This is a genomic window from Youngiibacter multivorans, from assembly GCF_017873395.1.
Taxonomy (GTDB): Bacteria; Bacillota; Clostridia; order Clostridiales; family Clostridiaceae; genus Youngiibacter; species Youngiibacter multivorans.
This window is the reverse complement of the sequence record NZ_JAGGKC010000020.1, coordinates 1-56740: the sequence shown is the minus strand read 5'-3', so window position 1 is coordinate 56740 and position 56740 is coordinate 1. Positions and strand designations below refer to the sequence as shown.

Annotated in this window: 60 protein-coding genes and 1 pseudogene (1 of these 61 cut by a window edge); 41 read left to right on the top strand and 20 right to left on the bottom strand. The window is 45.4% G+C overall.

Annotated elements, in window-relative coordinates; all coding sequences use genetic code 11:
* The 7 genes from J2Z34_RS11735 to J2Z34_RS11705 form a co-directional block, all read left to right on the top strand.
* A protein-coding gene (locus tag J2Z34_RS11735) for an N-acetylmannosamine-6-phosphate 2-epimerase (protein ID WP_209460055.1) crosses the window boundary here: on the top strand, positions 1-242 show its final stretch. Its footprint begins 451 nt before the window's first position; the window shows 242 of its 693 coding nt (coding positions 452-693); the start codon falls outside the window, past its left edge; its stop codon occupies positions 240-242.
* Positions 243-253: 11 nt separating this feature from the next.
* Positions 254-1132 (top strand): ROK family protein, encoded by an 879-nt coding sequence (locus J2Z34_RS11730; RefSeq protein ID WP_209460054.1) that lies wholly within the window; start codon positions 254-256, stop codon positions 1130-1132.
* A gap of 12 nt (positions 1133-1144) precedes the next feature.
* Positions 1145-1999: a MurR/RpiR family transcriptional regulator gene (locus tag J2Z34_RS11725; RefSeq protein WP_209460053.1), complete on the top strand. Its 855-nt coding sequence runs from the start codon at positions 1145-1147 to the stop codon at positions 1997-1999.
* Positions 2000-2008: 9 nt separating this feature from the next.
* On the top strand, positions 2009-2719 hold the full coding sequence (gene nagB, locus J2Z34_RS11720) for a glucosamine-6-phosphate deaminase (protein ID WP_209460052.1): 711 nt from the start codon (positions 2009-2011) through the stop codon (positions 2717-2719).
* Positions 2720-2914: 195 nt separating this feature from the next.
* Complete coding sequence (locus tag J2Z34_RS11715) at positions 2915-4144, top strand: alkyl/aryl-sulfatase (protein ID WP_209460051.1); 1230 nt, start codon at positions 2915-2917, stop codon at positions 4142-4144.
* A gap of 245 nt (positions 4145-4389) precedes the next feature.
* Entirely contained in the window at positions 4390-4725 is a 336-nt protein-coding gene (locus J2Z34_RS11710; RefSeq protein WP_209460050.1) for a winged helix-turn-helix transcriptional regulator, read from the top strand.
* Between the two features lie 102 nt (positions 4726-4827).
* Positions 4828-5316 (top strand): Csac_0668 family 2Fe-2S cluster-binding (seleno)protein, encoded by a 489-nt coding sequence (locus tag J2Z34_RS11705; RefSeq protein ID WP_209460049.1) that lies wholly within the window; start codon positions 4828-4830, stop codon positions 5314-5316.
* A 262-nt stretch (positions 5317-5578) separates the two neighbouring features.
* On the opposite strand, the gene J2Z34_RS11700 is transcribed toward J2Z34_RS11705, so the two are convergent.
* Genes J2Z34_RS11700 through J2Z34_RS17620 form a run of 3 tightly spaced genes read right to left on the bottom strand, consistent with a single transcriptional unit; the run spans position 5579 to position 6809 of the window.
* On the bottom strand, positions 5579-6253 hold the full coding sequence (locus J2Z34_RS11700) for an NAD(P)H-dependent oxidoreductase (protein WP_209460048.1): 675 nt from the start codon (positions 6251-6253) through the stop codon (positions 5579-5581).
* A complete protein-coding gene (locus tag J2Z34_RS17625) occupies positions 6250-6612 on the bottom strand; it encodes an NAD(P)H-dependent oxidoreductase (RefSeq protein ID WP_245250694.1) in 363 nt (120 codons plus the stop codon). The genes J2Z34_RS11700 and J2Z34_RS17625 overlap by 4 nt, the downstream gene beginning before the upstream one ends.
* Positions 6612-6809: a hypothetical protein gene (locus tag J2Z34_RS17620; RefSeq protein WP_245250686.1), complete on the bottom strand. Its 198-nt coding sequence runs from the start codon at positions 6807-6809 to the stop codon at positions 6612-6614. The genes J2Z34_RS17625 and J2Z34_RS17620 overlap by 1 nt, the downstream gene beginning before the upstream one ends.
* A 582-nt stretch (positions 6810-7391) precedes the next feature.
* Between J2Z34_RS17620 and J2Z34_RS11690 the strand changes: the two genes are divergently transcribed.
* From J2Z34_RS11690 to J2Z34_RS11650, 9 genes are all read left to right on the top strand, one after another.
* Positions 7392-7667 carry a DsrE family protein gene (locus tag J2Z34_RS11690; protein ID WP_209460047.1) on the top strand — a complete coding sequence of 92 codons (276 nt, stop codon included), beginning with the start codon at positions 7392-7394 and terminating at the stop codon, positions 7665-7667.
* Between the two features lie 350 nt (positions 7668-8017).
* Positions 8018-9478: an anthranilate synthase component I gene (gene trpE / locus J2Z34_RS11685; protein WP_209460046.1), complete on the top strand. Its 1461-nt coding sequence runs from the start codon at positions 8018-8020 to the stop codon at positions 9476-9478.
* 1 nt (position 9479) lies between these two features.
* Positions 9480-10055: an anthranilate synthase component II gene (locus J2Z34_RS11680; RefSeq protein ID WP_209460045.1), complete on the top strand. Its 576-nt coding sequence runs from the start codon at positions 9480-9482 to the stop codon at positions 10053-10055.
* Positions 10052-11071 (top strand): anthranilate phosphoribosyltransferase, encoded by a 1020-nt coding sequence (trpD, locus tag J2Z34_RS11675; protein ID WP_209460044.1) that lies wholly within the window; start codon positions 10052-10054, stop codon positions 11069-11071. The genes J2Z34_RS11680 and trpD overlap by 4 nt, the downstream gene beginning before the upstream one ends.
* Entirely contained in the window at positions 11068-11853 is a 786-nt protein-coding gene (gene trpC / locus J2Z34_RS11670) for an indole-3-glycerol phosphate synthase TrpC (protein ID WP_209460043.1), read from the top strand. Before trpD ends, trpC begins: the two co-directional genes overlap by 4 nt.
* The gene (locus tag J2Z34_RS11665; protein ID WP_209460042.1) at positions 11850-12446 is read left to right on the top strand and encodes a phosphoribosylanthranilate isomerase; all 597 of its coding nucleotides are present in this window, start codon (positions 11850-11852) and stop codon (positions 12444-12446) included. Before trpC ends, J2Z34_RS11665 begins: the two co-directional genes overlap by 4 nt.
* Complete coding sequence (gene trpB / locus J2Z34_RS11660) at positions 12439-13629, top strand: tryptophan synthase subunit beta (protein WP_209460041.1); 1191 nt, start codon at positions 12439-12441, stop codon at positions 13627-13629. Before J2Z34_RS11665 ends, trpB begins: the two co-directional genes overlap by 8 nt.
* The gene (gene trpA, locus J2Z34_RS11655) at positions 13616-14386 is read left to right on the top strand and encodes a tryptophan synthase subunit alpha (protein WP_209460040.1); all 771 of its coding nucleotides are present in this window, start codon (positions 13616-13618) and stop codon (positions 14384-14386) included. Before trpB ends, trpA begins: the two co-directional genes overlap by 14 nt.
* A 4-nt stretch (positions 14387-14390) precedes the next feature.
* Positions 14391-15059: an alpha/beta fold hydrolase gene (locus J2Z34_RS11650; RefSeq protein ID WP_209460039.1), complete on the top strand. Its 669-nt coding sequence runs from the start codon at positions 14391-14393 to the stop codon at positions 15057-15059.
* A gap of 82 nt (positions 15060-15141) precedes the next feature.
* Here J2Z34_RS11650 and J2Z34_RS11645 read toward each other — a convergent pair whose 3' ends face one another.
* The 4 genes from J2Z34_RS11645 to murQ are packed head-to-tail and all read right to left on the bottom strand — an operon-like array spanning position 15142 to position 19361.
* The gene (locus J2Z34_RS11645) at positions 15142-15996 is read right to left on the bottom strand and encodes a MurR/RpiR family transcriptional regulator (RefSeq protein WP_209460038.1); all 855 of its coding nucleotides are present in this window, start codon (positions 15994-15996) and stop codon (positions 15142-15144) included.
* A gap of 4 nt (positions 15997-16000) precedes the next feature.
* Complete coding sequence (locus tag J2Z34_RS11640; protein ID WP_209460037.1) at positions 16001-17047, bottom strand: MupG family TIM beta-alpha barrel fold protein; 1047 nt, start codon at positions 17045-17047, stop codon at positions 16001-16003.
* A 20-nt stretch (positions 17048-17067) separates the two neighbouring features.
* A complete protein-coding gene (locus J2Z34_RS11635; RefSeq protein WP_209460036.1) occupies positions 17068-18441 on the bottom strand; it encodes a PTS transporter subunit EIIC in 1374 nt (457 codons plus the stop codon).
* Between the two features lie 2 nt (positions 18442-18443).
* Positions 18444-19361 (bottom strand): N-acetylmuramic acid 6-phosphate etherase, encoded by a 918-nt coding sequence (gene murQ / locus J2Z34_RS11630; protein WP_209460035.1) that lies wholly within the window; start codon positions 19359-19361, stop codon positions 18444-18446.
* A gap of 190 nt (positions 19362-19551) precedes the next feature.
* Here murQ and J2Z34_RS11625 point away from each other — a divergent pair, with 190 nt between their 5' ends.
* Positions 19552-20118 (top strand): hypothetical protein, encoded by a 567-nt coding sequence (locus tag J2Z34_RS11625; protein WP_209460034.1) that lies wholly within the window; start codon positions 19552-19554, stop codon positions 20116-20118.
* A 51-nt stretch (positions 20119-20169) separates the two neighbouring features.
* Here the strand turns inward: J2Z34_RS11625 and J2Z34_RS11620 are convergent, their stop codons facing one another.
* Positions 20170-20508, bottom strand: a complete 339-nt coding sequence (locus J2Z34_RS11620) for a cytoplasmic protein (protein WP_209460033.1) — start codon at positions 20506-20508, stop codon at positions 20170-20172.
* 153 nt (positions 20509-20661) lie between these two features.
* Between J2Z34_RS11620 and J2Z34_RS11615 the strand changes: the two genes are divergently transcribed.
* Positions 20662-21576 (top strand): ketopantoate reductase family protein, encoded by a 915-nt coding sequence (locus J2Z34_RS11615; protein WP_209460032.1) that lies wholly within the window; start codon positions 20662-20664, stop codon positions 21574-21576.
* Positions 21577-21613: 37 nt separating this feature from the next.
* Here the strand turns inward: J2Z34_RS11615 and J2Z34_RS11610 are convergent, their stop codons facing one another.
* The 4 genes from J2Z34_RS11610 to J2Z34_RS11595 all read right to left on the bottom strand — a co-directional run bounded on the left by J2Z34_RS11610 (position 21614) and on the right by J2Z34_RS11595 (position 26229).
* Complete coding sequence (locus tag J2Z34_RS11610; protein WP_245250684.1) at positions 21614-22828, bottom strand: MFS transporter; 1215 nt, start codon at positions 22826-22828, stop codon at positions 21614-21616.
* Between the two features lie 164 nt (positions 22829-22992).
* Positions 22993-24162 carry an ABC transporter permease gene (locus J2Z34_RS11605; protein ID WP_209460031.1) on the bottom strand — a complete coding sequence of 390 codons (1170 nt, stop codon included), beginning with the start codon at positions 24160-24162 and terminating at the stop codon, positions 22993-22995.
* Positions 24149-25285, bottom strand: coding sequence for an ABC transporter permease (locus tag J2Z34_RS11600; protein WP_209460030.1), 1137 nt, complete (start codon positions 25283-25285; stop codon positions 24149-24151). Before J2Z34_RS11600 ends, J2Z34_RS11605 begins: the two co-directional genes overlap by 14 nt.
* A gap of 11 nt (positions 25286-25296) precedes the next feature.
* Positions 25297-26229: an ABC transporter ATP-binding protein gene (locus J2Z34_RS11595; RefSeq protein WP_209460029.1), complete on the bottom strand. Its 933-nt coding sequence runs from the start codon at positions 26227-26229 to the stop codon at positions 25297-25299.
* 217 nt (positions 26230-26446) lie between these two features.
* Here J2Z34_RS11595 and J2Z34_RS17885 point away from each other — a divergent pair, with 217 nt between their 5' ends.
* A complete protein-coding gene (locus J2Z34_RS17885) occupies positions 26447-27295 on the top strand; it encodes a DMT family transporter (RefSeq protein ID WP_209460028.1) in 849 nt (282 codons plus the stop codon).
* A gap of 50 nt (positions 27296-27345) precedes the next feature.
* Here J2Z34_RS17885 and J2Z34_RS11585 read toward each other — a convergent pair whose 3' ends face one another.
* The 5 genes from J2Z34_RS11585 to J2Z34_RS11565 form a co-directional block, all read right to left on the bottom strand.
* Positions 27346-28728 (bottom strand): ATP-binding protein, encoded by a 1383-nt coding sequence (locus J2Z34_RS11585; protein WP_245250681.1) that lies wholly within the window; start codon positions 28726-28728, stop codon positions 27346-27348.
* 223 nt (positions 28729-28951) lie between these two features.
* A complete protein-coding gene (locus tag J2Z34_RS11580) occupies positions 28952-29917 on the bottom strand; it encodes an ABC transporter permease (protein ID WP_209460027.1) in 966 nt (321 codons plus the stop codon).
* Positions 29918-31033 carry an ABC transporter permease gene (locus tag J2Z34_RS11575; protein WP_209460026.1) on the bottom strand — a complete coding sequence of 372 codons (1116 nt, stop codon included), beginning with the start codon at positions 31031-31033 and terminating at the stop codon, positions 29918-29920. It abuts the gene before it with no gap.
* Entirely contained in the window at positions 31023-32549 is a 1527-nt protein-coding gene (locus tag J2Z34_RS11570) for an ABC transporter ATP-binding protein (RefSeq protein ID WP_209460074.1), read from the bottom strand. Before J2Z34_RS11570 ends, J2Z34_RS11575 begins: the two co-directional genes overlap by 11 nt.
* A gap of 143 nt (positions 32550-32692) precedes the next feature.
* Positions 32693-33850 carry a BMP family lipoprotein gene (locus tag J2Z34_RS11565; RefSeq protein WP_209460025.1) on the bottom strand — a complete coding sequence of 386 codons (1158 nt, stop codon included), beginning with the start codon at positions 33848-33850 and terminating at the stop codon, positions 32693-32695.
* Positions 33851-34414: 564 nt separating this feature from the next.
* Between J2Z34_RS11565 and J2Z34_RS11560 the strand changes: the two are divergent.
* The 3 genes and pseudogenes from J2Z34_RS11560 (at position 34415) to J2Z34_RS11550 (ending at position 36355) form a co-directional block, all read left to right on the top strand.
* Positions 34415-34746 (top strand): annotated as a pseudogene (locus J2Z34_RS11560) (transposase).
* Between the two features lie 37 nt (positions 34747-34783).
* A complete protein-coding gene (tnpB, locus tag J2Z34_RS11555; protein ID WP_209460024.1) occupies positions 34784-35932 on the top strand; it encodes an IS200/IS605 family element RNA-guided endonuclease TnpB in 1149 nt (382 codons plus the stop codon).
* Between the two features lie 213 nt (positions 35933-36145).
* Entirely contained in the window at positions 36146-36355 is a 210-nt protein-coding gene (locus J2Z34_RS11550) for a family 1 glycosylhydrolase (protein ID WP_342453168.1), read from the top strand.
* Between the two features lie 167 nt (positions 36356-36522).
* Here J2Z34_RS11550 and J2Z34_RS11545 read toward each other — a convergent pair whose 3' ends face one another.
* Complete coding sequence (locus J2Z34_RS11545) at positions 36523-36831, bottom strand: SWIM zinc finger family protein (protein ID WP_209460023.1); 309 nt, start codon at positions 36829-36831, stop codon at positions 36523-36525.
* A 378-nt stretch (positions 36832-37209) separates the two neighbouring features.
* Between J2Z34_RS11545 and J2Z34_RS11540 the strand changes: the two genes are divergently transcribed.
* The 8 genes from J2Z34_RS11540 to J2Z34_RS11510 all read left to right on the top strand — a co-directional run bounded on the left by J2Z34_RS11540 (position 37210) and on the right by J2Z34_RS11510 (position 43435).
* Complete coding sequence (locus tag J2Z34_RS11540; RefSeq protein WP_209460022.1) at positions 37210-38115, top strand: pilus assembly protein TadG-related protein; 906 nt, start codon at positions 37210-37212, stop codon at positions 38113-38115.
* A gap of 79 nt (positions 38116-38194) precedes the next feature.
* The gene (locus J2Z34_RS11535; protein ID WP_209460021.1) at positions 38195-38692 is read left to right on the top strand and encodes a GNAT family N-acetyltransferase; all 498 of its coding nucleotides are present in this window, start codon (positions 38195-38197) and stop codon (positions 38690-38692) included.
* A 265-nt stretch (positions 38693-38957) separates the two neighbouring features.
* On the top strand, positions 38958-39716 hold the full coding sequence (locus J2Z34_RS11530) for a DeoR/GlpR family DNA-binding transcription regulator (protein ID WP_209460020.1): 759 nt from the start codon (positions 38958-38960) through the stop codon (positions 39714-39716).
* A gap of 15 nt (positions 39717-39731) precedes the next feature.
* Complete coding sequence (gene pfkB / locus J2Z34_RS11525) at positions 39732-40667, top strand: 1-phosphofructokinase (RefSeq protein WP_209460019.1); 936 nt, start codon at positions 39732-39734, stop codon at positions 40665-40667.
* A 2-nt stretch (positions 40668-40669) separates the two neighbouring features.
* Positions 40670-41113 (top strand): PTS sugar transporter subunit IIA, encoded by a 444-nt coding sequence (locus J2Z34_RS17615; RefSeq protein ID WP_245250679.1) that lies wholly within the window; start codon positions 40670-40672, stop codon positions 41111-41113.
* 33 nt (positions 41114-41146) lie between these two features.
* Positions 41147-42523, top strand: a complete 1377-nt coding sequence (locus tag J2Z34_RS11520) for a PTS fructose transporter subunit IIC (RefSeq protein ID WP_245250669.1) — start codon at positions 41147-41149, stop codon at positions 42521-42523.
* 192 nt (positions 42524-42715) lie between these two features.
* Entirely contained in the window at positions 42716-43027 is a 312-nt protein-coding gene (locus J2Z34_RS11515; RefSeq protein ID WP_209460018.1) for a hypothetical protein, read from the top strand.
* Positions 43028-43039: 12 nt separating this feature from the next.
* On the top strand, positions 43040-43435 hold the full coding sequence (locus J2Z34_RS11510; protein WP_209460017.1) for a hypothetical protein: 396 nt from the start codon (positions 43040-43042) through the stop codon (positions 43433-43435).
* Between the two features lie 100 nt (positions 43436-43535).
* On the opposite strand, the gene J2Z34_RS11505 is transcribed toward J2Z34_RS11510, so the two are convergent.
* Complete coding sequence (locus J2Z34_RS11505; RefSeq protein ID WP_209460016.1) at positions 43536-44681, bottom strand: DUF5780 domain-containing protein; 1146 nt, start codon at positions 44679-44681, stop codon at positions 43536-43538.
* 929 nt (positions 44682-45610) lie between these two features.
* Here J2Z34_RS11505 and J2Z34_RS11500 point away from each other — a divergent pair.
* From J2Z34_RS11500 to J2Z34_RS11450, 11 genes are all read left to right on the top strand, one after another.
* Entirely contained in the window at positions 45611-46372 is a 762-nt protein-coding gene (locus J2Z34_RS11500; protein WP_209460015.1) for a 3-hydroxybutyrate dehydrogenase, read from the top strand.
* A 67-nt stretch (positions 46373-46439) separates the two neighbouring features.
* Positions 46440-46949, top strand: a complete 510-nt coding sequence (locus J2Z34_RS11495) for a prolyl-tRNA synthetase associated domain-containing protein (RefSeq protein ID WP_245250667.1) — start codon at positions 46440-46442, stop codon at positions 46947-46949.
* Positions 46942-47193, top strand: a complete 252-nt coding sequence (locus tag J2Z34_RS11490) for a YdeI/OmpD-associated family protein (RefSeq protein ID WP_209460014.1) — start codon at positions 46942-46944, stop codon at positions 47191-47193. The genes J2Z34_RS11495 and J2Z34_RS11490 overlap by 8 nt, the downstream gene beginning before the upstream one ends.
* 315 nt (positions 47194-47508) lie before the next feature.
* Positions 47509-50310 (top strand): glycine betaine ABC transporter substrate-binding protein, encoded by a 2802-nt coding sequence (locus J2Z34_RS11485; protein WP_245250657.1) that lies wholly within the window; start codon positions 47509-47511, stop codon positions 50308-50310.
* Positions 50303-51478, top strand: coding sequence for a quaternary amine ABC transporter ATP-binding protein (locus J2Z34_RS11480; RefSeq protein WP_209460013.1), 1176 nt, complete (start codon positions 50303-50305; stop codon positions 51476-51478). Before J2Z34_RS11485 ends, J2Z34_RS11480 begins: the two co-directional genes overlap by 8 nt.
* 116 nt (positions 51479-51594) lie before the next feature.
* Positions 51595-52458 carry a DegV family protein gene (locus J2Z34_RS11475; RefSeq protein ID WP_209460012.1) on the top strand — a complete coding sequence of 288 codons (864 nt, stop codon included), beginning with the start codon at positions 51595-51597 and terminating at the stop codon, positions 52456-52458.
* Positions 52445-53158, top strand: a complete 714-nt coding sequence (locus J2Z34_RS11470) for a lysoplasmalogenase family protein (RefSeq protein WP_209460011.1) — start codon at positions 52445-52447, stop codon at positions 53156-53158. The genes J2Z34_RS11475 and J2Z34_RS11470 overlap by 14 nt, the downstream gene beginning before the upstream one ends.
* A gap of 65 nt (positions 53159-53223) precedes the next feature.
* Positions 53224-53772 carry a GNAT family N-acetyltransferase gene (locus J2Z34_RS11465; protein ID WP_209460010.1) on the top strand — a complete coding sequence of 183 codons (549 nt, stop codon included), beginning with the start codon at positions 53224-53226 and terminating at the stop codon, positions 53770-53772.
* Between the two features lie 310 nt (positions 53773-54082).
* A complete protein-coding gene (locus tag J2Z34_RS11460) occupies positions 54083-54403 on the top strand; it encodes an ArsR/SmtB family transcription factor (RefSeq protein WP_209460009.1) in 321 nt (106 codons plus the stop codon).
* On the top strand, positions 54403-55404 hold the full coding sequence (locus tag J2Z34_RS11455; RefSeq protein WP_209460008.1) for a permease: 1002 nt from the start codon (positions 54403-54405) through the stop codon (positions 55402-55404). Before J2Z34_RS11460 ends, J2Z34_RS11455 begins: the two co-directional genes overlap by 1 nt.
* A gap of 25 nt (positions 55405-55429) precedes the next feature.
* Positions 55430-55663 (top strand): thioredoxin family protein, encoded by a 234-nt coding sequence (locus J2Z34_RS11450; RefSeq protein WP_209460007.1) that lies wholly within the window; start codon positions 55430-55432, stop codon positions 55661-55663.
* 45 nt (positions 55664-55708) lie between these two features.
* On the opposite strand, the gene J2Z34_RS11445 is transcribed toward J2Z34_RS11450, so the two are convergent.
* Complete coding sequence (locus tag J2Z34_RS11445; RefSeq protein ID WP_209460006.1) at positions 55709-56599, bottom strand: LysR family transcriptional regulator; 891 nt, start codon at positions 56597-56599, stop codon at positions 55709-55711.
* Positions 56600-56740 lie beyond the last annotated feature (141 nt).

The following is a 56740-nucleotide window of genomic DNA, read 5'->3' as shown; positions in this document are numbered from 1 at the left end:
ATATCGGAAGCACAATGGCTGGATATACCCCATACACGGAAGGAAGGGTTCTTCCTGCACTGGACCTTATCGAAAGGATGGTCAAGGAGCTGGATGCACCGGTAATAGCTGAGGGAGGGATATCAACTCCAGAAGAGCTCAGGGCTGTGCTTGATCTGGGGGTCCATGCTGCAGTGGTCGGTTCTGCAATAACAAGACCCATGGAAATAACCAAGAGGTTCATTGCGGCGGCTTACAAATAGGAGGCAGTGTCATGAGGATACTTTGCGCAGATATCGGAGGGACATCAATAAAGCTTGGGATAGTGACAGATGAGGGTGAAATCTTCGATTTCACTGAGGTGCCTACCGAGGGGAAAAAGGGCGGAGCAAGAGTCATTGAGAATCTGATTTCAGGCCTCCAGGCCTTCGAAGGCTACGATGCCATAGGCATTAGCACTGCAGGACAGGTAGACAGGAAAAAAGGAAGCATAATTTATGCCAATGACAACATTCCAGGCTATACCGGTACCCAAGTAAAGGATATACTTGAGAAGAGATTTAAGAAACCTGTTGAAGTCGAGAACGACGTAAACTGCGCAGCCCTTGGAGAAGGATGGCTGGGTGCCGGCAAAGGACTGTCTGACTACCTGTGCCTGACATATGGAACGGGTATAGGAGGAGCGATAATTCTCGGAGGAAAGCTATATAGAGGAATCGGGGGATCTGCCGGAGAATTCGGGCACATGATCCTGCATCCGGGTGGAAGAGATTGCAGCTGCGGTATGAAGGGATGCTATGAGGCATATGCTTCGGCAAGGCTTCTGGTGGAGATGGCTGCTAAAGCAGATCCAACTGTCACAAACGGAAGGGAGCTCTTCTCAAGGATATCAGAAGGCGATGGATTGATGAAAGGTGTCCTTGATGAGTGGTCGAGTGAGGCGGCGACGGGGCTTGCCAGCCTTGTGCACATCTTCAATCCACAGGCACTGATACTTGGCGGTGGAATCCTTGAACAGGATACAGCAGCGGAATCAATAGAGAAAAAGTCAAGGGAGCTCATCATGGAAAGCTTCCAGGGTGTGGCCTTCTTGAAGGCTATGCTCGGAAACAAGGCAGGTCTTTTCGGGGCAGCAACGCTACACATCAAATAGGGAGGACAGAAAATGCAGAACACCGATATTTTCTCCACTATCCACACCACTTACAATTCCTTCACTAACACGGAGAAGAAGGTTGCCGATCAGGTGATAAAGAACAGGACACAGGTCATATACATGTCCATAACCGACCTGGCGGACAGGTGCGGAGTAGGTGAATCAAGCATATTCAGGTTCTGCAAGACTCTGGGCTTCAAAGGCTACCAGGAATTCAAGATAGCCATGGCCCACAGCCTGAACTCAGAGGAAGAGACTCCCCAGATTGACAAGGAGATACTCAGGAACGACAGTCTCGAGGAGCTTTCAGCAAAGGTCAAGAACACCAACATCAGCGCTCTGGACGAGACACACAGCCTGATAGACTACTCGAATCTTGACAAGGCCGTGAGCCTGCTTGTAGCTGCTGACAGGATCAGGTTCTTCGGGGTAGGTGCATCACTTATCACCGCCATGGAGGGCTACAACAAGTTCCTGAGGATAACCAACAAATCAGAATTTACAGTTGACCAGCATCTGCAGGCCATGACCGCATCGCTCATGACTGATAGGGATGTAGCAGTCATAATATCATATTCCGGATCAACCAAGGATACCATCGAGGTAGCCCGTGCCGTAAAAGAGGCAGGAGCCAAGACAATCTGCATAACCAGGTTCGTGAAATCCCCGCTCACTGCATATTCGGATATCACGCTCCTTTGCGGAGCGAATGAAGGTCCTCTGCAGGGAGGTTCACTGTCGGCTAAGATTGCCCAGCTGTACCTTCTTGATGTGCTGTATTTCGAGTATTTCAAGCGAACCTTCGATATATCCGTGGCAAACAAGGAGAAGACAGCAAAGGCTGTCGTCGAGAAACTGCTTTAGGAGGAAAATATGAAGATAATAAAGGCAAAAGACTATAAGGACATGAGCAGGAAAGCTGCTAACATAATTTCGGCGCAGGTGATCCTGTATCCGAACAGCGTGCTTGGACTTGCTACTGGTTCATCTCCAATTGGAACATACGAGCAGCTGGTAGAATGGTTCAATAAAGGTGATGTTGACTTCTCATGTGTAAGGACAGTGAACCTGGACGAGTACAGGGGACTTGACGGATCCAATGAACAGAGCTACAGGCATTTCATGAATGAGCATCTCTTTGACCTTGTCAACATAGAAAAGTCTAAGACCTTCGTTCCAGATGGACTTGCTGAAAACCCTGTTGAAGAGTGTAAAAGATACGATGCACTCATCGAATCGCTTGGAGGAATTGACCTTCAGCTACTTGGAATAGGTCACAACGGACACATCGGCTTCAACGAGCCAAGCGAAGCCTTTGAAAAGACCACCCATCTGGTGGACCTGAAGCCTGAGACAATAGTAGCTAACACAAGGTTCTTTGAAAGTGCGGATGCTGTTCCAAAGCAGGCATATACCATGGGTATAAAGAGCATAATGCAGGCAAAGAAAATTGTGCTTATCGTAAGCAGTGAAGATAAGGCTGACATCCTTAAGAAGGCTCTGTACGGACCGGTTACCCCTGAGGTGCCGGGATCAATACTTCAGCTTCACCCTGACCTTACAGTCGTTACTTGCGGAATCTAAAAAATTACGAGTAAAGTGGAATAACAGGTACCATATGAGAATTTGAGGCAGCAGGCCCCGGACAGGGTCTGCCGCCTCAAATTTTTTTATATCCAGTGCGATAACCCAGCCATTTCCATGCTTACATAAAGGTAACTACTTTTAACTTCAATTTGGAGGATATATAATCAGGGAAAGGATTTTGGAGGTAGAGAAATGCTTGGAGAACAAAGACTAATAAGCTTCACTGAAGAGAATTATAGAAAAACGATAACTAAGGTAAATGACAGGATTTATCATTTCCTTGGCTTCAGTCATAGCAATGCTGTTGCAATCTTTGGGGATACTTCTGTAATTCTTGTGGATACTCTTGACAGTGATGAGTGTGCAGAGGACTTGAAGGCGGAGCTTCTTAAGATTACGGACAAGCCTGTTAAAACAATAATATATACCCATGGCCATCCGGACCACAGAGGAGGAGCTGGTGCTTTCCGTGATACTGCAGAAGAAATCATCGCATTCCTCCCACAAAAGCCTATCCTGAAATATTATGAAAGGCTGAATGACGTCCTGGCAAAAAGGGGAACCTATCAGCATGGATATGGATTGACCGATGAAGAGGCAATATGCCAGGGAATCGGCATACGTGAAGGCAAGGAAATCGGGAAGGGCAAGTATGACTTCATAAATCCTACAACAACATACAACGAGAAGACGATTGAAAGGGTAATCGATGGCGTGAAGATCAGGCTGGTCAGCGCTGTGGGTGAATCTGATGACCAAGTTTATATCTGGCTTGAGGACGACAGGGTCATTTGTACCGGCGACAATTACTACGGCTGCTGGCCGAACCTTTATGCCATAAGGGGAACTCAATACAGGGACATTGCAGCATGGATTGATTCCCTGAATGAAATTCTTTCCTATGAAGCGAGTGCGCTATTGCCTGGCCATACGAAACCTCTTATCGGTTATGACCAGATCCAGAATCATGTGGGGACTTTCAGGGATGCAATTGAATATGTCCTGTTTCAGACACTGGATTGCATGAACAGAGGCATGACGATGAGCGAGGCTGTAGAAAATGTAAAGTTGCCATCCACATACACTGAAAAGGACTATCTCGGTGAATATTATGGAACTGTAGAATGGGCGGTCAAAAGCGTATATACAGGCTACCTCGGGTGGTTTGATGGAAATCCTGTGAAGCTTATGCCTGTAAGTGACAGGGAATTCAACAAGGCTTTGCTTGATCTGATAGGCGTGGAAAAGCTGCTGGAAAAAATAAAAGGCTGCATGGAAAAGGAAGAGTATCAGCTGGCGCTGCAGCTGCTGGAGCTAACGGAAAATAATGACCTGAAAAAGGAAGCCCTGCTCATGCGTGCTAAGCAGATGACCTCAGCAAATGCCAGGCATTATCTGATTGCAAGCGCTAAAGAGTTTTAGGCTGAAGCTAATCTGAATTAGAATATACTATGTGAAGAAAGTCATGAAAGTGTTGTCATGACTTTCTTTATTTTTATCGTTTGTATTTCGCGAATATTTAGGACTGAAAGCATATAAGTTAGACATCATAGGTAACAGCAGAAATCCAAAATCTGCGAATACATTGATTTAAATGTTTTTAAGCCATACAATTTGAATGTAACAGTAAAAATGAATGTAACATTCAAATAATGGGGGTTATAGAAATGATAAAGAAAGAAGAGCTTCCGGTATGCCCGGTAGCTGCTACTGTAAATCTGATAGGCAGCAAGTGGAAACTCCTGATAATGAGAAACCTTCTTGGAAGGCCATGGCGCTTCAATGAATTGCACAAATCACTTGAGGGTATCAGCCAGAAGGTACTTACTGACAGCCTTCGCTCCATGGAGGCAGATGGTATCATTACACGGACTGTCTATCCTGAGGTGCCTCCGAGGGTGGAGTACTCACTGTCTGAGCTTGGAGAAACCATGCGTCCGATAATTAGTTCTTTGGAAGTTTGGGGAAAGGGATACCAGGACCTTGTTAACAAGCAGGCATGATTTGTAATTGGAGTAAGCTGATCTGACTGTAGAATGATAGATGATTTTTGCAGAATTCATAAGAGGTTTCCCGTGAATCATCTAAGTCATGGAGGAATGGAAATGAATTTTTCAATTGGCAACACGCGTGGGAGCGGAGTACTGGTTTCAAATCCTGTAAGAAGCTCTTGCCCGGTCTGTGGCAATGAAGGTGTTTCTGTCAGTGCAATGACTGTAGGACATCTGGTAACAGATGAGTTTAGAAATTTGGTTCTGGGTGATAAGTACAGGGTCTGCATGGCTAAGGATTGTGATGTTGTATATTTCGATAATGATAGTGAGGGTACATTTGTAAAGAACCAGGTAAGGGTACCAGTATGGTTCAAAAGAGATGCGAATCCGAAGTTTGCCTGCTACTGCAGCAAGGTTACTGAGGCTCAGGTAATCGAAGCTGTTGAACATGGTGCGAGAACTGTGTCTGAGGTGAATGCTGCAACAGGAACGATGAAAAATTCGAATTGCAGAGAAAATAATCCGCTTGGGGTATGCTGCCATAAAATAATCCAGGAAGCTATAGATAAGGCTAAGCTTGGAATAGTTAAAACTGACTAATCTGAAAAAATAAATCAGTAACCACCAGAAATAACTAATATGAAATACCAGAAAAACCTTTGATTGTAGCTGATGAGCTATAAATGATAGATCGCTTCCCAGAAACACAAAGGGCATTAAGTTATTTGACAACATAAATTAAAGGACTTTTTGTATTTACAACTGCATTTTACAAACTACTTTTGTTGATTGAGCAAGGAATAATAGTAATAGAGAAAGGATTTGAAAAAACTCAAATCCTTTCTCTTTATTATTTTTTGCTTTACGCCTGGTAAGGCCTTCTGTATAGGTCTGCTTTCTTCAATCCATTTTTTTTGGCCATAGGCAACCATGCTCTGCCACCCATGAAAAGATACAGACGTCTTGGGAAACTAATTGGGATGATGAAGTTGTCAATATTCTGAAAATCGCTTCTTCCAATATCTTCTGATATTGCTGTAAATGCATCGTTCAAGCTGTTCAGGGGCTTTTTAGTAGCAGATGAATTTCCCTGGCTTAGCAGAAGAGGTCCACCACCAACTAGAACTCCGAAGCGGAAATGCGCATTTATGTGCTGACAGAAGCTCCGAATCACTCTGACAGCTTCAAGGTTAACTTCAGGCTCAGGATATCCGCTGTTGACGATAGCATATACTTTAGTACCCTTTTCCGGCATGCCCTTCTGGATGTAGAACGTTTGTAAATCCTCAAGGTATTTGATCAGCATGCCGGGTAGACCGAACATGTAGAGGGGGAAAGCGATTATGACTGCGTCAGCATTCAGGATAGCTTCAAAGTCTGACTGAGTAGTATGGTTCTCCATGCTTTTCTGAACATCAATGATTATCCTGTTAGTCTGTACACCATTAAAGTGTGGTGAAGCTATGTCTATCAGGTGTCTTGACGTGGATGGTTCACCTACCTTTGGACTGCCATTGATGAGAACAATGTTTTTCATAACTCTCCACCAACCTTCCCAAGCTTTACCCTGCCCAAAGCTTCGGTAATGTCCCCGTCGGTTCCCTGATAAACCATGACATCAAAGCTTTTTCGATGTTTCATAGTGATGTCCTTGAATAGCTGTACATCCTCTGCAGAGAGCTGGTTTCCATAACCTAATACGATCTGCTTCGGATGTTCCTCATATCTCACTGCATTACCGGTTGATCCATCAGATCTCGTTAACATAAACGGGAGTTCGTTCTGGAGCAACCTGTCGATGATGTTCTTTATGTTTGAACTGTAGTGCCCGAAAATAACGGGACTCATATATACTACAACATCACTGTCCATAAAGCTTTGGCTGATTTTTCTCATCAAGTCGCTTTTACGCACTCACCAGGTGTTTTTGTCCAACATTCGAAACATCCGCTGCAATATGCAAGGTCATCGCTTCCTACATCGATCATATTCGCATCAAGCCCTTTGCCATTAAGAAACGTAGCCGTAAGCTCACTAAGTTTCTGGTATAGTTCTGTCTTGTGCTCATTATCGGAAATAACAGTAGCCTTCATGAATCTCCTTTCTTAACGCCGTGCGTTAAAAAACTTTGGCACGAATGACAATTTTTCGTTGCAACCATAAAACAATGACAGCTAAATCGGGTATTTGAGCGGTGATTTCCGCTTTTAATTGTGCCTGTACCACCTGTTAAAGACTGAATCATACATGAAAACATCAATCGGCAGCTTTGTGCATGTCAGTATATGCCTTATGCTACAGTGCGCAAATCCAGAAATCAGTAACCAGATGTAAGAACATTAGAGTAAGAACAGGTGCATGCGTAAGGATAATGCTATTACAGTGTATAGGCTCCAACAATAGTATAGCACTATGATTTTTTTGAGTATGAAAATTTTGGGAATTTTCTGACAAACAATTATTACATTGTTAAACTTATTACTACTGAATTAAATTGTAGATTGATAGATTTTGACTGGCGGGGAATATGCTTATGAGCGAAAGGCTGGGATTTTTGTTGTTCCGATAGGTTGCATCAGGGATTAGTGGCAAACGGAAAACAAATCATGGATACAGACAGTGAGAATTGGTAAAATCATTGTATAAGAATAAGATAATTAATTTGGAGGTATAAAATGAAGCTTGGAGTAATCATTGAAACGAAGGAATTTGAGAAATCATGGAATGCAATGAGGTTTGCTGTTACTGCAAAGAAGAAGGGGCATGAGGTCAAGGTATTCCTTATGGGTGAAGGAGTAGAGATAGAATATCTTACCCATGAGAAGTATGATGTAGCTGCGCAGGTGAAGGCATTTGATGAGCTTGAAGGGGAGATACTGGCATGCGGGACCTGCCTGAAGTCAAGGGGGATGAATGGAACTGATGTATGCCCGATCAACACCATAATCTGAAAATTATGTTGACAATATGGGAACATCCTGCAATAATATGTGTTAATTCAATATCAAATAAACCTAAGACGTGGGGATAAAAACAGACCGTGCACTTACAGAGAACCGGGTAAGCTGAGATTCCGGCAGAACGCAGACTGTTAAATGGGCCACCGAGGGCGCAGCGAAAAGAGAAATCTTAGTATCCTGTGACGTAGGGCATACGTAAGTTGCCGGGGATATGTCAGTATCCCGCAAAAGATTGCACAGGCTTATTTCTCATACCTGTGTGAAGCAAGGTGGCACCGTGGGTTACGCCCGCCCTTGACAGTGATTGTCAAGGGCGGGCTTTTTTATTTGGAGGTGTAAAGATGTACAGACCAGGAATTGAAGAAGCAAGGAAACTAGCTGAAGAATACAGGAGAATCCCAGTGAGTCGTGAGATACTTTCGGATATCAGGACTCCAATGGAGGTCCTGTCAGCGCTGATGGCTAAAAGCAGGCACTGCTTCATACTCGAAAGCATGGAGAATCCGGAGAACTGGGGTCGGTACACTTTCCTGGGCTTCGATCCGAAGCTTGAGATATCCTGTATGGATGGGAACCTCAAGGTCACAGGCGAAGATGGATATGAGAAATTTACTATGGAGCCGGGCAAGCACATCAGGAGAATCCTTATGGAGAATGAAAGCCCAAGGCTTCAATACCTGCCGCCTTTTTCAGGAGGTCTGGTTGGATATTTCTCCTACGATTACCTTAAGTACCAGGAAAGAAGCCTTAGCTTGGATGCAAGGGATGAGGAGGGGCTGAAGGATGTGGACCTTATGCTCTTTGACAAGGTCATAGCATTTGACAACCTGAGGCAGAAGATTTCTGTGATAGTCAGCTTCGACTCAAAGGATAAGGAGGAGGGCTATGCAAATGCCTGCAGGGAGATTGAAGATATCATCGAAATCGTAAAAAACGGTGAGAAGGCAGTGGGGCCAAAACTAAGGCTTAAGTCAGGATTTAGCCAGATGCATGATGAGACTGAGTTCTGCAGCATGGTCGAGAAGGCAAAGGAGCATATCAGGGAAGGGGACATTTTCCAGGTAGTACTGTCTAACAGGATGCATGCAGAGGCTGAGGGAAGTCTCCTTGACACATACAGGATGCTTCGCACCACCAACCCGTCACCATACATGTTCTATCTTGGAAGCGATGATATGGAAATAGCCGGAGCTTCTCCGGAGACTCTCGTAACATTGAGGGATGGGGTGCTTAAGACATTCCCACTGGCAGGCACAAGGCCGAGGGGTAAGGATTCAGCTGAGGATGAACGGCTGACTGAGGAGCTCTTATCTGACAAAAAGGAACTTTCGGAGCACAACATGCTTGTGGACCTTGGAAGAAATGACCTTGGGAGGATAAGTGAGTTCGGGACAGTGGAGGTCCTGGATTATCTGGAGGTTCTTAAGTTCTCGCATGTCATGCATATTGGGTCAACGGTAAAAGGAAAGATAAGGAAAGAACTTGGCGCAATGGATGCCATCGAGGCTGTGCTCCCGGCAGGTACGCTGTCAGGTGCACCGAAGATCAGGGCATGCGAGATAATAAACGAGCTTGAGGACTGCAAGAGGGGACTGTACGGAGGAGCCATAGGCTATCTGGACTTTTCAGGGAACATGGATACCTGCATAGCCATAAGGACAGCCTTCAAGAAGAACGGGAAGGTCTTTGTAAGGTCTGGCGCAGGAATTGTAGCGGACAGTGTCCCGGAATCAGAATACATGGAATGCGCGAACAAGGCGAGGGCAGTGATCGAAGCCATAAAAGGCTCACAGGAGGTTTGAGATGATACTTCTTATTGACAACTATGACAGCTTTTCTTACAACCTGTTCCAGCTGATAGGCTCAATAGATCCGGATGTTCAGGTAGTGCGGAATGATGCCGTGACCGTATTGGATATAGAAAGGATGAACCCAAGGTCTATCATAATATCGCCGGGCCCGGGAAAGCCGTCTGATGCAGGAATATGCATCGAAGTGGTAAGGCATTTTGCAGGCAGGGTACCTATACTGGGAGTATGCCTCGGACATCAGGCAATATGCGAGGCATTCGGGGCCACCGTATCCTATGCAAAAGAGCTCATGCATGGAAAGCAGTCGGAAATCACAGTTGATAACAGCTGCATTCTTTTCAGGGATCTGCCTGGAAAGATTGAGGCAGCAAGGTATCATTCACTGGCAGCGCTTGGAGACACGATTCCGGATGAGCTGGTAGTGACGGCAAGGACAGAGGATGGAGAAATCATGGCAGTTAGACACAAGAGCTTCAGCGTATATGGAGTCCAGTTCCATCCCGAATCAATACTTACTCCCATGGGAAGGACGATACTCCTGAATTTTCTTGGAGGGACAAACAAATGATAAAAGAAGCAATAGGAATGCTAATGGACGGGAAGGACCTGGATGACGAAATGGCAAGGTCCGCCATGGAAGAGATCATGGACGGAGTTGCCACTCCGTCGCAGATCGGAAGCTTCCTCACTGCCATAAGGCTTAAAGGGGAAAGTGTAGAGGAGATTACTTCGTTTGCCGAGGTCATGAGGGAAAAGGCACTTAAGGTCAGGTCTGAACTTGCTGCCATGGATATTGTGGGAACAGGAGGAGACCTTGCAGGTACGTTCAACATATCAACCACTACTGCATTTGTAGTGGCAGCTGCCGGTGTAAGGGTTGCAAAGCACGGCAACAGGGGTGTTTCAAGCAAGAGTGGTGCAGCAGACGTACTTGAGTGCCTTGGTGTCAACATTGCAACAAGCTGCGAAAGGGCTGCAGAAATACTCGACGAGCACGGAATATGCTTCATGTTCGCGCCCAGCTACCATTCATCGATGAAGCATGCGGCTCCTGTTCGAAGGGAGCTTGGAATCAGGACGGTTTTCAATATTCTCGGGCCTCTTGCCAACCCTGCAGGAGCAAAGCTCCAGCTTATGGGCGTTTATCATGAGGACCTGGTGGAGCCTCTGGCAAGGGTTCTTTCAAACCTTGGAGTGGAGAGAGGGATGGTGATCTGCGGAGGAGACGGATTGGATGAGGCTACACTTACTACAACCACAAAGTTCTGTGAGATCAGGGATGGAGTTCTGACCACCGGAACAATCGACCCACGTGAGCTTGGCTTTAAGCTTTGCATGCCTGAGGACCTTGTCGGAGGACATCCTGAAGAGAATGCTGTGATAACCGAACGGATCCTTTCAGGACTGGAGAGAGGCCCCAAAAGAGATGTGGTGCTCTTAAACGCAGCGCTTTGCCTGTACATTGCAGGAACAGCGGACACTGTCAGGGAAGGCATCCTCATGGCTGCAGAAACAATAGACAGTGGAGCTGCGATTGAAAAGTTGAAGTCCCTCATTGCAGCATCTCAGGTGACTTCAGCATGATACTCCAGAAGATAGCTGACAGGACAAGGGAAAGGGTTAGAGAGCTTATGTTGGTGAAACCTCTTGAAAAAGTCATGGCTGAGGCAACTGCCATGGATCCGGATACGGGGTATCCTTTTGAAGAGGTTCTCAAGGCCCCAGGTATATCGTTCATCTGTGAAGTAAAGAAGGCGTCACCGTCAAAAGGGGTAATCGCTCACGATTTCGACCATCTGGCAATAGCGATTGAATACGAGAAGGCTGGGGCCACCGCCATTTCAGTGCTGACTGAGCCCTTCTGGTTCATGGGAAGTGACGAGTATCTGAGAGATATAGCAAAGAAAGTCGGGATCCCTGTCCTCAGGAAGGACTTCACTGTCAGCAGCTACCAGATTTATGAGGCAAAGGTTTTGGGTGCATCTGCAGTCCTACTTATCTGTTCTCTCCTGGACGAGAAGACGCTTTCAGAATACATAGGTATTGCTCACTCTTTAGGGCTATCAGCACTTGTAGAGGTCCATGACGAGAAGGAAGTAAGGTCTGCAGTAAATGCCGGCGCAAGGGTTATAGGGGTAAACAACAGGGACCTCAAGACCTTCGAGGTTGACATCGACACAAGCGTAAGGCTTAGGAAGCTTGTGCCGCCTGGAATAGTATTTGTGTCTGAAAGTGGTATAAGGACAAGGGAGGACATTGAGATGCTCGAAAATATCGGGACTGACGCAGTCCTGATTGGAGAGACTCTCATGAGGAGTCCTGACAAGAAGACAGAACTTCAGAAGCTTAAGGGGATGAAGATATGACAAGGCTAAAGATATGCGGCCTTTTCAGGGAAGAGGATATTGGTTATGCAAATGAAGTGCATCCGGAATATGCAGGCTTTGTGTTTGCAAGGAGCAAAAGGCAGGTTAGCCGGGAAAATGCAAAGGAGCTAAGGAAGCTGCTCGATCCTTCGATAGCCACAGTTGGAGTCTTCGTGGATGAAGAAATCGAAAGGATTCTTGAGATTCTGTCAGATGAGACGATATCAATGGTGCAGCTCCATGGACATGAGGATGAGGAATATATCTCAAGGCTCAGGGAAAAGACAGATGCTGTCATCATAAAGGCGGTAAGACCTGTGAGCAGGGAAGATGTTCGGAATGCTGAATCAAGCACCGCTGACTATATCCTTTTCGACAGCGGAGCCGGAACCGGGAAGACATTTGACTGGAGCATTCTTGAGGGCTTCAGCAGGGAGTATTTCCTTGCAGGAGGACTCAATTCAGGAAACATAAGGGATGCAATGGAAGCAATCAATCCATTTGCGGTTGACCTTTCAAGCGGAGTCGAGACAGACGGGCTTAAGGATTTGGAAAAGATGAAGAAGATAAGGAGGATGGTAAGTAATGGGTGACGGAAGATTCGGAATACACGGCGGTCAATATGTCCCTGAAACTCTGATGAATGAGATAATAAATCTGGAGAAGGCATATAGGGAAGCAATGGCGGACCCGAATTTCGTAAGCGAGCTTGAAGCGCTCCTGAAGGATTATGCAGGACGTCCATCCCTTCTTTATTTCGCGAAAAAGATGACAGAGGACCTGGGAGGGGCGAAGATCTATCTCAAGAGGGAGGATTTGAACCATACTGGTTCCCACAAGATAAACAATGTGCTGGGTCAGGTGCTTCTTGCCAAACGGATGGGAAAGACAAGGGTAATAGCCGAGACTGGTGCAGGACAGCATGGAGTTGCCACGGCTACTGCAGCGGCGCTTCTTGGGCTTGAGTGCGAGATATTCATGGGCAGGGAGGATACGGTAAGGCAGGCCCTCAATGTATACAGGATGAAGCTACTGGGAGCAACTGTCCATGAGGTCACAAGCGGTACCATGACCTTGAAGGATGCTGTCAACGAGACAATGAGGGAGTGGACGAGAAGGGTCCACGACACTCATTATGTCATAGGCTCTGTAATGGGACCTCATCCGTTTCCTGAGATGGTGGGGGATTTCCAGAGCATTATCAGCAGGGAGGCAAGGGAGCAGATACTCAAATCTGAAGGAAAGCTTCCTGATATGGTAGTCGCATGCGTTGGCGGCGGCAGCAATGCCATGGGTATGTTCCGGAATTTCATATCTGATGAAGGTGTAGAGCTTGTGGGCTGTGAGGCAGCCGGAAGAGGCATTTCCAGCGACATGCATGCTGCAACCCTTTCAACCGGGACAGTCGGCGTATTCCATGGGATGAAGTCCTATTTCTGCCAGGATGACGAAGGTCAGATAGCACCTGTATATTCTATTTCGGCAGGCCTTGATTATCCCGGGATAGGACCCGAGCATGCCGACCTGTTCGACAGGGGACGTGCAAAATATGTTCCAGTAACTGACGACGAGGCAGTTGCTGCTTTCGAATATCTCGCAAAAACAGAGGGTATAATCTGCGCCATAGAGAGCGCACATGCGGTGGCTTATGCAATGAAGGCAGCACCAGGTATGCCGAAGGATTCGATAATGATCATATGCCTTTCAGGAAGAGGAGACAAGGATGTGGCTGCTATAGCAAGGTACAAGGGGGTGGACCTTCATGACGAGGATTGATAAGGCATTTGAAAACAAGAAGGCATTCATAGGCTTCCTTACAGCAGGCGACCCCGGTATTGATAAGAGCCTGGAGTTCATACTTGAAATGGAGAAGGCAGGAGCTGACCTTGTTGAGATAGGCATACCATTTTCAGATCCCATGGCTGAGGGACCGGTCATCCAGGAAGCGAACATCAGAGCGCTGAAGGCAGGAACTGACCTTACAAAGGTATTCCAGCTGGTTGAGAAAGTAAGGAAGGTATCAGAGATACCTCTGGTATTCCTGACTTATCTTAATCCTGTTTTCAAGACTGGCTATCAGGAGTTTTTTGGAAGATGCAGAAAGTCAGGAGTTGACGGGATCATAATACCCGACCTGCCATTCGAGGAAAAGGGCGAGGTAGCTGGAATAGCTAAAGAAAATGGCATAGACATCATTTCCCTGATAGCCCCTACCTCAGAGAAGAGGATAAGGATGATTGCAGAGAAGTCATCAGGGTTCCTGTACATAGTCTCATCAATGGGAGTAACCGGTGTAAGGAGCGAGATAAGGACTGACCTGAAATCCATAGTTGAAGCGGCACGGGATGCAACGGAGACTAAGATCGCAGTTGGATTCGGGATAAGCAGTCCGGATCAGGCAAAAGAGATATCATCATACGCCGATGGCGTTATCGTCGGCAGCGCCATTGTGAAGCTGATAGCTGAACATGGTGAGGATGCCGGAAAATACATTTATGACTACGTCAGGTCTATGAAGGAAGCCTTAAGGTGATGAAATGATTATGAATGTGAATGGAATAGACATATTCTATGAGAAAACAGGTGAAGGCAGGCCAGTTGTCCTTCTTCACGGAAATGGCGAGGACCATGGCATTTTCGATGTTCTTTCCGAAGAGCTGTCAATTGACCATGGTGTGTATGCCATGGACAGCAGGGGACATGGAAAAAGCAGCAAGGTAAGCGAACTGTCATACGATAGCATGGCAGAGGACACTGCAGGCCTCATAAGGAAGCTTGGATTAGACAGACCCTTCGTGTACGGCTTCAGTGATGGTGGAATAGTAGCTCTGCTGCTTGCTTTGAGGCATCCGGAGCTAACCTCAGGAATTGCCGTCAGCGGAGCGAATCTTAATCCTGATGGAGTCAAAGGGAAATACATCAGAATGTTCAGGATCATCCATTTTTTTACAAGAAGCAGAAAGGTAAAGATGATGCTCACACAGCCTGACATTAAAGACGAGGAGCTGGAGAAGATCGAAGTGCCAACACTAGTCATCGCTGGAAAAAGCGATATCATAAAGGAAGAGCACACTCGGCATATAGCGGGGTGCATCAGGAATTCAAGGCTCGTGATCCTGGAGGGTGAAGGCCATGCCAGCTACGTGGTGCACAGCAGGAAGCTATACGGGATACTGAAGCCCTTTCTCGATAGAGTTGAGGAGTGAAGAATGTGGATGAAGGAAGAAAGTAAGTCTAAAATGAGAGAACCGGGAATGTGCATGGCGCATTTTCCGGTTCTCTATATTTTCATGTAATCCTGAGCTTCAGGTCTTCAACCATGCTTCTTGTTTCCTTGATATCATCTCTCACTTCATCAAAGCTCATCCTTGCCACTCCGATGAAGAGAATGTCAACTATTGTAAGCTGGGCCATCCTTGAGACTATGGCTCCGGTCCTGTAGTTCTTTTCTTCAGCTATGGTATGGAAATCCATATCTGCAAGCTGAGATATCGGATTCCTGCCAAGCTTCGTTATGCTAATTATGGTTGCTCCCTTGCTCTTAGCCTTCTCCAGGGCCTTGAAGACCTCCATGGAGCTGCCGCTGTTGGAGATTCCTATGGCAAGGTCTCCCTTCTTCAGGTGCACAGAAGAAGCAAGCTGGCTGTGGGTATCCTTGTAGAATATGGAGTCCTTTCCTATCCTCATGAGCTTCAGCTGGAAGTCCTCTGCAACAAGTGCCGACTGTCCTACTCCGAAGAAATAGACCCTTTCTGACTTTATTATGGCATCAACTGCTCTGGCTACCATTTCTGCATTGAGGCTTCCGGCAGTATCGAGAATTGCCTTGGAGTTTCCTGAGCTGATCTTATCGATGATCTCATCCATGGAGTCACTCTTTTCTACTGCCTCATATACTGTTGTTCCGCTTTCCGACTCCTTGAGATACTCAAGGAAGCCGAGTCTGAACTCCACAAAGCTCTGGTATCCCAGCTTCTTTGCGAACCTGACTATGCTGGCCGTACTTGTGCCAACGCTGTCAGCAAACTCCTTTACGTTGAATTTTGGTATCTTCGATTCGTTTTCCAGTATGTAGTCTGCAATCTTTTCCTCCGATTTGGAGAAGCCGGCTCGCATCTGCTCGATTCTCAGGAATCCAGCCATCAAATCACATCCTATCCTTTAGTATGTGGAACTCGAAGGCGTCTCCGGGACCGAGCATGTCTATGAGCAGCTTGCCGTCACGGGAGCTTCCCAAAACATTTACCCTGGGGTCAGCAGGCAGGTCCTTCTTTACGATCTGCAGCTCTCCCTCATACCTTCCATAACCATTATTATCAATTGTAACAGAATAGACATCTCTGTTAATACAATTTATAGGAAATACCTTACTTTTTTTAATAGTTCTTGATTCTTCAGACCTTATGACATACTCGGCAGGGTCAAGCCTGTTGTGGTGGATACCTGACAGGAAGGCGGAAGCTTCTGCTTCATCAGCCAGAAGGCGTATTGGAAGTCTGACAACATCCTGCCTTATGCCTGAAAGTGAGTCCAATTCCAGAAGGGAAGCGATTGCATCTCCGAATAGGACAAGGTCAGTTCCACCTTTCATCAGGTGCTGAGCTGAGACCATAGGCATGATATCCCTGTGAGCTTCAACTGTCGGAAGACCCTCGAAGAGGGGACCTCTTTTACCTGACCTGGAGGGAATGAAGGCCATGGTCTTCATCCCGAGTGAATGGAAAAAGTCGTTTCTCTTCTTTAGAAAATCCCATGATATTCCCGTATCGCGCCTTGGATAATAGTTGTGGCAGACTTCAACATTCAGTGGGTCAAGCCCAAGAGAAAGAAGAATGTCCAGGCTTCCCTCATCAAGGACTGATGCGTTCAGCTGAATTTTGAACCTGTCTGAATTTGAAAGCTCCGCTATCTCCTCCGGGGAGAAACCGAAATCAAGTCTCAGAGCATGTATTTTAAGCCCCATGCTCTCCATCTTCTTCATATAGCCCTTAGACACATCAGCTGTCAGCTCCATGCCCAGTGAGGCTGCCTTCTGGGCAATTGCTTCGGCCTCATATTCGAGGGTGCTGCCGGCCTCAGGTATATGCAGGGAGGTGAAGACCCTGGTGAAGCCTCTCTTTGAGGCTTCCTCCAGGTATTTCAAGCTGTCTTCAAGTGGATATCCCATTCCGGGAAATATTGAAATTCCATGCATGTCTTCATCCTCCCATTATCTTATTCTTCTACAGGATCATTGAAGCCTATAAGGCTGGTTGCGATGAATCCAACCACGTATGCCGATAAGACTCCGATAAGGTACTTCATTGCACCGCCAGGCACTATCGCTGCTGCCAGAGGCAGACCTGAAAGACCCATTGCTACAGCTCCGATGTTGCCGAATGCAGCTACTACAGCTCCTCCTGCCGCTCCTCCGATGCATGCACCGAGGAATGGCTTTCCAAGAGGAAGTGTTACGCCATATATGAGGGGTTCGCCAACACCAAGGATTCCGACGGGAAGTGCTGAGGCTATTGTTCTTTTAAGCCTCTTGTTCTTGGTCTTGAAATACACCGCAACTGATGCTCCAACCTGACCCGCACCGGCCATTGCAAGAATCGGAAGGAGTATTGTGAAGCCCTTTGATGCTATAAGGTCGGCATGGATCGGTGTAAGCCCCTGATGGATTCCTGTCATTACAAGCGGAAGGAATGTGCCCGCAAGCGCTGCTCCGATGAAGGCTCCGCCACCTGAAATGGCACCGGTTACTGCCCTACCTATGGATTCTGATATCCAGCCTCCAAGTGGCTGAAGTACGAGAACCGCAGCTGCACCTGCTACAAGGACTGTTATAAGTGGAGTCAGTATGAGGTCAAGTGACTCAGGCATCAGCTTTCTTACAGACTTCTCAACCTTAGAGGCGAAGAAAACTACAAGAAGGACTGCTATGATTCCTCCTCTGCCTGGAACCAGCTTGGTTCCGAACAGAACTATGTCACCAAGTGACGGATGCATCAGGATTCCGGCCATTACTGCTCCCAGAGCGGCAGAGCCTCCGAATTCCCTGGCTGCATTATAGCCTACCAGTATGTTCATATACGTGAATATTGCGGCTCCGAAGATTCCGAGAAGTCCTACGAGAGCTGGGTTTGCAGCAGCGAAGCCCGGAAGGACCAGAGGATTCTTCAATAGATTGTTTATACCCATTATTAGTCCTGATGCAATGAATGCAGGTATGAGCGGTATGAATATGTTTGAAATGGACTTGAGTACCCTTGAGAATGGCTTCTCATACCTTGCCTTCATATCCTTCTTTACCGCATCGGCATTTCCGAACTCTGCATCAACCTGTCCCTTTATTCCAGTAACCTTCTCGAGCTCCTGGGCAATCTTGGTTGAGGTTCCGGGTCCGACTACTATCTGGTACTGTCCGCTGCTTTCAACGACTCCCATGACACCTTCAATCTTTTTCAGCTTGTCTGTGTTCACCTTGGAGTTATCCTTGAATGTCATCCTTACACGTGTCATGCAGTTTGTTATTGAAGCGACATTATCACTGCCGCCTGAGTTTTCAAGTATTTCGGATGTCAGTCTGTCATTTTTTACAGCCATGTCTATTCCTCCCTTAATTTGTTTTCTGCAGCATCGAGCGCTCTTAATATGTATCCGCTGTTCTTGTCAAGAAGCCTTGAAGCCTCATCCTTGCCCAGTCCTGTAAGTTTAATGAGTATTGCGAGTTTAGGATTGCCAAGAGACAGCTCGATTAGCTTTGAAGCTTCATCGGCATCAGCACCTGTAGCCTGCATTACTATGTTCTTTCTTCTTTCGACAAGCTTTTCGTTTGTAGCCGAAACATCTACCATGAGATTTGAGTATACCTTTCCGAGCTTAACCATTGTTCCTGTGGTTATCATGTTAAGAATGAGCTTTTGTGCTGTACCGGCCTTGAGCCTGGTGGAACCGGTTATGGCTTCTGGCCCTACTTCTGCAACAATTGGTATGTCAGCAGCCTGAGCCATTGCTGATCCGGGATTGCAGGATATTGATACAGTAACCGCACCTGTCTTTTTTGCATGGTCGATTGCTCCCAGGACATATGGAGTTCTTCCGCTTGCTGCGATTCCCACAAGTACATCGCTCTTTGTGAATCCTGCCGAGACAAGGTCACTGGCTCCTCCTGCGAAATCGTCCTCTGCGCCTTCAACAGCGGCGAGAATTGCTTCCTTGCCGCCTGCGATGATTCCTACAACCATTCCAGGATCCGTACCAAAGGTTGGCGGGCATTCCGAAGCATCAAGTATGCCCAGTCTTCCGCTCGTACCGGCACCGATGTAGATCAGTCTGCCGCCGGACGCAATTGCAGCAGCAGCTGCATCCACCGCTTCAGCGATCCTGTCAAGGGACTTTGCAACAGCTAAAGGAACCTTCATGTCCTCTCTGTTTAGCATCCTCATCATCTCAAGGGTGGATACCCTGTCAATGTCCAAAGTGTCAAGGTTTCTCGATTCAGTAGTAAGTTTTGTCAAATCCATTAGAATCCTCCTTGTTCTGCCTTTGACACCATTATACGGCTATGAAATAAAATTTCAATATATAAAATGAAAAAATGAAACAAAAATACAAACCTTTACAGAAACTTCTTATTTGAGTATACTCTTTGCTTATAAATGATATACTGGAATAGGGAATTATGCCATAATCCAAGCATCAGGAGTTGAAGAAATGCTAAAGAAACTTTATGAGAAGAAGCCTATGGAAAGGGTTATCCCGCTTTTCGCCTGGTTCATTGCCATATACGCAGTCATGTTCCTTATCTCTTATCTGACACACGGGGATTCATGGCCGGGTGTTCCTGCTGCTGATGCAGTTGAAGCTGCAAAGGATCCTATAAGGATCATCGCAGACAGCGGCACGGTTGTGCTGTTCATAGTCGGTGGAAACATAATAATGAGGGCAGGGGGATTTACACCAGGACTTGCCATATTTCTGCTTCAGGCAGCAACAGGCGGATGGTTCGGAGGAATGAACGGAGGTCCTGAATTCTTCCAGGGGATTGGCAGCTATGCAGCCGGATTCCTTAAGACAGGATTTCTTGAATATTTGTCCTATGCAATGTTCTGCGCCGGGTCCATTGGACTTAGCATAAAGGTCTCTGAGAAGTTCCCGCCAAAGGACTGGATAGTGGAGAAGAAGCTCATTGACCTCACATTCACAAAGGACGAGACAAATACGCTGATTGCAGCTCTCATTGTCCTTGCAGCCTCGGGATTTGTTGAGGCTTTTCTCTGATCTTATTTAAGGCTTTGAAAACCCGGAATCACTCTGATTCCGGGTTTTAGCTTAAAGAGTTATTATGCTGTAGCCCTGCCTGATATAGGGCTCCATTGGCGGATGTCCTGTCATATCTCCATTTACAGGTATTCCGGAACCAAGGTTGTACTCTAGTACTCCGAATTTAGCGGAGCATCCCTTGCATACGCTGTCGAAAAGTCCCATCTCGAATGCCTTACTGAAAAGCCTGTTGTCAGTCTCCTGCATTTCTTTAATAAGCTTTACCGCCTCTCCTTCAAGGATAACCTTCACATCTATCCCTTTTTCCTTCATGTCGATAGAATTCAGCAGAACATGCACGAAACATGTTGGATCTCCCCTGAATGCGAATATTGCAACCTTCTCCACTTTTGTTACCTCCATTTTGTATTTTTTCGCTTATATATTCAGAGTATCATCGTGAACTTAAGCTGTAAACGTTTGAAGGATATATTGCCATGAGCTAACCGTGCGTGGTAGAATATTTCTAATATTCTCTTAGATATATACAGGAGGGCTGACATGGAAATAAAAAAGGTGTCGCTTGTCGGGCTTGGAGCGCTTGGCGTAATGTTCGGGAACCAGCTCCAGAAGACCATGGAGAAAGGAAGCTTCAAGGTAGTTGCAGACAGGGACAGGATAAAAAAGTATGAAGAACAGGGCATCTACAGCAATGGGGAGAAGTGCAGCTTCGAATTCCAGGCTGAAGACGAAGGCAGCCCTGCAGACCTTGTGATATTTGCGGTCAAGTACAACGGACTTGCAGATGCGATAAAGTCAATGAGGCATCAGATAGGCGAAAATACAATAATAATCTCAACGCTCAATGGAATAAAGAGCGAGGAGGTACTCGGAGAGGCCTTCGGGCATGATAAGGTAGTATATTGCGTAGCCCAGGGTATGGATGCGGTAAAGGAAGGCAACGCTCTTATCTACAAGAACATGGGGATGCTGGTAATTGGCGAGAAGAAGATGGATGAGCCAACTGAGAGGGTTCTGTCGCTTCAGAAGTTCCTGAACAGCCATGGGGTAAAGTGCGAGATTGAAAATGACATGTACAGGAAGATGTGGAGCAAATTCATGCTGAATGTCGGTGTCAACCAGGTGGTATCCCTTTATGGCGGAACCTATGGAGAGATACATAAGGAGGGACCTTCCAGAGAGATGATGAAGTCTGCCATGAGAGAGGTCATTGCTCTTTCTGAAAAGGAAGGAGTTAACCTGACTGAGGCGGACCTTGAATACTGGATGGGCATTCTGAAGACTCTCAGTCCTGATGGAAAGCCATCCATGAGACAGGATGTTGAGGCAAGAAGGATGAGTGAGCTTGAGCTCTTTGCAGGTACTGTACTTGAGCTCGGAAGAAAGCATGGAATAGACACTCCGGTAAACCAGGAGATATTCGACAGGATAACTGAAATGGAAAAGGATTATTGATGCAAATGGACTGCGGCAAAAAGCTGCAGTCCATTTTTCAGGCTAAGGATTCGACTTCATTGTATTTAGTCGTGAGAACAATAAGAAATACAAGCGAGAGGAGGACAAATGAGGAAACGGCAATTACTATGCCGGTCCATCCGAAGCTCTGGTAGAAGATGCCTGATACGGTTCCACCAACACTTGCTCCTGCGTAGTAGAAGAACAGGTACAAAGAGCTTGCCTGGGCTTTGCTTGATTTTGCTATGCCTGCGACCCATGCGCTGTTTATTGGATGGCACCCGAAGTAGCCGAAGGTAAAGAGTGCAACGCCCAGAATCGTAGCGAAGAGGATTCCGAATAGCGTCATTGCAATACCGGCTATCATGATGAGCATGGACGGTATTATGATGTGCGACCTTCTGTGTCTTGCCGAAAGGCTGCTGAGGAAGGTTGAGCTGAAGGTGCCTGTAAGGTAAATAAGGAATACAAAGCTCACAAGCCTTCTGTCCAGAAGGTATGGAGGAGCGATAAGCTCGAAGCCTATGTAGTTGTATATTGAGACGAAGCTTCCCATCATGAGGAAGGACATTCCATAGATGAGAAGAAGCCTTGGATTTGAGATATGGTCAATAAGTGATCCCGCGAGGCTCCTGACATCCATCTTCTTGGCAATAAAATGCCGTGATTCAGGGAGGAGAAGAACGAATCCGATGCTGTTAATAAGACCTATGACTCCGATGAATATGAGAGCCGACCTCCAGGTGAATATGTTGGCAATGAGACCGATGATGAGTCTTCCCGACATTCCGCCTATTGTGTTTCCGCTGATGTACAGTCCCATGGCGAAGGGGATGTCCTTTCTGTCAAATTCCTCGCTTATGTAGGCCATGGCAATTGCAGGAAGTCCCGCCAGTGCGATGCCCTGAAGAACTCTGATAATGAGAAGCAATTCGAAGGTAGAGGAAAAGCCTGAGAGAATTGCCAGTATCGATGATGTCACCGCTGAAATTGACATGATCACCTTTCTGCCATAGACCTCCGATATGGACCCTGCAATTAGAAGACAGAAGGCAAGGGTCAGAGTGGTAACCGACTGTGACAAACTGGCTGAAGCCGGCAGCAGGCTGAATTCCGATGCAAGGTTCGGAAGTATGGGCTGAGTGCTGTTCATAATGGCGAATGTATTGAATGCGCCAAGAAAAAGCGCAATATTTGCGTTTCGAAATCTCTTTCTGTAATTTCTATCATGTTCTGTTTGCATCATATTCATAATTTGAATCTCCAATCCCAGAAGTGAAACCAATACGTCAATTATACGACACATTCCGCATTATCTTAAGAATTGTTATTGTTTTGACATAATTTGTTGACTGATGTAATTGAAAAAGACCATACCATAGCTTTGATGCTATTGTATGGTCGTACTGAATATGTCTATGCTGCAAGGCCCTTTCTTCTTCCAAGAAGTATCGAAGCTACAAACGCTGCTATGCCGAATGCAGCAACGACAGCCATGGAGATATAGATCTCACTGGTGTACCTCAGTTCAAATTTCGATAATGTGCCAATGATAGTATTAGCCCTGACGTACCAGTAGGTGGGTAGAAGCCTCGCAAACTGGAGTACTGTGGGACCAAGGAAGGCCTGCGGTACGAAAACTCCGCCTAGGAAGCAGGATCCCATGGTTACAATGTTGTTTACTGCAGATATCGCATTCCTTCCGGATATCAGGTTTGCTATGAGGAAGCTTACTCCTGTGCTTGTCAGTGCGAATACGAACGAATTCAGCATAAAGAGCAGGAAATTGATGTTCAGGTTATTCTTCAAATTCATCAGGAAGCATGCAGCTACCATTATTATCCATGTAGCAACTGTAAAGATGGCCATAGCGGCGAACATCTGTGCTGTCATTGAATCCCTGCGTAGTGGTGATGAAAGGTTGCGCTTCTGAATGTCCTTATCCTTGAGTACAATCATTACTGAGCTGATCCCAAGTATCAGCACAGAGAGAAGTGAGTATGCAAGATAGTTGAAGAAGAAGACTGAAAAGTTACCTTCAGTTGCCGATCCTTCCGGTATTGATATTGAAGCCTCAGCTGTTACGGAAAGGTCCCTGGCCACATCAGCTGCCATATCCTCAACATCAGCATCCTGAAGAGAAGCTACATAGAGTCTAGATGTATTAAGATAATTGTTAACAGCCATGTCAAGGTAAACTGCCGGTATCGTACCTGGTACCACAGTAGTTTGAAGCTTCGGATCCATTCCAGACATGAAATCAGCGGTAAAGCCCTCTGGAATACGCAGCACATAGTAGATCTTCCTGAAGAACAGGGCGTCCTTGACGGAATCCTCGGAGCCTTCAAGCTCAACGAAGGTTGCGACCTTTGATAGCTCTTCCTTCAAGCCTCTTGTAAGTGGAGTATCCTCTTCGGAAATCAATGCCATGTTAGTTTTCGTTTTGGTGAAAACTGAAATTTTATCATCCCTCTGGGTGTTTGCCGATGCAATCATCATTGAAACTGCAAGGAAGATGACAACATACATGATCATCAGGGGAAGGTTTTTCTTTATGATCTTGAGGCAGAGCTTAAATACTTGCATACTTACGCCTCCTCACCACTAAATATGTTCCGATGCAGAATACTGCCGCAAATATGGCGAGTATTCCCATGTTCAGTGCGTATCTTGAGTATGTGCTGTAGTAGTAAAGGCTGTAGAATGCATCTGTAAGAAGGCTTACCGGGTTAAGGTACGAAAGTATGGGGACATTTTGCTGCACAATATATTTCATATCCTCATACATCATTCCTGCCAGGAATGAGCCGACCATGGACACAGTTATTATGACTCCTATTTTTACCCCCTCATCCTTCTTGACCAGGGAGCTTATGAATGCACCAAAAGTAACTCCTGTGAATGAACCGGCGAGTGCTGTCAGTATGACCAGAGCAGTATCGTCACCGAATTCAACTCCTATGACCTTTGAAAGGAAAAGCAGGAGCAGCAGTATTTCTATGCTGCTGAGAGTTATGGATGCAAGGATGCTCGATATGAACGATTTAAGCTTATGTACTGGAGATACAGATACCCTTGCAGCTAGTGGTGAAAGGTTGGCCTGGATATCCATAATTTCCCGGTTGCCGAAGAAAGCTCCATACATGCATGCCATTGCTATGAGTGAATAGAAGTAATTAAGGATATTGTCAGGCTTTCCGCCTTCAGGAGATACCTCCTCGGTATACTCAGCCCTCTTTTCAAGGCTTGCCATAAGCCTTGACAGCGAAGATGGATCCTTGGCGAGAATTGTTGTAACCGATGATGCAGTTTGTCCGTAGCTGTCCAGGAATATCTTAGCCATGGAAGCCCCAAGACCAGTATCTGATGCGACCAGCTTCGGTATTTCACCTGCGAGTATGTAGCCGCTGATACCATTTGACAGAAGCAGCGCTTCAGCTTCAGGGAGAGTCACTTCCTTAAGCTCGAACAGCCTTTCATCACCTGTGGAGACACTTCGCAGAGCATCCCTAAAGGCCATATCGGCCTCATAGGCAGAATCCTTTACCACAGCAATCTTGACTGGCTCAAAGGTCTCATGCTCATTCAGGTTTGAAAATGCAATGTTGAATAAAAGTGCGAGAACCATGGGAAACAAGAGGGACCAGAATATCATCTCCTTATCCCTCAGGAGGCATTTCAGTCTGGTTGTGTAAATATGGATAAACATCAGAACCCTCCTTAGTCTCTAAGCTCCTTGCCGGTGATTTCGAGGAATACGTCGTTTAGAGTTGGCAGCTCTGTTCTTATCCTCGAATACGGGGCGCCTGTCCTCTTAAGGATTTCCAGGACTTCCTCGATACTGCTCATGCCCTTTTCAGAGATTACTGTAAGTGCGCCGTCTGAGTAAGAGACAGAGGATGCTCCATCAATGCTTCTGAATTCATTCATGACACGCTCACCAGGTTCAGCTGTATCAACAATAACCTTTTCACCTATGGAGACCATTTCCTTAAGCTCATCCTTGGTTCCTGTGGCTATTGCCTTTCCCTTGTCTATTATCATTATCCTTGTGCAAATCTGCTCAACTTCCTCCATATAGTGGGAGGTATATACTACAGTTGCTCCGTTCCTGTTGAGCTCGGTTATTCCTTCAAGGATTTTGTTCCTGCTCTGCGGATCAACCGCCACAGTAGGCTCATCGAGGATGATGAGCTTTGGCTTGTGGGCTATACCGCAGGCGATGTTAAGTCTCCTCAGAAGTCCGCCCGACAGCTTCTTTGGACGGAACTTGCGAAAATCCTCCAGCCCTGTGAAGGCGATGGCCTCATCCACCAGCTTTTTCCTGAGTGCCTTATCGGTCACATAAAGTCCGCAGAAATAGTCAATGTTCTCATATACTGTAAGTTCCTGGAATACGGCGACGTTCTGCATTACAATGCCGATATCCCTCTTTGCCGCGTAGTTCTCGGGTGTCATGGGCATTCCGAACACTTCGATCGTTCCTTCATCATACTCGAGAAGGGACAGGATACAGTTTATCGCAGTTGTCTTTCCTGACCCATTCGGGCCAAGGAGTCCGAATACCTCTCCTTCATGCACCCCAATGTCCAGATGGTCCAGTGCAGTAAGTGTCCCATAACGTTTTACAAGATTTTTAGCGTCAATTACCATAAAAAATCCCCCTCTGATGATTCAGGTCTAAGGTCAATTATATTGTAATACATACATATGGAAATCATAGTGTCAGAGACGTTTTAAAGTCACTTACGATGTTAAATATTCGTTAACAAGTTAACTATGATTATCCGTAGATACTGATATTATCTGCTTTCACTGTACTGACAATAAAAGACGATGGTTGTATAATAATCAAGTATCCTAAAAAGGGGTGATTCAAATTAACGAAAGAAAGAAAGCGATTCTTCAGCTACTGGCAGCAGCAGTGCTGTGGAGTACCGGAGGAATACTTATAAAGCTTGTGGATTGGAATCCTGTTGCAATAGCCGGCTCAAGAAGCCTGATTGCAGGCTTTCTCATACTCTTCTATCTGAAGAAACCGAAGATAACTTTGTCAAAGCCACAGCTGGCTGGAGCTGCTGCATATGCCTGCACAGTCATCATGTTTGTCATAGCCAATAAAATGACCACATCAGCCAATGCCATCCTTCTGCAGTACACTGCACCTGCATTCGTAGCAGGGCTGTCAGTATGGCTTCTGAAGGAGAAGGTAAGATGGTTCGATATAGTATCCATAATAATCGTGCTTGGTGGAATGGTCCTGTTCTTTACTGATTCAGCCGGGAAGGGTAATACAGCAGGAAACATAGTGGCGATACTATCCGGCTTCTTCCTTGCATGCGTTACCATAGCCCTCAGGTTCCAGAAGGACGGGTCACCTGTCGAGACGATGCTTCTGGGGAACTTTGCAACATTCCTTATATCGATACCTTTCATATTGGGAGGACTGCCGGACCTTAAGAGCCTTATCGGGATAGTTCTTCTGGGAACCATCCAGCTCGGCGTATCATACATACTTTACGCCCTGGCAATAAGGCACCTCAAGGCGCTTGAAGCCATTCTTATCACTGTAATTGAACCTCTTCTCAATCCCTTCTGGGTATTCATATTCGATGGTGAAGTGCCGACACTGTTTTCTCTTGCTGGAGGGCTAGTGGTTCTATCAGCTGTGGTATGGAGAAACATTATATCAGTCAGGTCAGCGAACGCTGTGAGCTAAGTAATAATTGAGCGTTTTTAAGTCCGCAGGGGTTATCCTGCGGACTTAATTTAGTCAAGGAATGTAAAAAGAAGGATGTCGTCCCTGTCTTTCGAAAAATCAACAATGGATTCGGTAAATCCTGACTTGCTGAATATAATATAGTACCTTTTTGCAGATTCGATTAGGCGGCTCTTTTTCTCCAGTGACTGGAAGACTTCGATGCCAGCTTTTTCATTTCTCCATTTCGCTTCGCCAAAGAATTTCATTTGAATTCCTACTCCTACCAGATCAATTTCCTCTTCCCGGTGTTCGAGTAGATTGTTTCCCCACCATCTTCCTCGTTTTGTCACAAGATCCGGAAACAGACCATCATGGTTCCATTTGTCGAAGTGGTCGAAGAATATGTCTTCAAAGCCCTGACCCATAAATTCTGGTATGACTGGCTTTACTACTTTCTCAAAAACTTGAACTCCAAGTCCTGACATTATGGCGCTTTGGTTCGGCATCACAAAGCGGTACCAGAATCTGAAGCATCCATCCTGAATCCTGTATATCGTCTTTCTGCCTGATTCATTGCCAATTGGCTTTTCTTTTCTGATTATACCAAGGTCTGCAAGAGATTCGAAGTAACGGTTTATTGCACCTGACTGCATATTGACCTTTGTGGCTATTTCATTGCTTTTGCTAGAACCTTTTGCCATGGCATCCAATATGTCATTGTAAACTCGGGGCTCTCTAAGTTCCTGCTTCAGAATATTTGAAGGTTCCTCATAAAGTCTTCCGCTGCTTTCGAAGAACAATGAAATCAAGTTGGCCTCAAGCGATTTTGATTTATCCACATGACTTAGGTACTCTGCAATTCCACCTGTTGCGCAGTGAATTATTGCTGAATCTTCCTTACTCATCGGAGCAAGATAATCTAAGGTCTCAAAGAATGTGAATGGCATAAGGCGGTACTGAGCAGTACTTCTGCCGTACAGCGGGCTCTTGGCTCCAAGCACCTGATGCTCCATGAAACTCATCGACGAGCCGCATAATATTAGATGCAATCTTGAATCTCGCCATTCATGGTCGCAGAATTTCTGTATCAGCGAGGAAATTTCTGGTGCTGAAGCTGCAAGGTATGGATACTCGTCAATTACAAAGACGATTCTCCGATCTTTTGATATCATTGCAAGATAGTGGAACAAATCTTCATAAGTCTGCCAAGGAGCCATTCCTTCGCTGCCAGTGAATCTGTGGATTTCTCGTGACAAAGACTGTAGGTTGCTTGATGCACCAGCTTCAATTCCCATATAGTAAATAGCTGATCTATCTTGAATGAATTTCTGTATCAGCCATGTTTTGCCGACTCTTCGCCTTCCATAAATTACGCTGAACTCAAATTTTGCGCTTTCATACTGTTTTTCAAGACCAGCAAGTTCTTTAACTCTTCCCACAAAGTCCATCATAGTCGCCTCCAATCTGTTCATTATCTACGTTATACCATACAAGAACATGATTTACAAGAATACGATCTTGTAAATCATGTTCTTGCTATTTCGGGAGTATAATTTCGTGAATATCTGAATATGACCTGGGTAATGACCTGATCAATGACATACTGATATGGAAGAAGAACAGCCAATCTTTTTTGGATTGGCTGCTCTTCTTCCATTGTTATTATTCAGTTTATTATCTAAGCGATTTGTCGTATGGTATTCCTTCAGCCTTCGGAGCCCTTGATTTCTTTGAGGTGAAGGCGAGGACAACCATAGTGGCTACGTATGGAAGCATCTTGTAGTAGGTCTGGTTGATACCCAGGTTGTTAAGGAACGGTATCAGGGCTACTGAGTATGCAAGGGTCCTCAGGAATGCGAAGAACATCGCTGCAAAGAGTATCCTTCCAGGTCTCCACTGCCCGAATATCATTACCGCCAGAGCTAGGAATCCGAATCCGGCGACTCCGGTATGTCCGTTGACATTGCCGTCCATTACCCCGACCGAGTAGAAGAAGCCACCTATTCCTGCAAGGATTCCCGATATGCTGACTCCAGCATATCTCATGAAGTATACGTTTATTCCTACAGAGTCAGCAGCCTGGGGATGTTCCCCGCAGGCCCTGAGCCTCAGGCCGAACCTTGTCTTGTAGAAGATCACCGTTACAATGGCCATGAGTACGAATCCTATATATATTGTCATGTAGGTCTTCTGGAAGAAAAGCTGTCCTATTACAGGAATATCACCTAGGACAGGGACCTTCTGTATATAGAAGTTCATGTCTGTTGTGATTCCGTCGCTGTTGAAGAACATCTTGGCAAACAGAAGTATTGCTGCAGGTATGAGCATGTTGAGTGATGTTCCTGTGATTGTCTGGTTAGCCTTCATGCTTACTGCCGCGAACGAGAGCAGCAGGGAATATATCAACCCTGAGATCGCAGCTACTACCATGCCAAGCAGGAGTATGGTCTGCGGACTCATTCCGCTCTTCTGAACTGAGAATACGAACAGGGCACCGAAGAAGGCTCCGAACAGCATTATTCCTTCGAGGGCTATGTTGATTACGCCGCTTCTTTCACTGTACATTCCTCCAAGCGCTACAAGAAGCAGTGGAATTCCTACAGGAAGCATATTTTGTATAAGATAGTATAGAGTATCCACTTACTTCGCCTCCTTTGCTTCATTCCTGTGCATCCGCTTCTTAAAGAACCTGCCGACTGCTGCGTTCATTACCATCGCAAAAGCTGAGAAGTATATTATTACGGCGATAACTACGTCAATGATCTCCGGCTTGTAGCCCTGGAGGCTTGCAAGCGTTCCGCCTCTCTGGATATGCGATATGAAGAGGGCGGAGAAGATTATACCGAGCGGGTGTGAGTTTCCGAGGAGCGCTACAGCGATTCCGTTGAAGCCTGCAGAAGCGATTATATTGATAGGCTCATAGGTCATGCTGCTGCCTGTGATACCTGATGGCGCAAGTATTGCAAAGGCACCGCCCAGTCCTGCAAGGGCTCCTGCTATTGCCATGGTGAGGATTATATTCTTCTTACCGTTCATTCCGGCATAGTCTGCCGCGAACTTGTTGAATCCTGTAGCCTTAAGCTCATATCCGAAGGTGGTCTTCTGAAGCAGGATATATAGCAGTACACCGATTATTATGGCAATGATAATCGAAATGTTGACATTTGAACCGCTTATCCCAAGTGAGGGAAGCTGAACTGTTGACGGCAGATAGTTTGTCCTTGTCTTAGCAGATACATACATTGTGCCGTTGCTCTGTATGAGCATGTCAATTAGGTACATTCCGATGTAGTTGAACATGATCGAAGTTATTACCTCGTTGACATTAAGTATCGCTTTGAATACTCCGGGGATTATACCCCAAAGCATGCCGCCTATCATTCCTGCAAGGATAGCTGCTATCCAGTGAAGGCTGCCAGGAAGCTTTACCATGAATCCCACATAGAGAGCGAAGAACATACCCATGGTGTACTGTCCTGAAGCTCCGATGTTGAAGAGTCCCATCTTGAAGGCGAAGCCCACAGCAAGACCGGTCATCATTATAGGGGTCGCGAAGTAGAAGACGTCGCCCAGACGCTTGAAGCCTCCGGCCATTACGTTTGTGAATCCAGCTATTGCATTTCCTGCATCAGCAGCCAGCATTACTATGAATCCAAATACAAGTCCCAGGAATATAGCAAGCAGTGCGGAGGTGAAGGATGAGAATCCCTTGCTCTTGGTTATTTTCATGATGTCAAAAGTCTTCTTATTCTCCATGGCTGTTCTCCTTTGCCGTATTCCTCTTTGCTCCAGACATGTACAGTCCGAGTTCTTCGACAGTTGTATTCTTCGGATCGAGTTCTCCCACGATTTCGCCCTCGTACATGACAAGGATCCTGTCGCTTACATTCATTACCTCATCAAGCTCAAGAGATATCAGCAGTACACCCTTTCCAGCGTCCCTTGTTGAAACCAGCTGCTTATGAATGTATTCTATAGCTCCTACATCAAGGCCTCTTGTCGGCTGGACTGCAACAAGCAGCTCATGCTTCTTGTCTATTTCCCTGGCGATGATGGCTTTCTGCTGATTTCCGCCTGACATGCTCCTGGCAGGTGTAACTGGTCCCTGGCCGCTTCTCACGTCATACTGGCTGATCAGCTTTTCAGCATACTTTCTCATGGCATCAAATCGCAGGAATCCACTCTTCTGGAACTCAGGCTGCCAGTACCTCTGGAGTATCAGGTTCTCCTCGAGGCTGTAGTCGAGTACAAGTCCGTGTTTGTGCCTGTCTTCAGGTATGTGGCTCATTCCTGATTCTGAACGGTGCCTGATTGATGCCTTTGTGAGGTCCTTGCCACCAAGGGTGATCGTACCACCGGTGGATTTTTCAAGACCTGTAAGTGCTGAAACAAATTCAGTCTGGCCGTTTCCGTCGATTCCTGCAAGGCAGACAATCTCGCCCCTCTTAACATCGAAAGATACGTTCTTGACCGCATTGTTCTTGTGTGTCTTGGAGGGTACTGTAACACCCTTTACAGAAAGAACTACATCTCCTGGTTCGCTTGGTTTCTTATCTATACTAAAATCAATGTCCCTGCCTACCATCATCCTGGACAGCTCTTCCTTGGAGGTGGATTTGACATCGACCGTACCGATGTACTTGCCTTTTCTAAGCACTGTGCATCTGTCGGCAACTTCCTTGATCTCATTGAGCTTGTGGGTTATGAAGAGTATTGACTTGCCTTCCTTTGCGAAGCCTCGCATTATCTCAAGGAGCTCCTTGATTTCCTGTGGAGTGAGCACAGCAGTAGGTTCGTCGAATATCAGTATCTCGTTGTCCCTGTATAGCATCTTGAGTATTTCCACCCTCTGCTGCATACCGACACTGATCTTCTCTATTACGGCATCAGGGTCTACCTTCAGTCCATACTGTTCGCTTAGCTTGACCACCTTCTCCCTTGCTTCGCTCTCTTCAAGAAACCCCATTCTAATGGGCTCCACACCAAGTATGATGTTCTCAAGGACTGTGAAGATCTCGACGAGCTTGAAGTGCTGGTGGACCATTCCTATACCAAGGTTATTGGCATCGTTCGGGTTGTTTATTTTGACTACCTGTCCATTTTTCCTTATCTCGCCCTTTTCAGCCTGGTACAGTCCGAAGAGGACACTCATGAGCGTGGATTTTCCTGCTCCGTTCTCACCGAGAAGAGCATGGACTTCGCCCTTTTTCAAGTTAAGGGTGACATCATCATTTGCGATGATGCCTGGAAACACTTTGGTTATGTTGCGCATCTCGATAATATAGTTGTTTTCCACGATAACCTCTTCTTCCTCCCTGTTATTTTAGACAAAAATAGGGGAAAACTCGCGCCTTCCCCCATTTGCTTTCCTGACTTGCATAAGGCGCAGGCCAATATGCGAGCTGACTTGATTTTTTACCTGGTAGTTACAGAAACCTTAACAAGCTTGAATCCGTCCTTAAGTTCTGTTGCAGTCGCATAACCTGTCTTTGCTTCTACCTTGAGCTCACGGATCGGGTCTACAGTTCCCTTTGAAAGGGACTCATATGCCTTGTCGTATGCTGCCTTGTCGAATTTCTTGAATCTGTCGAATGCATTTGCCTTTGTATCGCCAATTACTGCTGTAGGAAGTCCTACGCCATTATTGGTTGCGTTGAAGTATGTTGACTTTCCTGCATAGGTGGTCCAGCTGTTGGTCTTGTATATCGACTCAAGAACGCTTATGACTGATGCCCCGAGTCCCTTCATTGCTGAAGTGATTACAGTAGGGCTGTCGTATCTCTGGTCAACGTCAACTCCTATTACCTTTGCATTTGCTTCAGTAGCTGCAGACATTACTGACTTACCAACTGCTCCGCCTGCAGCGAATATGACTTCAGCACCTTCCTGGTACATGGTCTTTGCTGTTGCCTTGTTTGTATCGTTCTCTTCAAAGTTACCTGTGTAGTGGTAGGTTACCTTTACTGATCCATCTGCGAGTCCGAGCTCCTTGGCTGCATTCTCAGCACCCTGAAGGAATCCGTATCCGAATGCCTGAACTGCAGGAACTGCCATTCCGCCCATGAAACCAAGCTTGGTCATGCCGTCCATTACTGCTGCATAGCCTGCAAGGTATCCTGATTCTTCTTCAGCATAGAATACGCTTGCTACGTTTGACTTTGTCTCGAATGTCTTGTAGTCAGCTGTATGAGGTGCTCCATCAAGAAGTATGAACTTGACGTTAGGATATTTTGTCTGCGCGTCATACATAGGTACCTCGAACAGGAATCCAGGAGTTACTATTACCTTTGCTCCTCCGGTGACTGCAAGGTCTATGGCTGCAAGATATCCGGAATCTGATGCTTCCTCAGGCTTGTAGTACTTGTGTGTGATTTTTGCGCCTTCAGCGAACTTTACGACGCCTTCCCATGCTCCCTGGTTGAATGACTTGTCATCGATGTTTCCTTTGTCGGTGATAAGCGCAATTTCAAATCCGCTCGGCGTAGTTGGGGTAGTCGGTGACTTAGATCCGCAACCAGCGGCGACCATACCTACAAGCAGGATGGACATGACAATAGCCAGCATTTTTTTCATATGAAAAACCCTCCGTTTACTTCGTTCGACTTTCTGTCGTTGTCTTCATTATAAGGATTTATTCACAAAATCACAACATTTATCGTTTACATGCATGTATAAAAGAAATCAAAAAATATATACTTTGAATATCAAACAATTTAATGCAATTTGCATGTTTTGAACGTACAGAACCAAAGGTTTCCAATAGTGCAATTTATGGAACCGTTTTATGGGAAATTGATCTCATAGCACAATTTTAGGTGATATTCTGAAAATATGGAATGAAACATCTCGAGTGATGCACCATAGATGTCAAAATGCGTGCAAGCACGAGAAAAGAAGTCGGATGAGATGAGAAGATTGGAACAGTCTGAGTTTTGGAATTTGAAAATACAGAAAATGAAGTTGACTCTATCTTGATGAGTAAGTTGAGCATACTTGTGACTTCAGTCGTGAGTTTGCAAGTGAAGTCAAGAACTAAAAAATACTTATAACATTAGCATATATCAAGTAATAATCATCACAAAGCACCTTGTGTTGTAGCTTTGCACTATTCAAATGTAAAGGAACCGGACCTTCATTATGTCTGAAATACATTATGTGCGTGGATATATCTATACGATTCTGTATCATATGGTCCTTGTGTAAAGTGCTGACATGATATCCCTATTTGGCAGGTGGATAAAAATATGAAGGATTTGTTAAATCTGATTCCAGATGTCAATGGTATGAATATTCTGGAGGAGGAAACACATAATGATTATGTGCATCTGAAGATTATTTCAAACCTCAGTACTATATCCCAAATGTCGTCAAAGCACTTAAAGTGGAATCCCAGCTGCTTTGTTGCCACAGTCAGTGAAAACACCAAGGAGCAAATCCGCAGGTACATACAGAGTCGGAAAAAGAAATGAGACAGTTCAAGCTTTGACAATGGTGGAGGTGAGAGCGTTGCTACAGCATAAAGCCTATGTATACCGTATCTATCCTGATAAAAAACAGGAAACGCTGATTGCAAGGACAATCGGCAGTTCAAGGTTTGTATTCAACCATTTCCTGGAATTGTGGAACAAGGAATATGAGGAGACTGGCAAAGGTCTGAATTATTTCGCATGCTGTAAACTTCTGACAAAGATGAAGAGGGACCCGGAAACAATATGGCTTCGTGAAGTAGATAAGTGCTCGCTCCAGAATTCCCTTCGTAACCTGTCGGACGCCTTCTCAAGATTTTTCAAAGGCCAGAATGAGCATCCACAGTTCAAGAGCAAGAAGAGTTCGAGGCAAAGCTACACTACACAATTTTCTAATAACAACATTTCAATTTCCGGAAATCACCTGAAGCTTCCTAAGCTGGGCCTTGTCAAGTTTGCAGACAGTAGAGAGATGAAAGGGCGTATACTAAATGCCACAGTACGAAGGAAACCGAGCGGGAAATTCTTCGTATCAATCCTTTGTGAAGAGGAAATCTGTGAATTGCCAAAGACTGACTCTACAGTCGGAATTGACCTCGGAATCATTGACTTTGCAGTCCTGTCAGACGGCAGCAGGAATGACAACAATCATTTCACTAGACAAATGGAAGAGAGGCTCAGACGTGAGCAGCGAAAGCTTGCAAGGCGGGCACTTGCTTCAGAGAAAAGAGGCATTCCCCTGTCTGAAGCCAGGAACTATCAGAAGCAGAGACGGAAGGTAGCGAGACTTTATGAAAAGGTTGCGAACCAGCGAAAAGAATATCTTAACAAACTCAGTACAGAGATAGTCAAAAACCACGATATCATCTGTATCGAGGACCTTAATGTGAAGGGCATGATGCGCAACCGCAAACTGGTAAAAAGCATTTCTGATGTATCGTGGACAAGCCTTGTATCGAAACTGCAGTACAAGGCTGATTGGTATGGAAAAGAAGTCATCAGGATAAGCAGGTGGTTTCCGTCAAGTCAGATATGCTCAGAGTGCGGCCACAAGGACGGGAAGAAGCCACTCCATGTAAGGGAGTGGACCTGTCCAGTTTGCCAATCCCATCATGACCGTGATGTCAATGCAGCAAGAAATATACTGGCTGAAGGACTCAGGATAAGAGCTCTGACTCCAGGGTCTTAGTGATATGAAGCAAATAGGAACCGCAGGAATTGCGGGGATAGCTTGGTAAAAAAAGAGAAACCTCTGGTTGCAAAGAAATAAGCCGCTAAGTATGCTCTGTTCCCAAGAATCTCGTGACTTTAGTCATGAAAGTTTCAAAGTATAATAAGACATCCGTTCACAACAGCGTGGATCATTCCAGATAATTGTCCGGATGGAGAATAAAAAGAGGTTGTGTTCCAGGCCCTGCATCACCAGTTTGTGGCATCAGCACTTGTAACTGAAGACTGCCACAGGATAATTCCAGGAAGCCAGATGGGCTGCATGCTCACGACTTATCCGAACACATGCAATCCTGATGATGTTGAGCTTACACTCAAGAAGAACCTCATAAACCATTTCTACTCTGATGTTCTGGTCTTTGGAGAGTATCCTGAGAAATAATGAAACATACCCTGCCATGCAGTCAACTAAGGCTGCCAGGCAGGGTACATTTATTTGAGGATTGCACTGATTATATATGAAGTATGTGATCTCATGAAGAATCGGAAATAGATATGGGCTCCTTTTGGGTGGGGAATACCAATTTATTTCATAACTTAAGCATTATTTTATTCTACTGGAGGATCTGTTGAAGAAATATCCGTTTCTACAAATGCAATCGCCAGGGCAACGCAGTGCTTGCAGAAGATAGTGGTTCGCTTTCCAAGACATGAGCACTTCCACATTGTCATATCCTCAGTTCCTTCGATCTCTGTCATTTTTGTCTGTCCACCTGATACTTTAGCTGTCGCCTTATTATCGTCACATGAGAGGATCTCGACTCCTCCTGATTTGAAGATCTCTTCCCCCAGTCTTATGTTGGATGGTGTCGCGAGTCGTGAAATTAGGTCATTTCCAAGTGAATCCTTCAGCTTCAAGGTTGTATCCTCCATTTCTACACGTGGTTCTGACTTTATGATAGCATTTCGGTGCCTTAATTGCTTCAGAAGGGATTTTTGACGAAATTTAATTATTTCAGTAACCAGCAAGCCGCAACGGATAACAGGTATCCGTAGTTTTGCGTCTTATAGTGGAATTAGATGTTTGCTGTCGAAGGCTGTGCTTAAAAAAACACTCATTTATGAAATGGTTAACGAATATAGCTATTCTATTTTAAAACTAATTATATTAATATCGAAAAAACTCGGTTGACAATAATAAATATAAGTTAAGCATTGTTATTAATGTTATATTTTATGTTAAAATCGAATCACATTTAATCGTTTGATATAAATATTATAGTTGAGGTGAGTGCGATGCTTAAGATGTTAGGAAGACTGAAAAAGGAAGAAGAAGGTCAGGTACTCGTTGCTGCTGCGATGATGATGACACTGTTTTTGTCCATCGGGGCATTCGTTCTCGATTATGGACTCGTAACGCTGCAGAAGGTGCAGCTTCAGAATGCAGCTGATGCTGCGGCTCTTGCAGGAGCTCAGTCTGTTGACATGATAACTGATAGCGCACTTGATACGCTCATATATGAATATGCTGATGCAAACGTCGAGAACTCTCTGTTCAAGTCAGAGCTTACTGTCCAGAAGACTTATGTGAGCAAAGCCACAAAAACACTGTCGGTGAAGGTTAGCCAGAAGGTTGAGACTCTGTTTGGAGGACTATTCGCAACGGATTCCTTGATTTCAGCTGATGCAACAGCCAAGCTGACGAGGGTGTGGAACGGTGAAGCGCTTCCATTCATCAACTATGTCAAAGCGCCTGAATTGAATTCAATAAATACCCTTTGGGATCATGTGGAAGTGGGACTGGCAGATAGGATAGAGAAGAAGGAATGCTCCATAGTCACTGACCCTGCAACAGGAAAGATCTATTTCACTGTAAATTATTCAGATGGCATTGACCTGCAGAACGGTGTGGACTCCCAGATAAAGACAGACCTCAACACGATACTCGCTCAGGGAAGGACACAGTACATATTCAGCCTTTCTCCTGAAGCCATCACTACGAGTAAGTATAATCTGGATAACAATACCCATGTTGATTTCAATGACCTGGTACTTATGAAGGTCGAGATAATCACATATGAGGATAATGGAGATGACAGGAACATGTCTTTCAGGGTTCTTGGACTATACGACATAGTGAATGAAATATATCCGGAGACTGACTTTTTCACATCAAGGTTCGAGGTAAGGCTTACAGAATAAGAGAGTATCTACAATTTATTTCTTCCTTGTGCTATCCTTTAGGTAAGAAATCGGGCATGGCCAAGAAGGGGTTATACGGATGCTTATTAGAGATGTGAAACTATCCGATGCAAGGGAGATAACTGACATTTACAGGCGCTACGTTACAGACAATGCCGTTTCTTTCGAGCTTGAACCTCCTGATGAGGTTGAGATGGCAAGAAGGATATCCAAGGTCATTAAGGATTATCCCTGGATAGTGATGGAAGAGGACGGGGATGTCGTCGGCTATGCCTATGCCGGGCGATTCAGAGACCGTAAGGCTTATGATCCGACATCTGAGCTGTCGGTTTATGTTGCGGATGTCCATCACAGGAAAGGAATCGGTAAGGCCCTGGTGGAAGAACTGATTGAAAGGCTGAGGATAATGGGCATATATACCGTAATCGCGGGAGTCACGCTGCCGAATCCCGGAAGTGTGGCGCTTGTGGAGTCCTTTGGATTCAAGCATGTGGGTACATTTGAAAACGTAGGGCGAAAGTTCGGAAAATGGTATAGCGTGGCGATGTTCTCCATGAGCATAAGGGACTATGATTGATTAGTATAATTTGAGATAGTATAAGGTTTTGAATATGGAAACAGGCGGAATCCGGTTCGTTAAGATGAACCGGATTCCGTTTTTTACGTTTCTCCATAATTGGCATCTGGCGCAGCTGTTGATTTTGCGCGAATGTGCTCATATATGAAAAAAGATTCATATTATTTTCCATGAAATCGTATTGACAACGGCTTGATAACGGTATAGTATGAGGTTGCGAGCAAGAACAAGCATAAACGAGCACAAATGAGCAGGAGGTATGAGGATGTTTGCTGAAGAGAGACAGGAAAAGATCGCAGCGATGCTTGAAGAGAAAAACAGTCTTAAGGTTACAGAGCTGGCTGATGCGTTTGATGTTTCAGAGTCTACAATCAGAAGAGACCTTCAGGAAATGGAAGAGAAGAACCTGCTGACGAGAACCCACGGTGGAGCAGTTGGAATCAACCAGAGAAACTTCGAACCGACATACACTGAGAAGTCAACTGAGAACCAGGATGCCAAGGCGCATATCGGAGATATTGCAGCAGCTCTTGTAGGTGATGGAGATACAGTGATCCTGGATTCAGGTACCACTACATTTGAGATCGCAAAGCGGATAACAGCAAAGAACATCACAGTAGTGACTAATTCGATAGATATAGCATCCTTAATGTCTGAAAGGGATTCTGTAGAAGTGGTGCTTACAGGCGGAGTATTAAGACATAACACCAGGGCTATGGTTGGACATCTTGCAGAGAGAGCACTTTCAAACTTCAGAGCCGACATTGCATTCATAGGAGTAAACGGAATTAGTGTTGAAGATGGAGCTACCACACCTAACTTTGTGGAAGCTCAGACCAAGAAGGCCATGGTTAACTCAGCCAACAAGGTTTATGCGGTAACGGACATGTCAAAATTCGGTAAGGTAAACTTCTCGGTAATAAGCCCGATCAGAGCCTTCAGTGCAGTGATTACTGCTGGCAAGCCGGACTCGAAGGTCCTGAATAGTTTTGCTGAAGCAGGAGTTTTGATTCTGCACGATTGAAAGGAGATGCGATAAATGGTCATAACGGTCACGCTTAACCCGGCCCTTGACAAGACGCTGATCCTGGAGGACTTCACTCCCGGAATGGTGAACAGGGCTTTATCGGTAAGGCAGGACATCGGCGGAAAAGGCATAAATGTATCTAAGGTACTTAAGGAATTCGGAGTGCAGTCGATATGCACGGGATTCCTGGGTGGAAACCTCAAGGAGCTTTTTCTCAGGGAGCTTAAGAGCAAGGGGATTGATTCAGACTTTGTATCAATCAGAGGAAATACAAGGACAAATACCAAGGTGGTCGACAGAGTTAAGAATGAGTTTACTGACATTAACGAACCGGGAGCGGTAATCGAAAAGGATGAGCTTGAAGAGTTCCTGGGAAAATTCGAGAAAATAGTCAAATCTGGTGATACGGTGGTCTTGTCGGGCGGTGCCAGTTCATCAGTGCCCAAGGACATATACAGGACACTGACAGAGATCGCGAAGAACAGGGGAGCATATGTGCTGGTGGATGCTGAGGGTGAACTTTTCGAGGAAGCTCTTAAGGCAGGACCCGATGCAGTAAAGCCTAATGACTTTGAACTATCCCTCCTTGAAGGAAGAAAGCTTGAGAGTGATGAGGACATACTTGCAGCAGCCAGACGGCTGATGGACAAGGGAGTCGGCAAGGTGATGGTTTCACTTGGCGGTGATGGAAGCATGTATGTGACCAAGGACAGGGCATTTCGGGCAAAAGGCCTGAAGGTGCCGGTAAAGAGCACTGTAGGAGCTGGTGATTCGATGGTAGCTGCGCTGGTGTATGCAAGGCTGAAAGGCCTTGACGACAAGGAGACCCTTGCCAATGCACAGGCATTCGGGGCCGCAACTGTAACTCTTGAAGGAACGCAGGCATGCACTCCTTCAGATATTGCACCGTATCTTTCTCTAGCTTTTACCAAAATAACGGAGGTATGAAAATGAACACTATAGACATGTTTTCAAAGGACAGGGTAAAATTCGGACTTGATTCTACTACAAAGTCAGACGTGATTTCAGAGCTTATAGACATTCTGGTTGCTGACGGCAAGGTAAGGGATAAGGATGAATTCAAGAAGGCTGTGCTTCACAGGGAGTCTGAATTCTCAACCGGAATCGGTATGGGTATCGCAATCCCTCACGGAAAGAGTGATGCTGTAATCGAAGCGTCGATAGTTTTCGGCAGAAGTGACAATGGGATCGACTACGAGAGCATGGACGACCTTCCTGCACATCTATTCTTCCTAATAGCAGTTCCACAGGAATCAAGCGATCTTCACCTGAGGGCACTCAGTGAGATATCAAGAAAGCTGATGCATGAAGAAGTCAGGGAAAGCCTGATGAAATGCACAGATTTCGAAAGCTTCATCAACGCATTCAAATAACAAAAATACAATTATGAAAGGATGGACAAAAGGATGAAATTTGTAGCTGTAACATCTTGCCCAACTGGCATAGCCCACACCTACATGGCGGCAGAGGCGCTCCAGATGGCTGCGAAGCAGATGGGGCACGAGATCAAGGTTGAGACTCAAGGATCGGTCGGAGCTGAGAACGTAATTACTGCTGAGGATATCAAAAATGCCAGTGCGGTAATCCTCGCTGTAGACACCAAGGTTGACAAGGAAAGGTTCAAGGGGCTTCCCGTTATCGAGGTATCCGTAAAGGATGCGATAAAGGATGCCAAGGGTCTTCTTGAGAGAGCTGCTCAGGCAAAGCCAGTAGCTAACATCCAGGATCAGGTTGCTGAAGCCAAGGCTCAGGAGAAGAAGTCGAGGACCGGAGCTTACAAGCACCTTATGACCGGAGTATCATACATGATTCCTTTCGTTGTCGCAGGAGGACTCCTCATAGCATTCTCCTTCGCATTCGGTATCAAGGCCTTCGAGCAGGAAGGCTCCATAGCTGCAGCGCTCATGCAGATGGGCGGCGGAAGCGGAGCATTCGGACTCATGGTTCCAATACTTGCTGGTTACATAGCGTTCTCGATAGCTGACAGACCGGGTCTTGTACCAGGTATGGTAGGCGGACTCATTGCAGGAAGTGTCGGAGCAGGCTTCCTGGGCGGAATGCTGGCCGGTTTCCTTGCTGGTTATGTGGTCGTATACCTTAGAAAGCTCATAAAGCTTCCAAAGTCCCTTGAAGGACTGATGCCTGTACTCATACTGCCAGTTCTGTCAACTTTGATCGTAGGACTTATCATGATATTTGTTCTTGGCGGACCGGTAAAGGCAATAAACGACACTATGGTTGCATGGCTTAAGGGCCTCAGCGGAGCAAACGCTGGATTGCTTGGAGCAATACTTGGTCTCATGATGGCGTTTGACATGGGAGGACCGGTAAACAAGGCGGCTTACACATTCGGAGCAGCAACTATTGCCAGCGGTGAACCTTCGATGATCATGGCAGCTGTAATGGCAGCAGGAATGGTACCTCCTCTTGCGATAGCACTTTCAACAGTACTTGCAAAGAACAAGTACACAGAGGAAGAAAGAGAAGCAGGAAAGGCAGCATGGGCACTTGGAGCCTCATTCATAACTGAAGGCGCAATACCTTTCGCAGCAGCAGATCCTCTGAGGGTAATACCTTCGATAATGGTGGGATCAGCTATAACCGGAGCACTTTCAATGATATTCAAGGCTACTCTTGCAGTACCACACGGTGGAATATTCGTACTTCCAATACCTAATGCGGTAGGAAATCTTCCGATGTACTTCCTGTCAATAGTAATAGGAACTGTAGTCGGCGGAGTAATGCTCGCGGCACTCAAGAAGAGAGAGAAGTTCGAAGCATAAAATGATCATGACAACCCTGAAGGTTAAGAAGCCTTCAGGGTTGTTTGTTATAGACGATTTTGGAATTCCCTATAAATTTTCTGTAAACATTGAAATACAAGGGTTTTCAAAGGCGCTGAAGGATATCAGCTATTATATGCAAGTGTTAATATGTAGGTGAAGGGTATAATTTAATGGCGGGAGATGATTAGGATGAGGTTCAGGATATACCCGGGAACCAGTCCGGGGAGATGGTCTGTTGCATTCGCATTGGGCTTCTTCATTCTGTATTATGCAAGAAGACTCGTTATGAAGCCAGAGTTCCACACTGGAGGTGAAGGGTTCTTTGGAAATATGCCAGCTGCGATTATCATGATTTCAGCATTCCTGGTCGGGTCGCTTTCATTTTTCGCATTCCTGAAGTCTCTGTTCAAGAAGGAATTTTCTCTGATAGCGTTCATTTGTGGCGCATTCGGGCTGCTTCTGATCATGTTTGCTGCTGGTGAGGTGCTTTTTCCGCACTAAGGGAGGTTCATCATGAAAAATCTGTTTAAGGATATTATAGTGGGTCTATTGATGTTCATATTAACTCTAATCATAGAGTTTACTGTCTCAATCGTTCTCAGACAGGAGGATCCTACAAAAATTCCGGATGATATCAGGGCGGCAAATGTCAGTATGATGTTTCTGGTATCAGCTATCCCCATAGCTTTGGCTGCCTTTGCAGCTGCTGCAGCCCTAAAGCCTGAGACGAGAGGCAGGGCATTGCGAATGAGTGTGATATGGACTGCCATATTCATCGGGCTGAACATACTGACTGGATTGGGTAATGGCACGATGGGCATTATCTTCCTCGGCATCGGCATTTATGTTTCTATAGTCCTTATGTTCCTGGGACCACTTGCATACGCCAGATTCAGGCAACTGCCTTGAATAGAATTTTGGAATCCATGTAATTAGGTAATCTTGTAGGTTACAACTAAAAAAAGCAGGCTGAGGATAAACCTCAACCTGTTTTGTATTTATGGGTAGTCTAGTCCATGTAGGGCTTACCCATGTAATTATTAATGAAGTATTCATGATAGGGGTTCTTCCAAGTGCTTCCGTCGTAGAATTCAGCTTCTGATACGACTGCTTTGGTTTTAACGATCCTGTGACCTTCCATCAGTTCCCAGCCGCTATCAACACCGTGGGTCTCACCATGAAGAACGTTGACGTTGTCAGCGACCCCCAGGTATTCATAGGCTGCAGAGTAAAACAGGACCTCGATTTTTAGCGGATATCCGTTCGAATCCCACGCAAGCATGGAAACCTTGTAGTTCTTTATTGTCTTGCCTGAGTTGTTTCTGATAGTTACTGAGAACAAGTCTGGGTAGAGGGCCTTCAGGGTTTCATCCTGAACCAGCACTTCTGTTTTTATAACCTCTACCTGCTGATTTTTCTTGATTTCCTCGCTCTTCCTAAACTCTTCAAGCCGCTTGGCCTCTTCAGCTTCAAGCTTCTTGATATTTGCCTGTGCCTGGCTGTAGTTCGAGTCATCCTTTGATACCTTCTCGAACTCCCTTATTGAGCTTGCATAATCAGTATTGGCCATGAACTTCTCTCCGGAAGCGAAGCTTTCCTTCGATTTCTTCATTATCTCAAGATTGGACAGAGTAATCGGTAGTGCACTCTTTTCGGCAACTTCCTTGCTTACTGAATCTGCCATGATCTTGATTTTTGCTTTTGCATCGTCGAAGCTTGTCCCGCCAGATGCGAATTGAGTGTAAGCAGAAGTTGATCTCTCAATTATCTCACTTACCAGTCTGGAAGCGTCCTTCTCAGATTTAATTTTTGTTTCAAAAATCTCTTTTGCAAGTACGACATTTGAAGCATCGACTGCCTTTATGAACTCATCGGCAGGGCCGCCTATCGAGGTATACGCCCATATTGCGAAGGCTGCCAGTGCAACGAACAAAAGAGGCAGTAAAAGCTTTACTGGTTTATTTTTTCTTGTCTGTTCCTGACTGATTACCTCAGTGTTTCTGGTTTCGCCTGAAATATCACCTGAAGCTGGTTCTGAACTTTTCGCTGAATTCGAATTGTCATTCTGATTCCTAATATCTGTCTGACTCGAACCACAAACATTACAAAATAAGCTGTCTTCAGGAAGATCATGACCACATTTTCTACAGACCATAATTCCACTCCTCTATAATAATAATCAAAAATTGGCTATATAAAAGAATGATAACATATATTGCATATTCTGATAATATTTTAGAGTAAAATTACCTTTTTATAAGCACAGTGATTTCTGGATATTCAATAGGCACTCCCCGATAGGATGGGTCATAGGCTCATGGTTTTCCAGCAGTTCGTTGTCTCCGTATAGGGTGCCAAATACAGCATTGACCCAGATTGTTCCTCCGGAAGAAAAACGAAGTCCTTCACAAAGAAACACTGAAAGAATGATATCTGTGCTGAAGGATATCGCTAATGGCAAGGATTAGGGAAGGTAATGAACAAATCATATGGAACAACGTACCCAGAGATTTAAACAGAAAAGACAGAAAGGGCAGATTATTATACAAGCCTCGATAGAATAGTGTATGGTTGGAATCTGAATGACAGTTTAAAGCACAACCGAAAAATTATTTTTAATAAATTTATCTGTAAACATGAAAGTACATTCATGTAAAAGCGTTAGATATCAAGGGGTTTTGGCCTATTTTAAGGGTAATATTTGTAAAATCGTCATATAAAAAGGATTACAATTTGGTTTTGAGAAACAAATGTATTCATGATATAATGTAGAGGCGATGGAAAAAATCGCACCTTGGGAACCACACTGACGTGGAATTTCTCTGGAACAATTGATGATTGGAAGCTGAAAGCAAAGGCAAATGGGAAATGGACAATTCCTTTAGCAGTAACTTCAGCTAAAAAAATCCTTTGCATCTAATCGTATACAGAGATAAACATGAATGTGTCGGGCAGGGTATGGAGGATATGCCCGTACTGGCTTTACATGAAAAATGAATCCATGGAGGAGGGACATGTTTTGGATGACTTTCATGAAGAGATTTAGTGGGGGATCTACCATAAAAAAATCAGGAGGTATTATTGATGTTAGAAAACAAAATAGCAATTGTCACAGGTGCTGCGAGCGGCATAGGTCTTGCCATAGCTGAAACTTTCGCAAAGGACGGTGCGAAGGTAGTAATGGCTGATATCAATGAGGCTAAGCTTAACGAAGAGGCTGCAAGGCTCGGCGGAGTAGCATGCAAGACTGACCTCAGCAAGCAGGCTGACTGCAAGGCGCTTGTAGATTTCACAATGGAGAAGTTCGGCAGGGTAGACATTCTTGTCAACGTAGCAGGACTTCAGCATGTATGTCCTATCGATGAGTTCCCAGAGGACAAGTGGAACTTCATGATGAACATAATGCTCAACGCTCCATTCTACCTCACAAAGTACGTATGGCCTTCAATGAAGGAAAACGGATGGGGTAGGATAATCAACATGAATTCAATACATGGACTGATAGCATCAGAGTTCAAGTCATGCTATGTAACAGCAAAGCACGGACTTAGCGGACTCACCAAGGCCGGCGCAGTTGAAGGCGGAAAGTACGGAATCACCGTAAACTCCATATGCCCTGCATACGTAAGGACTCCTCTTGTTGACGGACAGATCGCGGCTCAGGCCAAGACTCACGGCATCACCGAGGAAGCTGTCGTTCAGGACATCATGCTTTCAAAGGCATTTGTCAAGAAGCTCATAGAGCCTTCAACCATAGGAGAAGTTGCGATGTTCCTTTGCTCAAATGCAGGACAGCACATCACAGGATCCCTTATGACAATAGACGGCGGATGGACTGCAAGCTAATAGTTCTATAACATATAAACATTGCCCTCCGGTTTACCGGGGGGCTTTTGTACAAATGGGAGGTACGATGATGTACAGGATGGATGAAGTATTAAGTCTTATTGACAATAAGGGAATAAAGTATGATTTGGAAAAGCATGTTCCTGTATACACAATTGAAGAGATGGATGAGCTTGAGCTTCCTTTCTCTGATTTTGTCGTCAAGAACCTGTTCCTTCGTGACTATAAGGGAAGGGAACATTTCCTGGTCGTACTGAAGAAGGACAAGAGTGCTGACCTTAAGAAGCTAAAGGTTATCCTTGGATCGACACCTTTGTCATTCGCGTCCGAAGACAGGCTTTCTAAGTATCTTGGTCTTTCCAAGGGAGAAGTGACGCCATTTGGAGTGCTTAACGATGAGTCGCATTCAGTTAAGATCTTCATAGACAAGGATGTTGTTGCAGATGGAAAACTTGCGATCCATCCAAATGACAACAAGGCAACAGTGCTGATAGGCGTTAAGGACCTAATAGGACTTATTGCGGAGTATGGCACAGAGGTAAGGATAATCGATCTTGAAGGTGACCTGAATGGATGATGAAGTAAACCTGAAGAGGCAGATTAACGAGATGCCTGACTTTGTCAGGGAGGAGCTGGAGAAACATTCCTTAATGGACAGATACCTTTCGAGACCCCCATACCAGAGGAATGACTACCTTGGCTGGATCATAAGGGCAGCAAGGCAGGAGACCAAGGACAAGAGGCTTGCACAGATGATTTATGAGCTGGAGAAGGGTGATGTATACATGGGGATGGAATGGAAAAAGGGAAGAAATGGATAGGATTTAGGACCTGCCGGCAGCCAGGATGGCTATTTGGCAGGTTTTTTCTTTGACATCGGTTCGGGATATTATGTAAACATGGGGTGAACGTAAGGTAAACAAATATTAAACATTATGCTGAATTTTCATTTAATCACACAAAATATGTTAAAATTAGATTATTGATTCTATTTATTGACGAAATGACAATAATTACTTTAAAAAGGTAGAATGATTGCTTAAATGGCAACATTCTATTTTTATATACAGGAGGTAGAAAACGTAAATTGGGCAGTGGGGCTTGGCCTTCACACCCCGCACTATGAGGAGGATTAAATGAAGAGAAAGATTGGAGCGCTGCTTGCGTTTGTGCTCATGGCAGGATTTTTCCTGCCGGGATTTGGGAAAACTGCAGCAGCAAATGAAGTTGGAAAAGGCGAGATAGTATTCGCTGATGCCGGATGGGACAGCAACAGATTCCATAATGCTGTTGCAGGAACCATAGCTGAGAAGTTATTCGGGTATACCTGGACTGAGATGGCAGGAAGTACTCCCATACTGCATGAAGGATTGCTGAAGGGTGAGATAGATGTCCATATGGAAGTATGGACGGACAACATCGCAACCTACAGGAATGACCTTGATGAAGGCAAGCTCATGGAGCTAGGAACAAATTTCGATGACGACTACCAGGGATTTTATGTCCCACGGTATGTAATAGAGGGAGACAAGGAAAGAGGGATAGAGCCCATGGCTCCGAACCTCAAGACTGTAAAGGACCTTTTGAAATACAAGGAGCTGTTCCTGGATCCGGAGAATACTTCAAAGGGAAGGATCTATGGAGCTATTCCAGGCTGGGCAGTGGATACGATAATGCACAACAAGTTCGTTGCCTATGGCTTCGAAAATGACTTCATATACTTCAGGCCTGGCTCGGATGCAGCCCTTTCGGCTGCGCTTTCAGGAGCTTATGAAAAAGGAGAGCCTGTAGTCGGATACTATTGGGAGCCTACCTGGCTAATGGGTAAATATGACTTCGTGCTGCTTGAGGACGAACCCTTCAATCCTGAGACATATGAGGCTGGACTTAGTGCGCTTCCTGCGGTGAATGTTACTATAAGTGCCAGCAATGATTTTGGTAAAGACTCTGCGAACACAGAGGTAGTTGATTTCCTTTCCAAGTACAGGACATCAAGCAAGCTGACCTCAGAGGCTCTGGCATATATGCAGGACACCGGAGCTGATTATAAGACTGCAGCCAAGTGGTTCATTGAAGAAAACAGGGACCTTGTGAAGAACTGGGTCGGCGATGAAGGGATTAAGAAGCTTTTCGGCGAAAGTGCAAAGGGTGAAATTGTCTTTGCTGATGCCGGATGGGACAGCAACAGATTCCATAACGCTGTTGCCGGTATCATCGCAGAAAAGGTATATGGATATTCGTGGACGGAGATGGCAGGGAGCACTCCCATACTTCATGAAGGAATGCTGAAGGGTGAGATTGATGTCCATATGGAAGTCTGGACTGACAACATCGCTACATACAGAAGCGACCTTGCTGAAAACAGGCTGGTGGAGCTTGGAACAAATTTCGATGATGACTACCAGGGCTTCTATGTGCCGAGGTATGTCATTGAGGGTGACAAGGAAAGAGGTATAGAGCCCATGGCTCCGGACCTTAAGACTGTAAAGGACCTTTTGAAATACAAGGACCTGTTCAAGGATGCTGAGAATCCTTCGAAAGGCAGGGTCTATGGGGCAATTCCAGGTTGGGCCATAGACACTATAATGCACAACAAGTTCGTAGCCTATGGCTTCGAAAATGACTTCATATACTTCAGGCCTGGCTCGGATGCAGCCCTTTCAGCTGCGCTTTCAGGAGCTTATGAAAAAGGAGAGCCTGTAGTCGGATACTATTGGGAGCCTACCTGGCTAATGGGAAAATATGACTTCGTCCTACTTGAGGATGAGCCGTTCAATCCTGACACATATGAGAACGGGCTTACAGCGCTGCCTGCAGTAAATGTAACCGTGGCTGCCAGCAATGATTTCGGCAAAGACCCGGCCAACAAGGAGCTTATCGGATTCCTTTCGAAGTACAGGACATCAAGCAAGCTGACTTCGGAAGCACTTGCATACATGCAGGACACAGGGGCTGATTACAGGACTGCCGCACTTTGGTTCATAGAAGAGAACAAGGAGCTTGTGAGGGAGTGGGTAGGAATCGAAGGTATCAGCAAGCTTGAAGGTGAAGATGAAGATGAGGAAGAAAAAAAGAGCATACTTGCAGGATTCCCCTTCAGACTGCCGCTGGATGTTGATAAATTCGACAGCTCTGTGAGGCAATTCGCATCTGCTACAGAAGGCTTCTTCGGAGCCATAAGGAACTTTCTTAACTCTGTAATATCAGGGATAGAGTTCGTTCTTGACGCAATTCCATGGTTTATAATGCTTGCGCTGGTATTCTTCCTTGGCTGGAGGTCTTCAGGCAGCATAGGTAAGGGGATACTCTATGTAATAATGCTCTCTTTCATTGGTGCTGTAGGACTGTGGGACATGATGAATGAGACTCTTTCCATTGTCATTACCTCAGTTATTGTATCCCTTGCACTTGGTTTCCCCGCAGGAATTCTTGTATCTACAAGTGAGAAGGTGGAGAGGTTTGTAAAGCCTGTACTTGATACCATGCAGACGATGCCGGTATTCGTATATCTTATTCCGGCGCTGCTGTTCTTCGGACTTGGAAAGGCCCCCGCAGTAATCGCAACAACGATTTACGCCATCGTTCCGATAATAAGGATGACTACACTTGGTATTAACCAGATAGACAGTGAAGTACTTGAGGCTGCTAAGGCATATGGTGCCACATACATGCAGGCCTTAGTCAAGGTCAAGATACCTCAGGCAATGCCGGCGATAATGACTGGAGTAAACCAGACAATAATGATGGCGGTATCAATGGTTGTAACGACATCCATGATCGGTGCCAGCGGACTTGGTATGGAGGTGCTTACTAGTGTCAACAGGATTGAAATGGGAAGAGGCCTTGTATCAGGCGCAGCAGTTGTAATACTTGCAGTAATACTGGACAGGTTCTCACAGGGCCTTGCAAGGAGAAAAGGAGGCGAGAAGCATGAATGATACTTTAATGGAGGTCAAGAACCTCTATAAGCTATATGGCGGAGGCAAGACTGAAGCGATGAAGATGCTTCAGGAAGGTGTCTCAAAGGACGATGTGTATAAGAAGACAGGTGTCACAGCAGCCCTGGTTGATGTTTCAATGGAGATCAGGAAAGGTGAGATATTTGTAATCATAGGACTTTCAGGCTCAGGGAAATCGACTCTTGTCAGGTGCTTCAACCTCCTTAACAGACCCACTAAGGGTACTGTGAAGTATGATGGGGCAGATATCTCGAAATTCGAGAAGAATGAGCTGAGAGAGTTCAGGAGAAGCAAGATGTCCATGGTGTTCCAGAATTTCGGGCTGCTGTCCCACAGGGATGTGCTCGGCAATGTGGAGCTGGGGCTTGAGATGAAGGACGTACCTAAGGAGATGAGGGACAAGAAGGCCAGGGAGATGATCTCAATGGTTGGATTGGAAGGACTCGAAAATCAACCTATAGACAGCCTGTCAGGAGGAATGAAGCAGAGGGTAGGTATAGCGAGGGCTTTAGCCAGCGATACCGAGGTGATCCTAATGGACGAGCCGTTTTCGGCACTTGACCCTTTGGTAAAGAAGGACATGCAGTTCGAGCTCATATCCATACAGAGAAAGCTCGGAAAGACCATAGTGTTCATAACCCATGACATCAACGAGGCGTTCAAGCTTGGCGACAGGGTAGCCATAATGAAGGACGGAAAGGTCATTCAGATTGCGACACCTGAGGAAATGTCCACCAATCCTGCTGACGAGTATGTGGCCAGGTTCATTGAAGGAGCAGACAAGACCAAGGTAGTGAGCGTCAGGAACATAATGTACGCTCCTGATACCCTTGTCAGGCTCTCCGACAGCCCCTCATATGCAGTCAATGAAATGAGGACCAACGGACTTTCCAGTGCCTATGTGGTGGATGGAAAATTCATGTTCAGGGGTATCATAGAGATAAGCGATGCGGTAAAGGCAAGGACTGAGAAAATGCATATCTCAGACATACTTAAGTCAGACATAGTGACCGTATCACCGGACGACATGATTGCTGACATCATTCAGACGGCGGTTGATACCAAGTATCCTCTGCCTGTCGTGGATGAGGAAGGCAGATTCAAGGGAATAGTTTCAAGGGCGACAGTTCTGTCGACTCTTGTATAGAATTAGGGGAGGGATGACCTCCCTTTTTCAATGCAGCAGAGTGAATGTTTGAAGTATGCAATTAATATGAGTGCTATAATGGAATGTGTATAGGGATAATATGAGGGGGGATTTTTTTGCTGAAGCTTATAGTTGACAGCACCTGCGACATGGATGAGGAAATGAGGAAGGATATTTTGGTCCTGCCGCTTTCAATCATATTGGATGACATCCCTTACCTTGATGGAATTGAAATCGAAACAAAAAGAGTCTATGACTACATGAGAGAGGGAAAGATTCCAAAGACATCACAGATATCCTATATCCGTCTCATGGAAATCCTGAACGAGCTTTCTGCAAATAAGGATGATGCCATATACCTGACCTTCTCGACAAAGATGTCAGGAAGTCATGACCTTGCCAGGAATACAGTAAGAGAGTTCCTTGAGAACAATCCGGGAATCAGGGTGGAGGTTGTGGATTCTGAAGGAGGATCTGGAGGTTCGTCGCTTCTGACTTTGCATATAATAGAGATGATTAAAAATGGCCTCGGCATTGATGAGGTGTTAAGGAATATTGAAGACATGAAAAAATGTATCAAGTACCACTTTACACTGCAGGATATAGCCTGGCTGGCCAAGGGAGGTAGGGTCAACTCAACACTTTCTACTGTTGGCGACATGCTGGACATGAAGCCATATCTGACAGTAAGGGAAGGAAGGATAGTCGTCGACCGCCTTGTAAGGGGAAGAAAGAAAGCATTAAGGAAGATAGCAGATGACATAGCAGTTGATGCTAAGGCTTATCCCGACCAGCTGATAACCATAAGCCATGGTGATGACCCGGAATCAGCTTTGATTCTCGAAAAGCATATCAGGGAGGTCCTGCCGCAGGCAAAGACCAGGATCCTTTCCATAGGCTCCGTGCTTGGAGCACATATTGGAGTTGGCGGTGTTGCAGCCTTCTGCCTCACCAGGAGACCTCCATATGAAGAGGGATGATGTCAGAAGCTTCAAAATCCTGATCATATATTCACTTGTCGCTTTGATCATTCTGGTACTGGATGTTTCAGGGATAAGCGGGCGTTTCCTGTGGGGAGTTAGATATGCGATTATGCTATCCATGCCATTGTATTCGCTCAAGGCAGCCAATAAGGGAAGGGAGCAGAGGCTGCTTGCTGCATCCCTCTTCCTGATCGCTGCGGGGGACTTCTTCCTCTATGTTCCATTGGCTTCAGGCAACGAAAATCCTAAGCTGTACCCATGGGGGATAGTACTGTTTTCTTTAGCTTACCTGATGCTTTCAACAGCATACCTAAGGAATGCGGGAAAGGATAAAAGGGAGATTTTACTTGCTCTTATGCCTATGACTATTCTTGCAGCAGGGTTCTACGGAGTTTTGTCATTTGCAGATGGAAATCTAGTAATAAGCAGTCTGCTGCTTATTCTCTCGATATCCTTCATGCTCTGGAACGCATTGTGCGTACCGATCAGAGGATGGTATGACAGAACCTCATCAAGGCTTATTGTTATCTCGGCATTTCTCATGCTTGCATGTGATGCAGGGGTGGGACTTGGAATGATGGCAGGTATCAGCAGTGAGCTTTTGTTCGATATCGGAAGGAACATAGTATGGTCGGCATATATACCTGCCTGGGCAATCATACTCATGCTGTCATCCTGGAGAACTATGGAAAGATGAAATAATAGAGATTATGAAAATAAGGATCTCTTAATCAGTTCAAAATACAGGCAAAGGAGGACAAAATGGATTTTGTAATCAGGAGGCTGGGCGAGGATACAAAGGATGACTTTCTGAGGTTTTTTGACAAGGATGCCTTTTCTGACAATCCTGAATGGGACGGGTGTTACTGTCAGTTCTATCTTGATGAAAGGGAAGGGCTTGAATGGAACGGAACAGCCGAGGGAAACCGGGCAAATGCAGAAAGGCGCATTCTGGAAGGCAGCATGAAGGGGCTTCTCGCCTATCATGAGGGTAAACCTGTGGGCTGGTGCCATGTGAACCTCAAAAGGGAAGTGGCAGTATACAGGAATGGAGCTGGTGACAAGGAAGCGATAATCCTCTGTTATGTCATTGCGCCTCAAATGCGGAGAAAGGGTCTTGCTACGCTGCTCCTTGATGAGGCTGTAGCCATGATGAAGGAAGCTGGTGCAGCTTCAATCGAAGCTTATCCTATGAAGAACCCGAAGGTCATGGAACATAGCTATCATGGATTCCTGGAAATGTATCTTGCAAAAGGATTCAAAGTCACAGGGGAGGACGAATATACACATAAGGTTGTACTTGAACTGTAAAATTGCCCTGGAAGCGTTATACCTTCCAGGGCTTTCCTGTTCTATGCTGCATAATCCCTTGCCAGAGTCGATGCCGCAAGCAGCGCTGCGATGACCAGAGCAACTATGATGTTTTCCATACGCATCATCTCCTTTAGAAAGTTATACCTCATACCTCATTGTTAGTCTCCGAAAAAACAGCGCAAAGATAGAAGAAAAACAAACCAGAATATTGCCTGGAATTTATCAGGAATATTGACATTTGTCTATATGTTGCCATAATAATAGATAGAGAAACATCTATATGTTAGGGTGAAAGGAGGTCTTTGCAATGGAATCGGCTCTTGCAAGCCAGGCCGGCATGCTTAAAGCCCTGGGTGATGAAACCAGGTTAAGGATATTCCTGATGCTTGCTCAAGGTGAGCTCTGTGCATGTAAGATACTTGAAGAATTTGACATAACACAGCCGACGCTCTCCTACCACATGAGGATCCTGTGTTCGTCCGGTCTCGTAAGTTCGCGCAAGTCTGGTATATGGACCAGGTATACGATAAATGGTGATGCTATTTTAAAGATAACCGGTCTCATGGAGTCTGCTTCGGATAGCCTGGCAGCTTCTGATGACAGGTGTGTCAAAGAGAGGTGTGTCTGATGGGGATTTTCTCATGGATGAATGACCAGCTTTTGAGGATGGAATGGTTGTCAGATATTGTGAAGTATATTGTTGAAGCAGCTGGTCTGTCTGTCAGCACCAAGATTGGAGCGAGCATCCACTTCTTCATATACGACGTCATCAAGATTTTTATTCTCTTATCGGTATTAATATTCTGCATCTCGTACATACAGAGCTTCTTCCCTCCTGAGAGGACAAGAAGGATACTTGGAGGATTCAGTGGGATTACTGCAAATATCCTTGGTGCTTTGCTTGGAACAATAACACCGTTCTGTTCCTGTTCGTCTATACCTCTATTCATAGGATTTACGAATGCAGGACTTCCTTTAGGCGTCACATTCTCTTTCCTCATATCGTCACCGATGGTTGACCTGGCATCTGTAATTCTCCTCGCCAGCATATTCAACTGGGGTATTGCCATTGCATATGTAGTAGTAGGACTGATCATTGCAGTTGCAGGAGGTTCGCTAATAAGCCTGATGAAGCTTGAGGACCAGGTTGAGCCCTTCGTATTCAATTCAGCCATGGCTGAAGCAGAGGAAGAGAAGCTTACTGTAAAGGACAGGGTGGACTTTGGCAAGGACCAGGTCAAGGCTATAATTGACAAGGTCTGGAAGTATGTCCTGATTGGGGTTGGAATAGGAGCCCTCATACATAATTGGATACCTCAGGAGGCCATCGCAGTTGTACTGGGAGCCGACAAATGGTATTCGGTGATTGTTGCCACATTTGTCGGAATACCCATTTACGCAGACATATTCGGAACCCTTCCGATAGCTGAAGCACTGCTTGCCAAGAGCGTAGGCCTTGGAACGGTGCTCGCATTCATGATGGGAGTCACAACACTTTCACTGCCCTCAATAATAATGCTGAAGAATGTCATAAGGAAGAAGCTTCTTTTTATATTCGTAGGCATAGTTACCATAGGAATCATCATAGTTGGCTACACATTCAACGCATTCGGCCATCTGCTGATATGATGGCAAAATAACAGGAGGAATAGGAATGGAAATCAAGATACTCGGATCAGGCTGCAAGAACTGCGTGAACCTCGCTGCAAACGCAAAGGAAGCTATGGATACTCTTGGAGTAAGCGGAGAAATCATCAAGGTAACTGACTTCAAGGAAATCGCAAGCTTTGGAGTAATGAGGACACCAGGACTCGTAGTGGACGGCAAGGTAGTTTCATCAGGAAAGGTTCTCTCTGCACAGGAGATAGCTGAGATAATAAAGAAATAGGAAGTGCAAGAAGGCTGCCGCAGAATTTATGCGGCAGCCTTTAAATTACTTAAAATATGATCGGAACGAATCAATAAGATATTTTTCTGCTGATGTGTAGCTGTTCTTTTTACGATAAACGAATGAGATCACCCACTTGACGGGAATCTCGAAGGTGACAGCTACTATGCCTTTCATATCAAATATTCCAAGTATGTCGCTGGGCATTATGGTCATATTTTTTTCGTTCCTGATAGTAGCGAAAAGATAGTCTGATGAATATGCGGTATAGATTGAATTCAGCCTGATGCCGTTTTCAATTATGTATCTCTGGAACAAGTGATATGTAGTGTAGGACTCATCCACAATGCCGATGCTTGAACCATTCAGGTCGGACCACTTAAGAGTCTTCTTTCGGGCGAGCGGGTTTTCAACTCCCATGTACATTGCATATTCTCCGATATGTACTGGGAAGGAAACGTATCGCGAGTCGTTGGCTTTGTCCGAATCAACAAGAACTGCAAAGTTTAGCTTTTCATCCTCCATCATCTCATCTAGAATATGCCCACCTTGCTCCTGTACCTTGATTCTGACTCCTGGATTCTTCTCCTTTATGCTGTTCAGGAAGTCAGCGAACAATGCAGTGATAACGAGAGGTGGAATCCCTATGACGACTTCTCCTTCCTCTGTTCTGGAGCGGAGCTCAATGATCCTCATTAGTTCATCATAATCAGCAATTATCTTCTTGGCGTGTTCAAAAATGATCTGCCCGTCTGAGGTCAGACCCGAAAGTCTGCCCTTATGACGTTCGAAAACCAATAGATTAACGTCTTTTTCAATCTGGGTTACACACTTGCTAAGTGCCGGCTGTGATATGAATAGTTCTTTTGATGCCTGCGTAATGTTGAAGTCATTCTCAACTATTGCGACTATGTATTTCAGCTGCAGAATATTCATGATTCCCTTACACCTCGCAAATTCCGAACTTCTACGATATCCCTTTAATTGTACAAAATCGCTACGCGATAGTTCCTTGTCTAAATTCTATACTTATGCCTCTTGAATTAACAGAGTATTTCTTCGCATGAAAAAAATAGT

Excerpts from the sequence above, each read along its gene's own strand:
- J2Z34_RS11730 (WP_209460054.1), top strand. The coding sequence starts at position 254 with ATGAGGATACTTTGCGCAGATATCGGAGGGACATCAATAAAGCTTGGG.
- J2Z34_RS11725 (WP_209460053.1), top strand. The coding sequence starts at position 1,145 with ATGCAGAACACCGATATTTTCTCCACTATCCACACCACTTACAATTCC.
- nagB (WP_209460052.1), top strand. The coding sequence starts at position 2,009 with ATGAAGATAATAAAGGCAAAAGACTATAAGGACATGAGCAGGAAAGCT.
- J2Z34_RS11715 (WP_209460051.1), top strand. The coding sequence starts at position 2,915 with ATGCTTGGAGAACAAAGACTAATAAGCTTCACTGAAGAGAATTATAGA.
- J2Z34_RS11710 (WP_209460050.1), top strand. The coding sequence starts at position 4,390 with ATGATAAAGAAAGAAGAGCTTCCGGTATGCCCGGTAGCTGCTACTGTA.
- J2Z34_RS11705 (WP_209460049.1), top strand. The coding sequence starts at position 4,828 with ATGAATTTTTCAATTGGCAACACGCGTGGGAGCGGAGTACTGGTTTCA.
- J2Z34_RS11700 (WP_209460048.1), bottom strand. The coding sequence starts at position 6,253 with ATGAAAAACATTGTTCTCATCAATGGCAGTCCAAAGGTAGGTGAACCA.
- J2Z34_RS17625 (WP_245250694.1), bottom strand. The coding sequence starts at position 6,612 with ATGAGAAAAATCAGCCAAAGCTTTATGGACAGTGATGTTGTAGTATAT.
- J2Z34_RS17620 (WP_245250686.1), bottom strand. The coding sequence starts at position 6,809 with ATGAAGGCTACTGTTATTTCCGATAATGAGCACAAGACAGAACTATAC.
- J2Z34_RS11690 (WP_209460047.1), top strand. The coding sequence starts at position 7,392 with ATGAAGCTTGGAGTAATCATTGAAACGAAGGAATTTGAGAAATCATGG.
- trpE (WP_209460046.1), top strand. The coding sequence starts at position 8,018 with ATGTACAGACCAGGAATTGAAGAAGCAAGGAAACTAGCTGAAGAATAC.
- J2Z34_RS11680 (WP_209460045.1), top strand. The coding sequence starts at position 9,480 with ATGATACTTCTTATTGACAACTATGACAGCTTTTCTTACAACCTGTTC.
- trpD (WP_209460044.1), top strand. The coding sequence starts at position 10,052 with ATGATAAAAGAAGCAATAGGAATGCTAATGGACGGGAAGGACCTGGAT.
- trpC (WP_209460043.1), top strand. The coding sequence starts at position 11,068 with ATGATACTCCAGAAGATAGCTGACAGGACAAGGGAAAGGGTTAGAGAG.
- J2Z34_RS11665 (WP_209460042.1), top strand. The coding sequence starts at position 11,850 with ATGACAAGGCTAAAGATATGCGGCCTTTTCAGGGAAGAGGATATTGGT.
- trpB (WP_209460041.1), top strand. The coding sequence starts at position 12,439 with ATGGGTGACGGAAGATTCGGAATACACGGCGGTCAATATGTCCCTGAA.
- trpA (WP_209460040.1), top strand. The coding sequence starts at position 13,616 with ATGACGAGGATTGATAAGGCATTTGAAAACAAGAAGGCATTCATAGGC.
- J2Z34_RS11650 (WP_209460039.1), top strand. The coding sequence starts at position 14,391 with ATGATTATGAATGTGAATGGAATAGACATATTCTATGAGAAAACAGGT.
- J2Z34_RS11645 (WP_209460038.1), bottom strand. The coding sequence starts at position 15,996 with ATGGCTGGATTCCTGAGAATCGAGCAGATGCGAGCCGGCTTCTCCAAA.
- J2Z34_RS11640 (WP_209460037.1), bottom strand. The coding sequence starts at position 17,047 with ATGCATGGAATTTCAATATTTCCCGGAATGGGATATCCACTTGAAGAC.
- J2Z34_RS11635 (WP_209460036.1), bottom strand. The coding sequence starts at position 18,441 with ATGGCTGTAAAAAATGACAGACTGACATCCGAAATACTTGAAAACTCA.
- murQ (WP_209460035.1), bottom strand. The coding sequence starts at position 19,361 with ATGGATTTGACAAAACTTACTACTGAATCGAGAAACCTTGACACTTTG.
- J2Z34_RS11625 (WP_209460034.1), top strand. The coding sequence starts at position 19,552 with ATGCTAAAGAAACTTTATGAGAAGAAGCCTATGGAAAGGGTTATCCCG.
- J2Z34_RS11615 (WP_209460032.1), top strand. The coding sequence starts at position 20,662 with ATGGAAATAAAAAAGGTGTCGCTTGTCGGGCTTGGAGCGCTTGGCGTA.
- J2Z34_RS11610 (WP_245250684.1), bottom strand. The coding sequence starts at position 22,828 with ATGAATATGATGCAAACAGAACATGATAGAAATTACAGAAAGAGATTT.
- J2Z34_RS11605 (WP_209460031.1), bottom strand. The coding sequence starts at position 24,162 with ATGCAAGTATTTAAGCTCTGCCTCAAGATCATAAAGAAAAACCTTCCC.
- J2Z34_RS11600 (WP_209460030.1), bottom strand. The coding sequence starts at position 25,285 with ATGTTTATCCATATTTACACAACCAGACTGAAATGCCTCCTGAGGGAT.
- J2Z34_RS11595 (WP_209460029.1), bottom strand. The coding sequence starts at position 26,229 with ATGGTAATTGACGCTAAAAATCTTGTAAAACGTTATGGGACACTTACT.
- J2Z34_RS11585 (WP_245250681.1), bottom strand. The coding sequence starts at position 28,728 with ATGATGGACTTTGTGGGAAGAGTTAAAGAACTTGCTGGTCTTGAAAAA.
- J2Z34_RS11575 (WP_209460026.1), bottom strand. The coding sequence starts at position 31,033 with ATGGAGAATAAGAAGACTTTTGACATCATGAAAATAACCAAGAGCAAG.
- J2Z34_RS11570 (WP_209460074.1), bottom strand. The coding sequence starts at position 32,549 with ATGCGCAACATAACCAAAGTGTTTCCAGGCATCATCGCAAATGATGAT.
- J2Z34_RS11565 (WP_209460025.1), bottom strand. The coding sequence starts at position 33,850 with ATGAAAAAAATGCTGGCTATTGTCATGTCCATCCTGCTTGTAGGTATG.
- J2Z34_RS11540 (WP_209460022.1), top strand. The coding sequence starts at position 37,210 with ATGCTTAAGATGTTAGGAAGACTGAAAAAGGAAGAAGAAGGTCAGGTA.
- J2Z34_RS11535 (WP_209460021.1), top strand. The coding sequence starts at position 38,195 with ATGCTTATTAGAGATGTGAAACTATCCGATGCAAGGGAGATAACTGAC.
- J2Z34_RS11530 (WP_209460020.1), top strand. The coding sequence starts at position 38,958 with ATGTTTGCTGAAGAGAGACAGGAAAAGATCGCAGCGATGCTTGAAGAG.
- pfkB (WP_209460019.1), top strand. The coding sequence starts at position 39,732 with ATGGTCATAACGGTCACGCTTAACCCGGCCCTTGACAAGACGCTGATC.
- J2Z34_RS17615 (WP_245250679.1), top strand. The coding sequence starts at position 40,670 with ATGAACACTATAGACATGTTTTCAAAGGACAGGGTAAAATTCGGACTT.
- J2Z34_RS11520 (WP_245250669.1), top strand. The coding sequence starts at position 41,147 with ATGAAATTTGTAGCTGTAACATCTTGCCCAACTGGCATAGCCCACACC.
- J2Z34_RS11515 (WP_209460018.1), top strand. The coding sequence starts at position 42,716 with ATGAGGTTCAGGATATACCCGGGAACCAGTCCGGGGAGATGGTCTGTT.
- J2Z34_RS11510 (WP_209460017.1), top strand. The coding sequence starts at position 43,040 with ATGAAAAATCTGTTTAAGGATATTATAGTGGGTCTATTGATGTTCATA.
- J2Z34_RS11505 (WP_209460016.1), bottom strand. The coding sequence starts at position 44,681 with ATGGTCTGTAGAAAATGTGGTCATGATCTTCCTGAAGACAGCTTATTT.
- J2Z34_RS11500 (WP_209460015.1), top strand. The coding sequence starts at position 45,611 with ATGTTAGAAAACAAAATAGCAATTGTCACAGGTGCTGCGAGCGGCATA.
- J2Z34_RS11495 (WP_245250667.1), top strand. The coding sequence starts at position 46,440 with ATGATGTACAGGATGGATGAAGTATTAAGTCTTATTGACAATAAGGGA.
- J2Z34_RS11490 (WP_209460014.1), top strand. The coding sequence starts at position 46,942 with ATGGATGATGAAGTAAACCTGAAGAGGCAGATTAACGAGATGCCTGAC.
- J2Z34_RS11485 (WP_245250657.1), top strand. The coding sequence starts at position 47,509 with ATGAAGAGAAAGATTGGAGCGCTGCTTGCGTTTGTGCTCATGGCAGGA.
- J2Z34_RS11480 (WP_209460013.1), top strand. The coding sequence starts at position 50,303 with ATGAATGATACTTTAATGGAGGTCAAGAACCTCTATAAGCTATATGGC.
- J2Z34_RS11470 (WP_209460011.1), top strand. The coding sequence starts at position 52,445 with ATGAAGAGGGATGATGTCAGAAGCTTCAAAATCCTGATCATATATTCA.
- J2Z34_RS11465 (WP_209460010.1), top strand. The coding sequence starts at position 53,224 with ATGGATTTTGTAATCAGGAGGCTGGGCGAGGATACAAAGGATGACTTT.
- J2Z34_RS11460 (WP_209460009.1), top strand. The coding sequence starts at position 54,083 with ATGGAATCGGCTCTTGCAAGCCAGGCCGGCATGCTTAAAGCCCTGGGT.
- J2Z34_RS11455 (WP_209460008.1), top strand. The coding sequence starts at position 54,403 with ATGGGGATTTTCTCATGGATGAATGACCAGCTTTTGAGGATGGAATGG.
- J2Z34_RS11450 (WP_209460007.1), top strand. The coding sequence starts at position 55,430 with ATGGAAATCAAGATACTCGGATCAGGCTGCAAGAACTGCGTGAACCTC.
- J2Z34_RS11445 (WP_209460006.1), bottom strand. The coding sequence starts at position 56,599 with ATGAATATTCTGCAGCTGAAATACATAGTCGCAATAGTTGAGAATGAC.